The sequence below is a fragment of the Streptomyces pyxinicus genome (assembly GCF_024753135.1).
GTDB classification, from domain to species: domain Bacteria; phylum Actinomycetota; class Actinomycetes; order Streptomycetales; family Streptomycetaceae; genus Streptomyces; species Streptomyces pyxinicus.
On record NZ_JANUGP010000028.1, the window covers coordinates 57,249 to 102,564 of the forward strand.

A 45,316-nucleotide genomic window follows, 5' to 3' on the forward strand; every position below is an offset into this window, starting at 1 on the left:
CGTGAACGTTCCATGACCCCAGCATCCCCCCACGGCCGCGCGCAACGCCCCCGAACCCGCCGCGGCCGCCCCGGACGCCCGCCGTAGGGTGACGTCATGTCCGAGCCGCCCATACCCACCGAGCCGGTCCTGCGCGCGGCCCGCCCCGCCGACGACGCGGAGCTGGCCGCCCTCGACCGGGCCACCTGGTCCCCGCTGCACGCGGTCGTCCCCGCGCCGGAGCCGCCGTACGCCCCCTTCTTCGACGAGCGGCACCAGCCGGCGGACTACCTCGTCGCCGAACGCGCCGGTGTCCCCGGATCGCCCGCCCGCCTCGTCGGGTACATCCGCCTCGCGCACCCGACCCCGCTCGCCTCCAACGCGCACGTCCTCGCCGTACAGGGCTTCGCCGTCGCCGAGGAGGCCCGCGGGCTCGGCGTCGGGCGCGCGCTGGTGCGGGCCGCCGTCGAGGAGGCGCGCCGGCGCGGCGCACGCCGGCTCACCCTGCGCGTCCTCGGCCACAACACCCCGGCCCGGGCCCTCTACGAGTCCGAGGGCTTCACCGTGGAGGGCGTCCAGCCCGAGGAGTTCCACCTCGACGGCGGCTACGTCGACGACGTCCTCATGGGCCGTCGGGTGTGAGACGCGGGGCGGTCCGACGAGCGCCAGGCCCCCGCGCGCGGGCTCAGCCGGTCCGCGTGTAGCGGTGCTTCACGCCGACCGGGAAGTACTCGGGGTCGCCGTGCGAGCGCAGCCGCACCAGAGGCGGCTGGAGTTCGGCGGGGACGTAGTGCGCGTACTCGCTGTTCTGCTCGCGCAGCGCGGCGAGGAGCGAGTCCGAGGTCCCCTCCGTCCGGACCTCGGCCGGGGAGTGGCCCGGAGCGACCTCCGCGGTGACGCGCAGCCGGGGCCGTTCGCCGTCCTGGATCTCCATGACGAACTTCCCGGTGAGATACGGGTAGCAGCCGTCCCGCTCCAGGCCCGCCGCGATGGTCTCGGGGAAGATGTTGGCGCCGTACATGGACAGGGCGAACAGCGGGCGGCCGAAGAGCCAGACATGCGGAGCCGCCGCACCCGGGGCTGCCGGGGGTACCGGAACGGCCGCCCGCGCGCACCGCTCGGCCAGCGCCTCCCGGCTCGCCGCCCCTCCCGTGTCGCCCAGCGTGTAGCGCACCAGGGGCACCACGCCGTCCGTGGTCAGGAAGAGTTCGCCGTCCACCGAGTCGAAGTGACGCAGGGCCGGGTCGTACTCCATCAGGGACGGCAGCCGTTCGGAGCCGAACACGGCCGGGGCCGCTCCCGCCGTGGCGGAGACGGCGCGGCGCAGCCGAATGCTCGCCGGGGTCTCGTAGGCGAGCACACCGGCGTCCGCGGTGCCGTAGAGCCCGGCGGTGGCCGTCTCGGGACTGACGATGCCCGCGCGCTCACACACCGTGTCGCGCCAGGTCTCGCTGAACACCTCGCCGGCGAACACGAGGTGCATGCCGTAGCGCTCCCAGGGCACGCCGGCGGCCCGTCCCGCGTCGACCACGTCCTTCAGGAACGGCGGATAGCCCAGCAGGACGGTCTGCTCGGCGAGCGGAGCCAGTGACCGGACGGCCCGCAGCACGGCCGTGACATCGTTGCCGGGTGCCGCGACGGTCAGGATCAGCCCGGTCCGCGCCAGGTGCTGGAGGCACTGGAGCGTGTAGAGGCCGCCGACCCAGGAGCCGAGGGGGAAGCAGACCACGGCGAGGGTGTGACGCCTGTCCGCGCCGAAGGTTCCGGCCAGTACGCGGCGGAAGGGCGTGGCCGCGTTCTCCTCGTCGTCGAGGCGGCGCGGCCAGACCGTGGGCGTGCCGGACGAGCCGGAGGACATCGACACCATCTGCACGGTGCGCGGGTCGCCGTCGCGGCACCGCTCGGCGAGCGGGAAGGCGTTGATGTAGCCGGGCTTGTCCATGGCGGGCAGGCCGGACAGGTCCGAGGGCTGCAACGCCGAGGCGTCGACACCCCGTTCCGCCAGGAAGCGCCGATAGGCGGGGACGGTCCGCGCCGCCCCCGCGGCGAATCGTCCCCAGCGTGCGATGCCCGCGCTGTCGCTCATCTTCTCGGCGTCCTCGTCCGTACTCGTCGTTCCGGCGGCGGCTGCCGCGGTGGCCGCGGTGCCGTGCTCCACCGGCTGGGTGCCCACCCTAGGCACGCCGACGACGCGGAGACGGGGCCGGGACGGGGAAGTGTGCGCGGTGAGGACAGAGGCCTGCGCCGCCCGACCGGGCTGGCCCTAGGAGTCGACCAGTTCGCCCGTGTCCACCGGGGCCGTCGCCGTGGCGCCGGCGCGGGCGTCGGCCGCCACCTCGGCCGCCGTCAGTACGTACCCCGTCGCGGCGTCCGAGGTGGAGCGGGCGAAGACCACCCCGAACACCCGGCCGTCCGTGGTCAGCAGCGGTCCGCCCGAGTTGCCCGGCCGGACCGTGGAGCGGACCGAGTAGATCTCCCGGGTGACCGCGCGGTCGTTGTAGATGTTCTGCCCCGTCGCCCGCACCCGGCCCGCCACCGTCGCCGCCTGGAGGTTCAGCGCGCCGTCCTGCGGATAGCCGGCCACCACCGCCGAGTCCCCGCGCACCGCGCTCGTGTCGAACCGCAGCACCGGCGCCCGCAGCCCCGGCACGTACAGCACCGCCACGTCCCGGTCCGGGTCGAAGAGCACCACCCGCGCCTCGTACGACCGCCCGACCCCGCCCACCCGCACGGTCGGCCGGTCGATGCCCGCCACCACGTGCGCGTTGGTCATCACATGCCGGGCGGAGTAGACGAAGCCGCTGCCCTCCCGGCCCTCCGCGCCCGCCGCGCCCTCGATCTTCACCGTGCTCAGCCGGGCCGCGCGCGCCGCCGCCGGGGTCACGCTGTCCCCGGTGGGCTCGGGCACCCGCGCCGTCGACTCGTTCTCGAACGGGTTGAACACCTGCGGAAAACCGGCCTCGGTCAGCGCCGAGGTGGCCCGGGAGAACCACGCCGGTGTGGCGTCCGGCATCGCCCGCTGCACCGCGCCCAGCAACGCCGAGTCCCGGATCGCCGTACCCAGCGTCTGCGCCGGGGCCGCGCCCAGCACGCTCGCCGCCACCCAGGCCACGATCAGCACCGCCACCGAGTTCGCCGCCGCGCCGCCCAGCCCGTCCGCCACCCGCAGTGGCCCCCGGTCCAGCTCGCCGCGCAGCCGCAGCGCCAGCCGGCCCGCCAGCTCGTGCCCCGCCACCGCCGGCACCAGCACCGTCAGCACCGCGAGCACCGTCGCCCCCGCCGAACCGCGCGCCGCCATACCCGCCACCCACGGCAGCGCCCACACGCCGACGGCCGCGCCGCCGACGAACCCGGCGAGCGACACGCATCCGGCCACCAGCCCACGCCGGTAGCCCGACACCGCGTAACCGAGCATCAGGAGCACCAGCACCAGGTCGAGCAGGTCCACACAGCCGCCTTTCCGTCACCGGCACCGGGCGGCCACCGGGTGGTGCGCCGGCCACGCGTGCCTGTACCTCCGGAAACGTCCCGGACCAGGACGATGGTTCCACCAGGTGGCACAGTGCACATCGCGGGCACCGCACACCGCCCCGACAGTGGGGGCATGCGTGTCCTCCGAACAGCGCCCCGGTGGCCGGGGCGGCGCATCCGCGCCCTCCTGACGCTGCTGTGCTGTCTGCCCGGCCTCACCGCCGCCGGGGCGCTCGCCCTGTGTGTCCGGGGCGTGGAGCACTCCGCCGCCACCCGCCTCGACCGCACCGCGGGCCTGCGCGCCCCCGCGTCCGCCCACCGCGCGCCCCGGCCGCGCATCCTGCCCCGCGCCGCCTGGCTGGACCGCGCCACCGCGCACGCCCAGCCGCCGCCGCGCTACGACGACCGGGTCGTCGCCGTCTTCGTGCACCACACCGACTCGCCCAACGGGTACGCCTGCGCGGACGCGCCCCGGATCATCCGGCACCTGTACTCCGGCCAGACCGGCGTCCGCGGCTGGGACGACATCGGCTACAACTTCCTCGTCGACCGCTGCGGCACCCTCTACGAGGGCCGGGCCGGCGGCGTCGACCGGGCCGTCACCGGCGCCCACGCCCAGGGGTTCAACCACCGCACCGCCGGCATCGCCGCGCTCGGCACCTTCACCGCCGGTGTGCCCGTGCCGCAGGCCATGACCGACGCGATCGCCGCCCTGGCCGCCTGGAAGCTCGGCCTCGCCGACGTCGACCCGCGCGGTCGGACCCGGCTCGTCTCCAGCAACGGCCTCAGCCGCTACCGGGCCGGTGCCACCGCCGCCCTGCCCGCGGTGGCCGGACACGACGCCGGCTTCCGCACCAGCTGCCCCGGCGCCGCCCTGACCGCCCGGCTGCCCGCCATCCGGGCGACCGCGGCCCGCCTCCAGGGGCGCACGCCCGCGCCGCCGGTACCGGCCGGGGCGGGCTCTCACTCCCGGAACCGGTCCCAGAGCCGCGGATAGCGTTCGGCGAGCGCCCGCTCGTCCTCGAAGTCCACCGGGGTGCCCGCCGGCTCGGCCGGTGCCGGGGCGATGCCCAGGTCCGGGGCGACCGTCCCGGTCAGCTGCTCGTACGCCTCGTCCGCCGCGTACCCCAGGTCCTCCGCGTCGCCGTCGAACTCCTCGTCGAAGTCCGCCAGCAGCTCCGCCAGCGCGTCCGGGTCGTGCAGGGCGCCCTCGAAGACCTCCCGGCCCTGGCCGATCAGCCAGCACCGGAAGAAGTCGAAGGCGTCGTCGCTGCAGCCGTCCAGCAGCACCCAGGCGGCACCCCACAGGTCCCAGCGGTAGGCGCGGTTGTAGCGGGCCTCGAAGTGCCGGGCGAAGTCCAGGACCAGGTCGGGATCCAGCCGCAGCAGCCGGTCCACCAGCACGTCGGCCTGCTCCTCCGGGTCGCCCTCGGCGGCCTCCCGACCGGCGTCGATCAGCTCCCAGAACTCCGTCTCGTCCATCACGGCACCAGCATCGGGCCTGGGCCGGTGGCCCGCACGCGGAGTACCGCGAACCATCACCGGACGCCCCCAACCCCGCCGCCGTACCGGGCCGCGAGCCGGGCGGCGTCGGCGGCGAACCGCTCCCGCAGCCCGGCCGGCGCCAGCACCTCCGCCTCCGGGCCGAGCGCGGTCAGCTGCGCGTGCGCGACCTCCTCCGACTCCACCGGCAGCGTCGCCGTCACCCACCCCTCGGCGTCCGGCCCGCCCGCGCCGGCCAGGCCCTCCCGGGCGGCCGGCGGATCCATCACGTGCGGCAGCCTGCGCACCCCGTCGGGCGACAGCCGTACGACCACCTCGGCGCGCAGCAACGACCGCGCGAACCGCTCCGCGTGCCCGGCCCAGTACCCCGGCAGATCGAACCCGGGCTCCCGGTCGAACCCCTCGTCGAGCACCTCGACACCGGTGAACCGGTCGATCCGATACGTCCGGAACCCGCCCCCGCCGACCACCCGCGCGCACAGATACCAGACCCCCGCCTTCAGCACGAGCCCGTACGGCTCCAGCGCCCGCTCCACTTCCCCGGCGCCGCGCCGGTAACGGGCCCCGACGCGCCGGTCCGCCCACACCGCCTCGGCGAGCGCGGGCAGCAGCACCGGCGTCTCCGGCTCCCGGAACCAGGCGGGCGCGTCCAGATGGAACCGCCGGGCGGCACTGTCCGGGGCGTCCCGCAGCGACGGCAGCAGGGCCGCGGACACCTTCAGCCGGGCCGCCGACGCCGCGTCCTCCAGCCCCATCTCCCGCAGCGCCCCCGGCACCCCGCTCAGGAACAGCGCCTCCGCCTCCCCCCGGGCCAGCCCCGTCAGCCGCGTCCGGTACCCCCCGACCAGCCGGTACCCACCAGCCCGCCCCCGGTCCGCGTACACCGGCACCCCCGCCTCCGACAACGCCTGCGCATCCCGCGTCACCGTCCGCTCCGACACCTCCAGCTCCCGCGCCAGCTCGGCAGCGGTCATCACCGGCCGTGCCTGAAGCAACAGAACCATCTTGATGAGGCGAGCCGCACGCATGGGGTCATGATGCCGGGGGGCACTGACAGGGGGCGGGGCGGACGGAGACGGCGGAAGAGGAACGCGCCGGTACGAAGAGTCCCGGAGTCGCGGAGCGGCGGACAGAACGCGCGGGAGCCTCTCGGAGCACGCGGCTCGTGTCCGCCCAGATGGCGCGCGACCAGGACCGAGGCGACCGGCGGCGCGGTCGCCACCGGCGGCGTGGTGCCGGGGTGACCGGTGTGACCAGGAGTGCCGAATCGCTGCGGCCGGCGGGCGGCGCCGGGCCGGCCGGTGGCGCCGGGCCGGGAAGACCGGCGCCACCCAGCCGGGGCGACCGCCGACCGCCGGCCGTCAGCCCGCGTGACCGCCCGCGTCACCCCGGCGCGGCCGTAATCCCGGCCGGCCACGCACACGCGTGCGGCGGGGAGAAGGGCGCCCCCTCTCCCCGCCGCACGCGAGCGTTCGCCGGACTACAGCCCGTACTTCTCCCGGGCCTCCTTCACCGCCGTCGCCTTGACCTCGCCGTGCCTGGCGAGCTGGGCGAGGGCGGCGACGACGATGGACGGGGCGTCGACGCCGAAGTGGCGGCGGGCCGCGTCGCGGGTGTCGGAGAGGCCGAAGCCGTCGGCACCGAGGGAGGAGTAGTCCTGCTCGACCCACTGGGCGATCTGGTCCGGGACCTGGCGCATGTAGTCGGAGACCGCGAGGACCGGGCCCTCGGCGCCCTGGAGGGCCTGCCGGACGTACGGCACGCGCTCCTCGCCGCGCAGCAGCGCCGCGTCGGCCTCCATGGCGTCCCGGCGCAGCTCCGTCCAGGAGGTCGCCGACCACACGTCCGCGGCGACGCCCCAGTCCGCAGCGAGCAGCCGCTGCGCCTCAAGGGCCCAGTGGATCGCCGTACCGGAGCCGAGCAGCTGGATGCGGGGAGCGTCGGCCGGGGCGGTCACGCCCGCGGACTCGGCCGTGTTGAAGCGGTACAGGCCCTTGACGATGCCCTCGTCGATGCCGGGGCCCGCCGGCTTGGCCGGCTGCGGCAGCGGCTCGTTGTAGACGGTGAGGTAGTAGAAGACGTTCTGGTCCTCGCCCGGCTCGGCCTCGCCGTACATCCGGCGCAGACCCTCGCGCACCAGCACCGCGATCTCGTAGGCGAACGCGGGATCGTACGTCAGCGCCGCCGGGTTGGTCGCGGCGATGACGGGGGAGTGGCCGTCGGCGTGCTGGAGGCCCTCGCCCGTCAGCGTCGTACGGCCGGCCGTCGCGCCGACGAGGAAGCCGCGGCCGAGCTGGTCGCCGAGCTGCCACATCTGGTCGGCGGTGCGCTGCCAGCCGAACATCGAGTAGAAGATGTAGAACGGGATCATCGCCTCGCCGTGCGTCGCGTACGCGGTGGACGCGGCGATGAAGTCGGCCATCGAACCGGCCTCGGTGATCCCCTCGTTGAGGATCTGGCCGTTCTCGGCCTCCTTGTAGTACATCAGCTGGTCGCGGTCGACCGGCTCGTACGTCTGGCCCTTGGGGGAGTAGATCCCGAGGGAGGGGAAGAGGCTCTCCATGCCGAAGGTGCGCGCCTCGTCCGGGACGATCGGCACCCAGCGCCTGCCCGTCTCCTTGTCGCGGACCAGGTCCTTGACCAGGCGGACGAAGGCCATGGTGGTGGCCACGTTCTGCGAGCCGGAGCCCTTGTCGAAGGAGGCGAACGCCTTCTCGGCGGGGGCCGGCAGGGGCGCGAGGGCGTGCGTGCGGCGGGCCGGGGCCGGGCCGCCGAGGGCCGCGCGGCGCTCCTGGAGGTAGCGGACCTCGGGGGAGTCGGCGCCCGGGTGACCGTAGGGCACCACGCCGTCGCTGAAGTCGCTGTCCTTGATCGGCAGGTCCAGCAGGTCCCGCATCGCCTTGAACTCGTCCACCGTCAGCTTCTTCATCTGGTGGTTGGCGTTCTTCGACGCGAAGCCCTCGCCGAGGGTGTGGCCCTTGACCGTCTGGGCCAGGATCACGGTTGGCGCGCCCTTGAACTCGACGGCGGCCTTGTACGCGGCGTAGACCTTGCGCGCCTCGTGACCGCCGCGCGAGAGGTGGAAGCACTCCAGGATCTTGTCGTCGCTCAGCAGCTTCGCCAGCTCGACGAGCGCCGGGTCCTTGCCGAAGAAGTCCTGGCGGATGTAGGCGGCGTCGCGCGTCTGGTACGTCTGCACCTGCGCGTCCGGCACCTCGCGCAGCCGGCGGACCAGCGCGCCGGTGGTGTCGAGCTGGAACAGCTCGTCCCAGGCCGAGCCCCACAGCGTCTTGACGACGTTCCAGCCGGCGCCGCGGAACTGGGCCTCCAGCTCCTGCACGATCTTGAAGTTGGCGCGGACCGGGCCGTCCAGGCGCTGCAGGTTGCAGTTGATGACGAAGGTGAGGTTGTCCAGACCCTCACGGGCGGCCAGCGCGAGGGCGGCCGTCGACTCGGGCTCGTCCATCTCGCCGTCACCGAGGAACGCCCACACGTGCGAGGCGGAGACGTCCTTGATGGCGCGGTTGGTGAGGTACCGGTTGAACCGCGCCTGGTAGATCGCGGAGAGCGGGCCGAGGCCCATCGACACCGTCGGGAACTCCCACAGCCAGGGCAGCCGGCGCGGGTGCGGGTACGACGGCAGGCCGTTGCCGCCCGCCTCCTGGCGGAAGTTGTCCAGGTGGTGCTCGTTCAGGCGGCCGTCGAGGAAGGCGCGGGCGTAGATACCGGGGGAGGCGTGGCCCTGGATGTAGAGCTGGTCGCCGGAGCCGGCGGCCTCCTGGGACTCCTTGCCCTTGAAGAAGTGGTTGAAGCCGGTCTCGTACAGCCAGGCGGCGGAGGCGAAGGTGGCGATGTGGCCGCCGACGCCGTGCTTGCTGCCGCGGGTCACCATCGCCGCCGCGTTCCAGCGGTTCCACGCGGTGATCCGGGCCTCCAGCTCCGGGTCACCGGGCAGGGCCGGCTCCGCGGAGGTGGGGATGGTGTTGACGTAGTCCGTTTCGAGGAGCTTCGGCAGCGCGATGCCGCCCGCCTCGGCGCGCTCCAGCGTGCGCCGCATCAGGTACGCGGCGCGGTGCGGCCCGGCCTCCCGGGCGACGGCGTCCAGGGAGGCCTGCCATTCGGCGGTCTCCTCCGGGTCGCGGTCCGGGAGCTGGTCGAGCGCGCTCGGCTGGATGGCGTGGGGGTCGGTCATGTCGCCGCCTTCCTCAGTCGAAGGGGGTTCCCTCATCGTCAAGGGTTCGGGGGTGCCCTAGGTCTTTGGCAGGACAGGGCGGGGACTTCGGTGGAAGTCCGTCGGTGACTGTAACCCCCTGATCGATGATCGATCAAAGGGTTGAGGGGCAAAACCTCTCGATGACGAGAAAGTAGGCACCCGGTGCCTGCGAAATGGGCACCCGGTGCCGTGTTGGATCAGGGTTTTCGCAGGTGAGCGGGGGGATGCTCCGGTGCGTGAGAGAGGTGCTCAGGGACGCGGGGCGCAGCCCAGCACGTGCGCCTTCACCAGCTCCGCGATCCGCGGGTCCCGCCGCTTGAACGCCTGCACCAGCTCCTCGTGCTCCTCGGCGTACGACTGCTGCACCGTCCCGAGCCAGCGGATGGACAGCGCCGTGAACACCTCGATGCCGAGCCCCTCCCAGGTGTGCAGCAGCACCGAGTTGTCGGCGGCGCGCACGAGTTCGCGGTGGAAGCCCACGGTGTGCCGGACCTGGCCGGTGCCGTCGGCGTCCCGGTCGGCCTCGTACAGGGCCAGCACGTGCGGCTCCAGGGCCGTGCAGTCCTCGGCGAGCCGGTCGGCCGCCAGCTCGGCCGCGATGGCCTCCAGACCGGCCCGCACCGGATAGCTCTCCTCCAGGTCGGCCGCCGTCAGGTTCCGCACCCGCACGCCCTTGTTCGGCGCCGATTCGATCAGCCGCAGCGACTCCAGCTCCCGCAGCGCCTCCCGTACCGGCGTCTGGCTGACCTCCAGCTCGGTCGCGATCCGCCGCTCCACGATCCGCTCCCCCGGCTGCCAGCGCCCGCTGACGATCCCCTCCACGATGTGCTCGCGGATCTGCTCGCGCAGCGAGTGGACGACGGGCGCGGTCATGGGGGCTCCTCCCGGGGGCTGACGTTTAGACAATACGGGGGCTTCGCATCCGGAGTGGGGGGAGTGGGCGTGCTGTGGCGCAGGTGAGACGAGACTTACACGCTTCGTGTGCCGCCACACACGGACACCCCGCCCGGATCGCTCCGGGCGGGGTGCCGCACTGCTGTGACCAGGCGGATCAGAGGCCGAGCTCGACCTCGAACTCGCCCGCCTCCAGGATCGCCTTGACCGCCGTCAGGTAACGGGCCGCGTCGGCGCCGTCCACCAGGCGGTGGTCGTAGGAGAGGGTCAGGTAGGTCATGTCGCGGACGCCGATGACCGTGCCCTCCTCGGTCTCGATGACGGCCGGACGCTTGACCGTGGCACCGATGCCCAGGATCGCGACCTGGCCCGGCGGCACGATGATCGTGTCGAACAGCGCGCCGCGCGAGCCGGTGTTGGAGATGGTGAAGGTCGCGCCGGACAGCTCGTCCGGGGTGATCTTGTTGGCGCGGACCTTGCCGGCCAGCTCCGCCGTGGCCTTGGCGATGCCCGCGAGGTTGAGGTCGCCGGCCCGCTTGATGACCGGGGTCATCAGGCCCTTCTCGGAGTCCACCGCGATACCGATGTTCTCGGTGTCGAAGTAGGTGATCGTGCCCTCGGCCTCGTTGATCTTGGCGTTGACGACCGCGTGGGCCTTCAGCGCCTGCGCGGCGGCCTTGACGAAGAACGGCATCGGAGAGAGCTTGACGCCCTCGCGGGCCGCGAACGAGTCCTTCGCCCGGGCGCGCAGCTTCATCAGGCGGGTGACGTCGACCTCGACGACCGACGACAGCTGCGCCTGCTCGCGCAGCGCCTTGACCATGTTGTCGCCGATGACCTTGCGGATGCGCGGCATCTTCACGGTCTGGCCGCGCAGCGAGGAGACCTCCAGCGCGGGCGCCGCCTTCTTGGCGGCCGGGGCGGCGGCGGCCGGAGCCGGCGCGGGCGCCTTGGCGGCCTCGGCCGCGGCGATGACGTCCTGCTTGCGGATACGGCCGCCGACGCCGGTGCCCTTGACGCCGGCCAGGTCGACGCCGTTCTCGGCGGCGAGCTTGCGCACCAGCGGGGTCACGTACGCGCCCTCGTCCGTCGCCTGGGTGGCGGTCGGGGAGGTCGGCGCGGTGGCCGGGGCGGCCGGAGCCGGAGCCGGGGCGGGCGCCGGGGCCGGTGCCGACGGGGCCGGCTCGGGGGCCGGGGTCGTCTCCTGCTGCGGAGCCGGAGCCGACGGCGCCTGCGGGGCGGCCGGGGCCGGGGCAGGGGCCGGAGCCTCAGCGGGCGCCTCGGGGGCGGCCGGGGCAGCGGCCTCGGGCGCCGGAGCGGCGGCCGGCGCGGCACCCGGGGCACCGATGACGGCGAGCTTGGCGCCGACCTCGGCCGTCTCGTCCTCGCCGACCACGATCTCCAGCAGCACACCGGCGGTCGGGGCCGGGATCTCGGTGTCGACCTTGTCGGTGGACACTTCGAGCAGCGGCTCGTCGGCCTCGACGGAGTCGCCGACCGACTTCAGCCAGCGGGTGACGGTGCCCTCGGTGACGGACTCACCGAGCGCGGGCAGCACCACGTCGGTGCCCTCGGCGGAACCGCCGCCGGAGGTGGCCTCGGCGGTCGGAGCCGGGGCGGGGGCCGCCTGCTCGGTGGACGGGGCGGCGGCCTGCGGGGCCGGCTCGGGCTCGGCCGCCGCAGCGGGCTCGGGCTCGGGCTCGGGCTCGGCGGCCGGGGCGGCCGCGGGGGCGCCGGAACCGTCGTCGATCAGGGCCAGCTCGGCGCCGACCTCGACGGTCTCGTCCTCGGCGACCTTGATGGAGGACAGCACGCCGGAGGCGGGCGAGGGGATCTCGGTGTCGACCTTGTCGGTCGAGACTTCGAGCAGCGGCTCGTCGGCCTCGACGCGCTCGCCCTCGGCCTTCAGCCAGCGGGTGACAGTGCCCTCGGTGACGCTCTCACCGAGCGCCGGAAGGGTTACGGAAACCGCCATGGTTTCGGTTGCTCCTTACGAATTGCGGAAAGTCTGTGTCGTCGCGCCCGAAGACGGAAGGCGTCAGTCGTGCATGTGGAGGGGCTTGCCCGCCAGCGCCAGGTGGGCCTCGCCGAGCGCCTCGTTCTGCGTCGGGTGGGCGTGGATGAGCTGGGCGACCTCGGCCGGCAGCGCCTCCCAGTTGTAGATCAGCTGGGCCTCGCCGACCTGCTCGCCCATGCGATCGCCCACCATGTGGACGCCGACCACGGCACCGTCCTTGACCTGGACGAGCTTGATCTCGCCCGCGGTCTTCAGGATGCGGCTCTTGCCGTTGCCGCCGAGCGGGAACTTGATGGAGACGACCTTGTCCGCGCCGTAGACCTCCTTGGCCTTGGCCTCGGTGACACCGACGGAGGCGACCTCCGGGTGGCAGTACGTCACCCGCGGGACGCCGTCGTAGTCGATGGGAACGACCTTCAGACCGGCCAGCCGCTCCGCCACCAGGATGCCCTCGGCGAAGCCGACGTGCGCGAGCTGGAGGGTCGGGACGAGGTCACCGACGGCGGAGATGGTCGGGACGTTGGTCCGCATGTACTCGTCGACCAGGACGTAGCCGCGGTCCATGGCGACACCCTGCTCCTCGTAGCCGAGGCCCTGGGAGACCGGGCCGCGGCCGACGGCGACGAGCAGGATCTCGGCCTCGAACTCCTTGCCGTCGGCGAGGGTGACCTTGACGCCGTCCTGGGTGTACTCGGCCTTCTGGAAGAAGGTGCCGAGGCTGAACTTGATGCCGCGCTTGCGGAACGCGCGCTCCAGAAGCTTCGAGGAGTTCTCGTCCTCGACCGGGACGAGGTGCTTCAGGCCCTCGACGACCGTGACCTCGGCGCCGAAGGACTTCCACGCCGAGGCGAACTCGACGCCGATGACGCCGCCGCCCAGGATGATCGCGGACTTCGGCACGCGGTCCAGGACGAGGGCGTGGTCGGAGGAGATGATCCGGTCGCCGTCGATCTCCAGGCCCGGCAGCGACTTCGGCACGGAGCCGGTCGCCAGCAGCACGTGACGGCCCTGGACGCGCTGACCGTTGACGTCGACGGAGGTGGGGGAGGACAGCCGGCCCTCACCCTCGATGTACGTCACCTTGCGGGACGCGATCAGACCCTGGAGGCCCTTGTACAGGCCCGAGATCACGTCGTCCTTGTACTTGTGGACGGCCGGGACGTCGATGCCCTCCAGCGTGGCCTTGACGCCGAACTGCTCGCTCTCGCGGGCCTGGTCGGCGATCTCGCCCGCGTGCAGCAGGGCCTTGGTGGGGATGCACCCCTTGTGCAGGCAGGTGCCGCCGACCTTGTCCTTCTCGATCAGGGCGACGTCCAGGCCCAGCTGCGCCCCGCGCAGGGCCGCGGCGTAACCACCGCTACCACCGCCGAGGATCACTAGGTCGAAAACGGTGCTGGCGTCGTTCGCCACGTCACGTCCTCCATGCATGTGCGCCTGACGCCGGTCTGCGGTGACCGGCGGGCGGCTGGTGTCCGGCCGCTTGATGCTTCGGCCCTTCGGTGGGGGCCCTGTCCTGCCGGGCTCCATCTTTGCACTTGTTCCAGGCGTACGAGACGCGGGGCCTTGGTGTGATACACCCCACGTGCGCACGGACCGGGGGCGTGGGGAGCGGCGCGAGCGGCCCCCACGCCCCCGGCGTCGCCGTACCGTGGCGGCGACCGGACCGTCAGCCCAGTTCACCCTCGGCGGTCAGCTCCGCCAGCCGCACCAGCGTGCGCACCGCGGTGCCGGTACCACCCTTGGGCGTGTACCCGAAGGGGCCGCCCTCGTTGAACGCCGGGCCGGCGATGTCGAGGTGCGCCCAGGTGATGCCCTCGCCGACGAACTCACGCAGGAACAGACCGGCGACCAGGCCGCCGCCCATCCGCTCACCCATGTTCGCGATATCGGCGACCGGGGACTCCATGCCCTTGCGCAGGTGCTCCGGCAGCGGCATCGGCCAGGCCGGCTCGCCGACCTCCTCGGCCGCCTCGTGGAGGGTGGAGCGGAACGCGTCGTCGTTGGCCATGACGCCGAAGGTGCGGCTGCCCAGCGCCAGCATCATCGCGCCGGTCAGCGTGGCGACGTCCACGATCGCGTCCGGGTTCTCCTGCGAGGCCGCCCACAGCGCGTCGGCCAGCACCAGGCGGCCCTCGGCGTCGGTGTTGAGCACCTCGACCGTCTTGCCGCTGTACATGCGCAGCACGTCACCGGGGCGCACCGCGGAGCCGGACGGCATGTTCTCGGCCAGCGCCAGCCAGCCGGTGACGTTGACGTGGAGGCCGAGGCGGGCGGCGGCGACGACCGCGGCGAACACGGCGGCGGCGCCGCTCATGTCGCACTTCATCGTCTCGTTGTGCCCGGCCGGCTTCAGGGAGATGCCGCCCGAGTCGTAGGTGATGCCCTTGCCCACGTAGGCGAGGTGCTTGTCCGCCTTGGAGTGGGTGTACGACAGCTTCACCAGGCGCGGGGTCGCGGCCGAGCCGCCACCGACCCCGAGGAGGCCGCCGTAGCCGCCCTTGACCAGCGCCTTCTCGTCGAGCACCTGCACCTTGATGCCGTGCTCCTTGGCGGCGGCCTGGGCGATGGCGGCGAAGATCTCGGGGGTGAGGTCGTTCGGCGGGGTGTTGATCAGGTCGCGGGCGCGGTTCAGCTCCTCGGAGACCGCGACCGCGCGGGCCACGGCGCCCTTGTGGGCGGCGTCGCGCGGCTTGCCGCCGAGCAGCACGGCCTCGGCCAGCGGGGCCTTGCCGTTCTTGGCGCGCTCCTTCGCGGAGGTGCCGGTGTCCTTGTAGGTGTCGAAGGAGTAGGCGCCGAGCAGCACGCCCTCGCCGATCGCCTCGATCGCGCCGGGGCCGTCGACGGGCAGCGCGAACGCGGCCTTCTTGGCGCCGACGAGCGCGCGGGCGGCCACACCGGCGGCCCGGCGCAGCACCTCGGCGCCGTGGCCGGCGTCGTCGGCCTCCTCGGCGTCGGGCGCCGCGCCCAGGCCGACCGCCACCACGAGCGGGGCCTTGAAACCGGCCGGGGCGGGCAGCTTCGTCAGCTCGCCCTCGGCACCCGAGGCGCCGAGGGTCTCCAGGACGCCGGCCAGCTTGCCGTCGTACGCCTTGTCCACGGCCTCGGCGCCCGGTGCGACGACGGGTCCCTTGGCGCCCTTGGCGACACCGATCACGAGCGCGTCGGCCCGCAGGCCGGGCGCCGCGGAGGTGCTGAGAGTCAGAGCAGTCACGGTGGTGAGATCTCGCTTCCGATGTGAAGTTTCTGTGGCCGTTGCGATCCTCGGTCACCCTGTGGGGAGACCGCCGCAAGGGGTGGGGTCGACCGGCCCCGGAGCCGACCCTAGGCCCAGGTCCGGGAACCAGTGGCGACCGGGGCCTTCACCCTGTCGGCGAACACCCGGGACGAGACTACGCGCGTACCGGCGTTCGCTCATTCCTTCGGGTGTTCACCCCTCCGTGGCGCGGTGGCCACTTCCGGCCCGTCCGGGGTGGTGACTTGGGTCACACTCGTCCGGTTCCGACAGGTCCCGTCTTCGCCGCTTCGCATGATGTCCACTGATTCTCCGCGGATCCATCACGGATCGGCCGCGGGGTCCTGCTGGGGGGAGAACTGTCATGACGCGACGGCTGCACCGCTTGAGAGCGCTCGGCGTCACCGCCGCCGTGGGGCTGATCGGCGTGGGCCTGGCCGCGCCGGACGCGTCGGCCGCCACCGCGCCGCGCGTCGACCTCCGGGTCCTGGTCGTGGACGACGGGGCGGGGCCGGTCGGGGCGGTCACCGCCCAACTGCGCGGCGAGGGCGTCCCGTACACCACCGTCGACCTGGACGACGCCGGCCGGCCCACGCTCACGAGCGCCTTCCTGAGCGACACCGCCGGCGGCCGGCCCCGGGCGAAGTACCAGGGCGTGGTCCTGCCGAACGAGGCCCCGTTCGGCGCGGGTTCGGCCGAGCAGACGGCCCTGGAGGCGTACGAGAGGACCTACGGCATCCCGCAACTGGACGCCTACACCTGGGCCCACCCCGAGGTCGGGCTCGACCACACCGACGCGGGCGGCTACGCGGGGCCCCTGGACGGCCGGACCGCCACCGTCAGCGCGGCCGGGAAGGCGGGCCCCTTCGGGTATCTGAAGGGGCCCTTCTCCTTCGAGGACAACTCGGCCTCCGTGGACGAGAGTTACGGCTTCGTCGCGCATCCCCGCACCGGCTTCACCAGCTATGTCGACACCGCCGTCCCCGGCGGCACCGGCACCGGCAGCCTGCTCGGCGAGTACGCGCACGACGGCCGCCGCGAGCTGGTCGTCACCTTCGCCTACAACCAGTACCAGCAGCAGTTCCGGGTGCTGGCCCGGGGCATGGTCGAGTGGCTGACCCAGGGCGTCCACCTCGGGCAGGCCCGCAACTACTTCGCCGTGCACGTGGACGACGTCTTCGCGCCGGACGCCCGCTGGGACCCCGAGCGCGACTGCACCCCGGGCGACATCGACTGCGCGGGCGGCACCGAGGACGACACCGGGACGCCGATCCGGATGACGCCGGCCGACGCGCAGTACGCGGCGCGGTGGGAGCAGAGCCACGGCTTCACCCTCGACCTGGTCTACAACGCGGGCGCCGGCGAGGAGTGGAAGGAGGAGCACGACGGCAAGGACCCGCTGACCGACCAGCTCCTGAAGGACAGGTCCCGGTACCGGTGGGTGAACCACACCTACACCCACCTCTTCCTCGGCTGCATCCAGGACGCCACGACCGTGCCGTGGACCTGCGCGAAGAACGCCGACGGCTCCACGCGCTGGGTGAGCCGCTCGGACATCTCCGGACAGATCTCCGACAACTACGACTGGGGGCTGCTGCACGGCCTGCCCCTGGACCGCTCCGAACTGGTCACCGGTGAGCACTCCGGCCTCAGGACCCTGCCGCAGCAGCCGCAGGACAACCCCGGCCTCGGGCCGGCGCTCGCCGCGAACGGCGTCCGGTGGACCGCCTCGGACAACTCCCGCGAGTCCGCGCAGCGCGCCGTCGGGGGCAGCGTGCTCACCGTGCCGCGCTATCCGATGAACGTGTACTACAACGTCGGCACCAAGGCCGAGATGGCCGACGAGTACAACTGGATCTACACCGCGAAGGCCGACGGCGGCAGCGGCGTCTGCGAGGACAACCCCACCTCCACCTGCCTGCCGACGCCGCTGGACACGGCCACCGGGTTCACCGACACCATCGTGCCCGCCGAGGCCCGCACCGACCTCGGGCACGTGCTGGGCAACGACCCGCGCCCGCACTACGCCCACCAGTCCAACCTGGCCGAGGACCGGCTGCTCTACCCGGTCCTGGACCGCGTACTGGCCGACTACCAGGCGCTGTTCGCCGACAACACCCCGATCGTCAACCTCCGCCAGAGTGCGATCGGCGCCGAACTCAAGAGCCGCGCCACCTGGCAGTCCGCCCTCGACGCGGGCAAGGTCACCGCCTACCGCGTCGGCGACACCGTGACCGCCACGGCCCCCTCCGGCACCCAGATCCCCCTGACGGCCCCCGAAGGCACCCGCCGCCAACAGATCCTGGGCACCACGACCTTCGGCACGCCCTACGCCGGCCAACGCACCTCCTGGACGACGCCGGGCCTCCTCCAGACAGCGGTAACCCTGAAACTCCCGTAATCGAAAGCGCCCCCGAAGGGGCGCGGGGAACTGCGCGGTCGGCCACGGCGAACCCGCACTCGCCGGACGGCCATGCGCACACGCCCCGTCAGGCGCTACGCGCCGAGCGTCAGCGCCACCAGCGCAACGGTCGCCGCCGTCTCCGCCACCGCGCCGAACACGTCCCCGGTGACCCCGCCGAAGCGCCGTACGCACCGGCGGAGCAGCAGTTCCGCCACGGCCACCCCGGCGGCCACCGCGAGAGCGGTCCGTACCGCGTCGTAGCCGCCCAGCCCCGCCCCCGCCGCGCCGGCCGCGACGGTCACCACCGCCGCCACGGCCAGGGCCGCACCCCCCGGCACCACCCCCGCCACCGCCGCCCCCAGCCCCTCCGGGCGCGCCGCCGGTACCCCGGTGCGGGCGGACAGGGTGAGGGCCAGGCGGGCGGTGGTCGCGGAGACGGTCGCGGCCAGCGCGCCCCGGGCCCACGAGCCGTCGTAGAGCTGGGCCAGCGCGGCGACCTGGGCCAGCAGCACCAGAACCAGGGTGAGGACGCCGAACGGCCCGATGTCCGACTGCTTCATGATCCGCAGCGCGTCCTCCGCGGGCTTGCCGCTGCCCAGCCCGTCGGCGGTGTCGGCGAGCCCGTCCAGGTGCAGCCCCCGGGTCAGCGCGGCCGGTACGGCGACCGAGGCGACGGCCGCGAGCAGCGGACCGGCGCCCAGCAGGAGCAGCAGCACCCCGAGCCCGGCCGCGCCCGCGCCGACGACCAGGCCGGCCGACGGAGCGGCCAGCATGCCGCCGCGCGCCGCCTCCCGGTCCCAGCGGCGCACCCGTACGGGCAGCACCGTAAGGGTGCCGAAGGCGAAGCGGAGGCCGTCGGAGACAGCGGAGGAGACGGAGGACGTACGCACCGGCGCAGGTTACCCGGCGGTCGCTGAGCCGCCTCCCGCCCCCGGGGATATGGTGCGCATATGGGGCACTGGTGGGAGCGGAACATCGTGGAGCCGGGCAAGCTCCCGCTGCTGCTGGCCCTCGCCGCCTTCGTGCTGACCTTCGTCGTGACCCGGGTGATCACCCGTCTGATCCGGGCCGGCCGGGGCCCGTTCGGCAACGTCAAGGCGGGCGGCCTGCACATCCACCACGTCGTCCCCGGCGTCCTGCTCACCATCGGCGGCGGGTTCGGCGCCGTCGCCAGCGACCGGCACGGCGCCGGCGGCGCGATCGCCGCCGTCGTCTTCGGCATGGGCACGGGCCTCGTCCTGGACGAGTTCGCGCTGATCCTGCACCTGGACGACGTCTACTGGACCGAGGAGGGCCGGCAGAGCGTCGAGGTCGTCGTCCTCACCGCCGCCCTGGTCGGCCTGCTGCTGGCCGGTTTCTCCCCGTTCGGCGTCAACGACGTCACCCAGCAGGAACTCCAGGACCGCGGCGGCTTCCTCAGCACCATCGCGGTGAACTTCCTCTTCTCGCTCGTCGCCCTCGCCAAGGGCAAGGCACGTATCGCGATCTTCGGGGCCGTGGTGCCGCTCGTCGCACTGGTCGGCGCGCTCCGGCTGGCCCGCCCCGGCTCCCCGTGGGCCCGCCGCTTCTACGGCTCCCGGCCCCGCGCCCGCGCCCGCGCCGCCCTGCGCGCCTACCGCCACGACCGCCGCTGGGCCCGCCCCCGGCGCGTCGTTCAGGACTGGATCGGCGGCAAGCCCGACCCCCGCCCGGCCCGGCTGCCCGACCGCCACTGACCGGCCAGCGCCCGCAGACAGGCGCGTGGATCGTGCCCGTACCGCTGCCGCAGCGCCACTTCCAGGCACAGCAGGCCCACCGCCATCAGCGCGGCCAGATGCTCCTTGCCGGCCAGGTTCTCCTTGACCAGCACCTCCGCCACCATCGCCACGGTCACCGCGCCGGCCGTCAGATACGCGCCGTACCGCCAGGTCGCGAACACCGCGAGCCCCACCACGGCCGCCGAGGGGCCGGTGTCCACCACCTGCGCGTCGCTCCAGGGCAGTCCGAACGGCGCGTGCGGACCCAGGGTGGTGCCCAGCCGCGCGTACAGCGTGCCGGCGAGCGTGGCGACGTAGGCGATGGCCAGCGTCCGCCGCCAGCCCAGGCACAGTTCGGCGATCCCGAACACCAGCAGGATCTGCGCCAGCGCGCCCCACACCGGCAGGTCAAGCGCCGGTACGAACAGCGACAGCGGGGTGCGCAGCAGCGCCTGCCACAGCGGGTCGGCGGCCCGTACGGCGCCCAGGTCCTGCACCGCCTGGAAGCCCCATGACTGGTTCTGCGCGTACTGCAGGAACGCCGTCAGGCACACCGCGGTGAGCGTCATCGGCAGCGCGCGCAGACGCCGGGTCAGCAGCCGCTCGCGTACGGCGGAGTACAGCGGTCCCCATTCGGCGCGGGCCCAGCGGGCCACCGTTCCCATCCAGCGTTCCCCGTCCGTGTGGTCAGCGATGCGAGTCCAGGTGTCTGCGGTGCAGCCACTTGGGCAGTCCCGGCGCCTCCAGGAAGCCTTCCGCGCGGGCCGAGGCGAGGCCGATGCGCAGCAGGTCCGCGCTCTTCTCGAAGAGCAGGAACCGCGGCTCCCAGATGGGCCGGTACTTGGCGTTGGCGCGGTACAGCGACTCGATCTGCCACCAGCGGGAGCAGAAGCTGAGCAGCGACCGCCACAGCCTGAGCACCGGACCGGCACCGAGGCGCGCGCCACGTTCGAAGACCGACCTGAACATCGCGAAGTTGAGCGAGACCTGCGTGATCCCGATCTCGTCGGCCCCCCGCAGCAGTTCGATGACCATGAACTCCATCAGCCCGTTGTCGGAGTCCCGGTCGCGCCGCATCAGGTCGAGCGACAGCCCGTTCGGGCCCCACGGCACGAAGGAGAGCACCGCCCGGAGCCGGCCCTCGGCGTCGGTGCACTCCAGCATCACGCACCGGCCGTCATCGGGGTCGCCGAGCCGGCCGAGCGCCATGCTGAAGCCGCGCTCGGTCGCGCCGTCCCGCCAGTCGTCGGCGCGCTCCAGCAGGTACGCCATCGCGTCCGCCGGGATGTCCTCGTGCCGGCGCACGCGCACCTGGTACCCGGCCCGCTTGACCCGGTTGTAGGCCTGCCGGACGGTGCGCATGGCCCGGCCCTCCAGGGTGAAGTCGGCGACCTCCACGATCGCCTCGTCCCCGAGTTCCAGGGCGTCCAGGCCGTGCCGGGCGTACACCGTCCCGGCCTCCTCGCTCGCGCCCATCACCGCCGGGATCCAGCCGTGCTCCCGGGCCTCGGCGAGCCATGGCGCGATCGCCCCCGGCCAGGCCTCCGGGTCCCCGATCGGGTCACCGGAGGCGAGGCTCACCCCGCCGACGACCCGGTAGGCCACGGCCGCCTTGCCGGTCGGCGACCACACCACGCTCTTCTCCCGGCGCAGCGCGAAATAGCCCAGCGAGTCCCGCTCGCCTTGCCGGTCCAGCAGGGCCCGCAGCCGCTTCTCGTCGTCCTCGGTGAGCGGATCGACGGCGCGCCGGGAGCGGAAGGCGGCGTAGAACACGGCGAGGACCAGGGCGGTGCTGAGCACGTTGACGCTGACGTTGGTCCAGTTCGGCGGGTCGATGCCGGGGAAGCGGGACTCGTCGGCGGCCACCGACACCAGGCGCAGGGTGCCGTAGTGCCAGCGCTCGGGGAAGGCGGAACGGGCCGCGTCCGGCGCGTTGTTGGTGACCGTGACCAGCAGGGCGGCGAGCAGGGAGGCGACCAGTCCGCCGCCGACGGCGACCGTGGCCGCGAGCCGGGGGTTGGAGCGGTCGCCCTTGGCGTAGAACTCCCGGCGGCCGACGAGCAGGGCACCGACGAACGCGGCCGTCAGCCCGAGCGAGATCCAGTTCTGCGGGTACCGCCGGATCTCCGGGAACGCCATGGCGAACGCGAACAGCGCGAGGAACGCGCCGCTGAGCACCAGGTTCAGGATCCACGCGGCCCGCTTGCGGCGGCGCATGGTGATCGCCAGGAACGCGGTGAACAGTCCGGAGGCGAAGCCGGCGGTCAGCAGGTACGGCGTGAAGAAGTCGTCCTGGTTGTGCCGGCGGACGTCCTGGCCGAGCGAGACCCACACGGCGCTGAGGAAGTTGATGAAGGCGACGGTCCGCAGATACCAGACGGCCAGTGCGGCGGCCCGCCGGGACACCCCGGTCGACCGCCGCCCGGCCTCACTCACCCGCCCCGGCTCGACATCCGGCGGAATGGCAATTCGGGCATCTCCCATAGCGGACGATCATATGGCCGCCGGTCCGGCGAACCCCACCATTCCCGCCGGGGGTGAGGCCGGGGGTCGCGCGCCCCTGCCGGGCGGTCCCGCGTGGCTGTAGTCCCGGCTCGTCGGGCCGGTACGGATGTCGGCGCGGTCGTGTCCCGGGTCGGCGGGCCGGTGCGGCCGTGCTCCCGGCCCGGCGGGCGGCGGTTCGGCCCGCCTGCGGGCCCGGTCGGCGCGTGGCGTGGGGCAGCAGACCCGGGTGCCGTCTCTCCCCGCATCCCGGCGGAGCCGGCTCCCGCATCCCCGCCCCGTGGGTCTCCCACACGCCGGCCGGCTCGTCCGCCGTGACGGCGCGCGACCGCGCAACCGGGACGGCGATGGCCGGCGGTGTCCGAACGGCCGGAAACCGACTGCCCCTCGCCGGCCGAACCGGTACCGACTACTCCGGCATAGGCTCCGCCGGTACCGGCTACTCCGGCATAGGCTCCGCCGGTACCGGCTCGGTGTCCACCCGCTCCGGGAGTTCGGCGGCCAGGGCGGCGGCGGCCTGTACCAGGGGGAGGGCCAGCAGCGCGCCCACGCCCTCGCCGAGGGTGACGCCCTGGATGAGGAGGGGCTCCAGGGCCATGCGGTCCAGGGCCTTGGCCTGGCCCGGTTCGCCGCTGTCGTGGGCGGCCAGCCACCAGTCCGGTGCCCGGAAGGCGACCCGCTGGGCGACCAGCGCGCAGGCGGCGGCCACCACGCCGTCGAGGAGCACCGGCAGCTTCCGTACCGCGCACTGCAACAGGAACCCGGTCATCGCCGCGAGGTCGGCGCCGCCGACCGTGGCCAGCAGCTCCAGCTGGTCCCCGAGCACCGGCCGGGCCCGCCGCAGCGCGTCCCGGATGGCCGCGCACTTGCGCATCCACGCCAGGTCGTCGATGGCGAGCCCGCCCCGCCCGGTGACCACGGACGCGTCGGTCCCGCACAGCGCGGCGATCAGCACCGCCGCCGCCGTGGTGCCGCCCACGCTGAGGTCGCCGAGCACCACCAGGTCCGTACCCGAGTCGGCCTCCTCGTCGGCGATCGCGGCACCCGCCCGCACCGCCGCCTCGGCCTCGTCCAGGGTCAGCGCGTCCTCGACGTCGATCCGGCCGCTGCCCCGCCGGACCCGGTGCCGCCCGACCTCCTCGGGGAGGTCGCCCGGGTCGCAGTCCAGGGCCAGGTCCACCACCCGTACCGGTACCTCGTGCCGCCGGGCGAGTACCGCGACCGGGCTGGCCCCCTGAAGCACCGCCCGCACCAGCTCCGCCGCCGAGCCCGCCGGCCGCGCGGACACGCCCAGCTCCGCGATGCCGTGGTCACCGGCGAAGAGGACCACCCGGGGCCGCTCGACCGGCCGCACCGGCACGGCGCCCTGCGCGGCGGCCAGCCACTCGCCCAGCTCGTCCAGCCGTCCGAGCGCCCCGGGCGGCACGCTCTGCCGCTCCCGTCGGGCCTCGGCGTCTCGGCGCACCCCGCCGTCGGGGCGCTCGATCAGATCGGAGAAGTCGTCCAGGTTCAGCCTGCTCATTCGCCGAACAGTACCGCCAGCACCCGAACGCGTCGGCGCCACATGGCCACCACACGGCCACGGCGTCGTTGCACCCGGGATCGGTATCCCATACGTTCCGGTTTGCAGCGGAATGTCGCCAAGGGAGTCGCCCGTGCCGACCATGTCAACCACGCCGTACGTCCCCCCGGACACCACCGACACGTTCCTGGAGCCGCGCCGCGAGAACTGCCCCTGGTGCGGATCGCCCCGGCTGCGCACCCGGCTACGGGCGGCCGATCCGCTACGGCACCGGGCGGGCGCCTTCGCCGTGGACACGTGCCGCGACTGCGCCCACGTCTTCCAGAACCCCCGGCTCACGGCGGAGGGCCTCGCCTTCTTCCACCGGGACTTCTACGAGCGGCAGTTGGCGGAGTTCACCGAGCGGATCGTGTCCCCCCGGGCGGTACGGCACCGGCACCGGGCCACCGCCCACAAGCTCTCCGCGCTGCCCGAGCCGGAGAGCTGGCTGGACGTCGGCACCGGGCACGCCCGCTTCCCGGAGGCCGCCCGGGAGTTCTTCCCGTACACCAGCTTCGACGGCCTCGACCCCACCGCGCGGGTCGAACAGGCGCTGCTGGAGGGGCGGGTCGAGGAGGCCCACCGCGGCTATCTGTCGACACCCGGCACCGCGGCCCGGCTGCGCGCCCGCTACGACGTCGTCAGCCTGTTCCGGCACCTGGAGCACGCCCCCGACCCGCGCGCCGAACTCCGCGCCGCCCTCACGGTGCTGCGGCGCGGCGGGCACCTCGTGGTCGAGAGCCCCGACCCGCGCAGCGCGTTCGCCGCGCTGCTGGGCCGGTGGTGGCTGCCGTACGGCCAGCCGCGCCACCTGCACCTGCTGCCGCTCGGCAACCTGCGCACCGAACTGGAGTCGCTGGGCTGCACGGTCCTGGTGACGGACCGGAGCGGCGCGCACACCCCCTACGACCTCGCGGGGGCCGTCTCCCTGGTCCTGGCCCCCGCGCACCGCGTCGTCCGGGCGGCGGCGAGCCCGCTCCTGGACGTGGCCGCCCTGCTCGACCACGCCCTGGCCCCCCTGCTCCGCCACACCCCGTTCGCCAACGCGTACCGGATCGTGGCCCGCAAGGACCGGGGCTGACCCCTCAGCCGCGCAGCACCACCGCCTGGCCCGCCACGATCAGCAGGACCTGCTCGCACTCCTCGGCGAACAGCGCGTTCAGGCGGCCGAGTTCGTCGCGGTAGCGGCGGCCGGACGCGGTGGCCGGGACGATGCCGGAGCCGACCTCGTTGGAGACGGCCACCACCGTCCGCCGGGTGCGGCGCACCGCCTCGGCCAGCTCCCGCACCCGCTCCCGCAGCGCCTTCTCACCCCCGCCCGCCCACTCGGCGTCGTCCCACGCCCCGACTCCGTCCATCACGTCCGTCAGCCACAGCGACAGGCAGTCGATCAGCAGCGGCGGCCCGTCCTGCGCCAGCAGCGGCACCAGGTCCGTCGTCTCCGTCGTCCGCCACGAGGCCGGCCGCCGCTCCCGGTGCGCGGACACCCGCTCCGCCCACTCCGTGTCCCCGCCGCGCGTCCCCCCGGTCGCCACGTACAGCACCTCCGGGAACGCCTCCAGCCGCCGCTCCGCCTCCACCGACTTCCCCGACCGCGCCCCGCCCAGCACCAGCGCCCGGCGCGGCACGTCCGGCACCTCCTCGTACGCCCCGACCACCAGCGTCGTCCCGTCCGGCACCGCCCGCGCCCCCGCCGCCGCGAGCCGCCGCCGCAGTTCGGGGCCCGGTGGCACGTCGTGGTCGAGGTGCACGGCGACCACGTCCGTGGTCGGGCCCACCGAGCCGACCGCGCGCAGCCGGGCCAGCGCGTCCGGCCGGCCCACCACGTCCGCGAGCACCATGGGGTACGACTCCGCCGTCGCCTGCTCCAGACCCGCCGGCGCGCTGCCCCGCGGCAGGTACAGCAGCCGCTGCCCGTCCGGCCCGGTCACCGCGTACCCGGTACCGCCCGCGTCCATCGCCAGCGCCCGCACCCGATGCCCCGTCAGCAGCGTCAACTCCCGCCCGTCCGGCACCCGCACCGGCGCCGGCAGCCCGGCCGGCACCTCCACCGGGGGCCCGTCGTGCGGATGCGACAGCAGCACCTGCCGTACCCCGCCCAGCGAACGCCCGGCCCGCGCCGCCGCGAACGCCGCGCCCGGGGTCAGGTCGAGCAGCAGCACCCCGTCCACGAGCACGGCGGTCGCCGCCCGCGCGTCCGGCCCGAGCGCGCTCGCGCACACCGCGCAGGGGCAGTCGGGCCGGGGGAGTCCGGCAGGGGCACCAGTACCGAGCAGAGTGATTTCCACGGTCCGATTTTCGCCTGTCTCCGCTGGTCTTGCGCTTCCAGCTAGGCTTCCGGCAGGTGTTGGATCAAAGGAGGCCCACATGACGGCATGGACGTGGCGGTTCGAGAAGGCCGACGGGACGGAGGTCCAGCCCGCCGTGCAGCCGGAGGAGTTCACCACGCAGGGGGACGCCGAGTCCTGGATCGGCGAGCACTGGAAGGCGCTGCTGGAGGGCGGGGCCGACCAGGTGCGGCTGTTCGAGGAGAACGCCGAGATCTACGGGCCGATGAACCTCCACGCCGACGCGGCCTGAGCTTCTCGCGGTCGAGGAGGGGAACCCCCGGCCACCGTGGGGCGGCCCCTCCTCACTGCTCGCCCAGCGTCACCTCCGCCGTCCGGCGCGCGCCGTCCCGGACGTACGTCACCTTCGCGCGCTGCCCCGGCTTCGCCGCCGCCAGGGCCTCCGACAGGGAGGTGAGGGTGGTGACCGGGTCGCCGCCGAGCGCGGTGATGACGTCCCCGGGCCGCAGCCCGGCATTCGCCGCCGCGTCACCGCTCCGGACGGTGACCACCGCCACCCCGGCCGGCTGGTAGGAGTCGTCCACGACCGTCCGCGCCGTGATGCCGAGCGCTGCCCGCCCGGAGTCGACGACCTTGCCCCGCTTGACGATCTGCTCGGCGATCGTCCGCACCATCGACGCCGGGATGGCGAAGCCGATGCCGGCCGCCGCCCCGCCGCCCATCCCGGGGTCGGCCGCCGCCAGCGTCGGGATGCCGATGACCCGCCCGTCCAGGTCGACCAGCGCACCGCCGCTGTTGCCCGGGTTGATGGCCGCCGAGGTCTGCACCATGTTGGCGATGGTGGCGCCCGTACCGCCGCCGCTGCCGCCCTCGCTGACGGTCCGTCCGGTCGCCGAGACGATGCCCTGCGTCACGCTGGACGACAGCCCGAGCGGGGAGCCCATGGCCAGCACGATCTGGCCGACCTCCACCTTCTCCGACTCCCCGAGCACCGCGGGCCGCAGCCCCTCCGGCACCTTGTCCAGCTTGATCACGGCGAGGTCCTGCTCGGGGTAGGAGTAGACCAGACTGGCGGTGAGCGGCTCCTCGCTGTTGGCCGCGGTGACCTTGAAGGTCTTCTCCGAGCCGACCACGTGCGCGTTGGTCACGAGATGCCCGGCGGTATCGTACACCACCCCCGAGCCCAGGTCACGGCTCGCCTGGATCTGCACGACCGAGGGCAGCACGTTCTTGATGACCCTCTGGTACTGGCTCTGCAGATCGGTCGCCGCCAGGGGCGCGGCGGCCCGGGTGGTCGCCGACGTCTGCTGTACGGCGAGCCCCGAGCAGCCGGCGGTCAGGGCCGCGCAGCACACCAGCGCGGCCGTGCCGGCGGCCGTCCGGCGGGCGGGGGTGCGGGAAGCGTCCATGCCCCGAGTCTCACCGCGCGGTGATCACCCGGCCCGCCCGGTTGCCCCGAACGGCCTCAGCCCCGTACGCCGCACAGGTGCACGAGCGGCCTCAGCCCCGTACGCCGCACAGGTGCAGCAGCGCCGCCACCCCGCGGTAGGGGTCGGTGCGCCCGGCCCGCTCCTCGGCAGCCAGCAGCGCGTCCAGGTCGGCCGGGATCGCCGCGTCGTCGGGCGCGGTGTCCGTGAAGACCCGCACGCCGTACCAGGCGTGCAGCGGGGCGGCGATGCCCGCGAGCGTGGCGGTCAGCGTGGCCAGCCGGTCGGCGCGCACGTCCAGGCCGAGACGGTTGCGATAGGCGGTGGTGTCGAACGCGGCCAACGCGCCCGCCCAGTCACCCGACAGGCCCGGGCGCATGGCGAGCACGTCGCCGTTGCGGACCAGCAGGGAGAGCAGCCCGCCCGGGGCCAGCATCCGGGCCAGCCCCGCCACCAGCGGGTCCGGCTCCTCCACGTACATCAGGACGCCGTGGCAGAGCACCACGTCGAAGCTGCCCGGCAGGAAGTGCACGCCGGTGTCCCGTCCATCGCCCTGCACCAGCCGGACCCGCTCCCGGATGCCCTCCGGCTCCGCGTCCAGGGCCCGGCGCGCGGCGCCGATCATCGTCGCGTCCTGCTCGACCCCGGTCACCTGGTGGCCGAGCCGGGCCAGTCGCAGCGCCTGCGTGCCCTGGCCCATGCCCACGTCGAGCACCCGCAGCCGCCGCCCGACCGGGAACCGGCCGGCTATCTGCTCGTCAAGCTGCCGGGCCACCAGCTCCTGGCGTACGACGTCCCGCAGTCCGCCGACCTTGTCCAGCCAGGCGTCGGCCGCGCCCCCGGTGAAAGCGTCAGCGCTCAGGGCCGCTCTCCGCGCTTGACCTGCGGCTTGGGCAGCCGGAGCCGGCGCATCTGGAGCGAACGCATCAGGGCGTACGCGACCGCGCCCCGGGTGTTCTGGTCCGGGAATCGCTCCTTGAGCCGCCCCCGCAGCCGGAGACCGCTGACCGCCGCGTCGAGCACGATCAGCACGATCACGATCAGCCACAGCAGCAGCGCGATGTTCTGGATCTGCGGCACCCGCACCACGCTGAGCACCAGGATCACCACGGCGAGCGGCAGGAAGAACTCCGCCACGTTGAAGCGCGAGTCCACCCAGGCGCGGGCGAACTTGCGGACCGGGCCCTTGTCCCGGGCCGGCAGATAGCGCTCGTCACCGCTGGCCAGCGCCTCGCGCTGACGCTGCAACGCCTGACGGCGGTCCTCGCGCTGACGCTTGGCGGCCTCCTTGCGGTTCGTCGGGGTGGCGGCCACGCTGCGGCGCTGGGACTGGGCCGCACTGCGCTTGGGCGTGGGCCGTCCCTTCGGGGCCTGCGGGTCACGGGTCTGCTTGGAGAGGGTCACCTGCGCCTTGTCGGCGCTCGGGGCCTTCTCTTCCTTGGCACGGCTACGGAACACAAAACCCAAGGGTACGGGCTGCACCGGCATGGACCCCAGCCCGGACGGGAACGATCCCGCAACGCCGGACGTCTGTAGGGGGACAGAGGGGACACACTGGGGGCCACGCCGGGGCCGCGTCGGGGACCGTACCCGGGGCGTCCACTACTCCTCACGCCGGAGGGCCGGCCCTCGCGGTCGTCCTTGGGGATGAGCGCATCGGTCCCCGAACAGTGCGGTAATGGAGGCAGGGCCCGTACTGTGGGTCCTGTCGCAGGATCGGTGAGCCGGAGTCCGTCAGAAGGGGGCGCGCGAAGCCCATGAGCGGTGTCATGAAGCGTATGGGGATGATCTTCCGCGCGAAGGCGAACAAGGCCCTTGACCGGGCCGAGGACCCGCGCGAGACCCTCGACTACTCGTACCAGAAGCAGCTGGAGCTGCTCCAGAAGGTCCGCCGCGGTGTCGCCGACGTGGCGACCAGCCGCAAGCGCCTGGAACTCCAGCTGAACCAGTTGCAGCAGCAGTCGTCCAAGCTGGAGGACCAGGGCCGCAAGGCGCTCGCGCTCGGCCGCGAGGACCTGGCCCGCGAGGCGCTGTCCCGCCGCGCCGCCCTCCAGCAGCAGGTCACCGACCTGGAGACGCAGCACACCACCCTGCAGGGCGAGGAGGAGAAGCTCACCCTCGCGGCCCAGCGCCTGCAGGCCAAGGTGGACGCCTTCCGCACCAAGAAGGAGACCATCAAGGCCACCTACACCGCCGCCCAGGCCCAGACCCGCATCGGCGAGGCCTTCACCGGCATCTCCGAGGAGATGGGCGACGTCGGCATGGCGATCCAGCGCGCCGAGGACAAGACCGCCCAGCTCCAGGCCCGCGCCGGCGCCATCGACGAACTGCTCGCCTCCGGCGCCCTCGACGACCCCTCCGGCACGGCCAAGGACGACATCCAGGCCGAGCTGGACCGGCTCTCCGGTGGTACGGATGTAGAGCTGGAACTGCAGCGCATGAAGGCCGAGCTGGCCGGCGGCACCCCGCAGCAGGCCATCGAGGGCGGCACCGGCCAGGGCCAGCGGCAGTCCCAGCAGCAGCCGCAGGACACCCCGCGCTTCGACAAGCAGTGACCGGTGCCGGGGCCCCGAGCCGAGGAGGGCCGACGTGATCGTACGGATCATGGGGGAGGGCCAGGTGCAGCTGGACGACTCCCACTTCGCCGAGCTGAACACGCTGGACGACGAACTCCTCCGGGAGGTGGAGAGCGGTGACGAGGCCGGGTTCCGGCGCACCCTCACCGCTCTCCTGGACGCCGTACGACGGCTCGGCACGCCCCTGCCGGACGACGCCCTGGAGCCCTCCGAGCTGATCCTGCCGACCCCGGACGCCTCGCTCGCGGACGTCCGGGACCTGCTCGGGGACGACGGGCTGATCCCGGGCTGACGGTCCCCGGTGCTCAGTTCAGGGTGAACCAGGTGGTGCGGGACTTCTGCCACTCCGGGTGGGAGAGGTCCTTCGCCTCGGTGCCGTCGCCGTACAGGTCGGCGGCGCCGTCGTCGGTGATCAGCCGCACCCGGGCGCCCGGCGCGGTCAGGTCGGGCACGGACACGATCGACTCCCAGCCGCCCGCGTCCGCCGTCGGCAGGTCCAGCACCTTCACCGGCTGGTGCCCGGCGACGCCGTCCCAGGAGTAGAGGGCGTACGGCGCGCTGTTGTCCTCCGCCGCCCAGGACCCGGCGAGGATCAGGTACTGCCCGAGGGAGTTGCGGCGCAGGTCCCGCACCGACAGCCCGCCGAGGTCCAGCTCGACCGGGGTGCCGACGGCCGCCTTCGCGCCCCGCGCCACCTGGTCCAGGTTGGTGACCGGCACCAGCAGCGCCTTCCCGCCGGTCCGCGGCGGCACCAGCGGGGCGCGGAAGCCGACGTAGGCGGTGGTGGTGGAGCCGGGCGCGAACTCCAGGCCCTCGACGTTGAAGCCGTCGACCTGCTTCGGGACCTGCCCCTCGGCGGTGGCGGCGGCGAAGCCGTACCGGTCGCCGTTGGCCTCGTCCCAGGCCACCAGGTCGTCGCGCAGCCGGTGGCCGGCGCTGCCGAAGGCCACCTGGGTGGCGGCGCCGGACCCGGAGAGGGTCGTGGTGAACACGGTGTTCCGGTCGGCCTTGTACGCGCCGTCCTTGTTGTTGCCCAGCGAGCCCGTCCAGTAGACCGTGTCGCCGACGCGCGTGGCGCCCTCGATGTCGACCTCCTTGGCGGCGTCCAACGCGTCGTCCAGGTCCCAGGTGCGCACCGGGGCGCCGGAGGCGGCGCCGTCGTACAGGCGCAGCGTGTTGTCCTCGTCGTTGGCGACGAGCAGGTAGCCGCCCCCGGCGTCCACCGCGGCCGAGGCGTCCGAGGCGCCGGTGAGATAGCGGGCGTCCGCGCTGTGCTGGACGGCCGGGGAGGCGGCGTAGTGCAGGGTCGTGGTCGCCGTCTTGCCGCCGAGGCCGGTCACCTTCAGCGTGAGGTCGGTGTAACCCTGGGCGTGCGCGGTGACGGCCACGGTACGGCTGCCGCCGGTGCCGGTGAGGTGTATGTCCGCGGTGCCGGCCACGCTGCCCTTGCTGCTCTTGGTCGCGGTGACGGCCAGCGCGGAGGCGTCGGCACCGCTCTGCGCGACGGTGACGGCGACCGTCGGGTCACCGGTGGCGCCGACGGCTCCGGAGAGATACCCGGCGGACAGCTTGATGGTGGGCGTGCCGTACGTCGCCGCGCGCGCGACGGGGCCGGTGAGGCCGATACCGGTGACCGAGACGAGCGTGAGCGCTGCGGCGGACCAGCGGGACAGTGGGCGCACGGGTTCCCTTTCGACGACGGAATGCCGAGGAGCAGGCTGAGCGCACCCGGCCAACACGGACCGACCTGCGATCGACGTCCCGCCCAACAGCGGGGGGCGCGTCTGTGTCGTGCGGGCGCGGGCCCGGGATGGCTGGTCGCGCAGTTCCCCGCGTCCCTGGGGAGTTGCGGGTGTGCGGTGTCTCTCCGGTGCGGGCGCGGGCCTCGGCCGATACCGCCCGGCGCGGGGCCGGCGTCCCGCCCGGCAGCGGGGGCGCGTCGGTGTCCTGCGGGTGGGGGGTGGCTGGGCGCGCAGTTCCCCGCGTCCGTGGGGAGTTGCGGTCGTCCCCGTCCGGCGGGCAGTGGGCCGGTGTGGACTTTGGCTGACCGGTGCCCGGAAGGCCCCGTACTGTTCCTTATCGTGAGCACTCTCGAACGTGCCCGGTGCGGCCTGAAGGCCCATCCCCTCGCGCTGGACGCGGCCGTCGCCGCCGGGGTGCTGGTGTGCATGGTCGTGGGCTCCTTCGCCGTGCCCAAGGACGGGCAGGGCGTGGTGTGGGGCATCCACCCGCCGGACCCGCTCAGTCTGGTGCTGATGCTCCTCTCCACCGCGGCCCTCGTCCTGCGCCGCCGTGCCCCCAAGGCCGTCCTCGCCGTCACCGGCACCTTCTCCGTCGTCGAGTGCGTCACCGGCGACCCGCGCGCCCCGGTCGCGATGGCCGCCGTCATCGCGCTCTACACCGTCGCCGCCACCACCGACCGCACCACCACCTGGCGCGTCGGCCTGCTCACCATGACCGTGCTGACGGCCGCCGCCATGCTCGGCGGCCCGCTGCCCTGGTACGCGCAGGAGAACCTCGGCGTCCTCGCCTGGACCGGCATCGGCGCCACCGCCGGGGACGCCGTCCGCAGCCGCCGCGCGATGGTGCAGGCCATCCGGGAACGCGCCGAGCGTGCCGAGCGCACTCGCGAGGAGGAGGCCCGCCGCCGCGTCGCCGAGGAGCGGCTGCGTATCGCCCGCGACCTGCACGACGTCGTCGCCCACCACATCGCGCTGGTCAACGTGCAGGCCGGGGTCGCCGCCCATGTCATGGACAAGCGGCCCGACCAGGCCAAGGAGGCCCTCGCCCACGTCCGCGACGCCAGCCGCAGCGCCCTGAACGAGCTGCGCGCCACCGTCGGCCTGCTGCGCCAGTCCGGCGACCCCGAGGCCCCCACCGAACCCGCCCCCGGCCTCGGCCGCCTCGACGAGCTGGCCGCGACGTTCCGCAACGCCGGGCTGCCGGTGCAGGTGGCCCGCGCCGACCAGGGCACCGACCTGCCGGCCGCCGTCGACCTGGCCGCCTACCGGATCGCCCAGGAGGCCCTGACGAACGTCCGGAAGCACGCGGGACCGGACGCCAGGGCCGAGGTCAGCGTCGTCCGGGTCGGACCGCGCCTGGAGGTCACCGTGCTGGACGACGGCGGCGGCGAGGCACCCGTGCCCGAGGCCGGCGGCGGGCACGGACTGCTCGGCATGCGGGAGCGGGTCAGCGCCCTCGGCGGCACCCTGACCACCGGACCCCGCTACGGCGGCGGCTTCCGCGTCCATGCGATCCTGCCCGTCGAGACAGGCACCGGGACAGGTGCCGAGACCGGTACCGAGACCGGTGCCGAGGCCCGCGCCGGCACCCGCACCGGCACCGCATCCCGTACGACGGCCCAGGGGGACCCCGCATGACGATCCGTGTCCTGCTCGCCGACGACCAGGCACTGCTGCGCAGCGCGTTCCGGGTGCTGGTCGACTCCGAGCCGGACATGGAGGTGGTCGGTGAGGCCTCCGACGGCGCCGAGGCCTTCCGGCTGGCCCGGGAGCAGGCCCCCGACGTGGTCCTCATGGACATCCGGATGCCCGGCACCGACGGCCTCGCCGCCACCCGCCTGATCAGCGCCGACCCCGCCCTCGCCCAGGTCCGCGTGGTCATCCTGACCACCTTCGAGGTGGACGACTACGTCGTCCGGTCGCTGCGCGCCGGCGCCTCCGGCTTCCTCGGCAAGGGCAGCGAACCGGAGGAACTGCTGAGCGCCATCCGGATCGCGGCCGGCGGCGAGGCCCTGCTCTCCCCGGCCGCCACCAAGGGGCTGATCGCCCGCTTCCTCGCCCAGGGCGACGGCGACGACGACCGCGACCCCGCCCGCGCCGAACGCCTCGCCGCGCTCACCGGCCGGGAGCGGGAGGTGCTGGTACAGGTCGCGGGCGGCCACTCCAACGACGAGATCGCCGGGCGCCTGGCGGTCAGCCCGCTGACCGTGAAGACGCACGTCAACCGGGCCATGGCCAAGCTCGGCGCCCGCGACCGGGCCCAGCTCGTGGTGATCGCGTACGAGTCGGGCCTGGTCCGCCCCCGCACGGACTGACCCCGCCCCCGCACGGACTGATCTCCACCCGCTACCCCTGGATCTCCACCACCGCTCTCCACCCGGCCGTACTGCGCGCGGAGTAGGGCAGGCGGGCGGAATCGGCCCTGGGGGCTACGAACCGGCCACCCCGCATGGGCCAGGGTGTGAGGGTGGGCGCCGCCGTCGCGTCCCGTGCCGCCTCTGCCGCTCACTGAAGCGCTCACCGAAGAGAGACCCTGACCCATGTCCTGGCTGTCGAGATTCAGCCTCGCGCAACGGGCCCTCGTGGGGCTCGTCTCGCTCATCGCGCTCGCCTTCGGGCTGATCGCGATACCCCAGATCAAGCAGCAGCTGCTGCCCACCATCAGCCTGCCCATGGTGTCGGTGATCACGCCGTACCGGGGCGCCTCGCCCGACGTGGTCGAGAAGCAGGTCGTCGAGCCCATCGAGGACAACCTCCAGGCCGTCGACGGCGTCACCGGCGTGACGTCCACCGCGAGCGAGGGCAACGCCGTGATCATGGCGTCCTTCGACTACGGCAACGACACCAAGCAGATCGTCGGTGACGTCCAGCAGGCCGTGAACCGGGCCCGCAACCAGCTCCCGGACGGCGTCGACCCGCAGGTGATCTCCGGCTCCACGGACGACATGCCGACCGTGGTCCTCGCCGCCACCTCCGGGCAGGACCAGCAGGCGCTGGCCGACCGGCTCGACCGGACCGTCGTACCGGCCCTGAAGGACATCGACGGCGTCGGCCGCGTCCAGGTCACCGGCGTCCGCGACCTCCGGGTCGAGGTCACCCCGGACGACGCGAAGCTCGCCAGGGCGGGACTCACCTCCGCGGCCGTCGGCGAGGCCCTGAAGGCGGGCGGCGCGACCGTCCCGGCGGGCTCCTTCGCCGAGGACGGCGCGAGCCGCACCGTCCAGGTCGGCGGCGGCCTCACCTCGCTCCAGCAGATCAAGGCGCTGATGGTCACGGGGCAGGGCGGCAAGCCCGTCCGGCTCGGCAGCGTCGCCACCGTGGAGGAGAAGCCGGCCCCGGCCGACTCCCTCACCCGCACCGACGGGCGCCCCAGCCTCGCGGTCAACGTGACGATGGACCACGACGGCAGCGCCGTCTCCATCTCGGACGCGGTCAAGGACAAGCTCCCCGGCCTGCGCGCGGACCTGGGCGCGGGCGCGAAGCTCACGGTCGTCAGCGACCAGGGCCCGGCGGTGTCCAAGTCCATCGCGGGCCTGACCACGGAGGGCGCGCTCGGCCTGCTCTTCGCGGTCCTGGTCATCCTGGTCTTCCTGGCGTCGGTCCGCTCGACGCTGGTCACCGCGGTCTCCATCCCGCTGTCCGTCGTCCTCGCGCTGATCGTGCTGTGGACGCGCGGCCTGTCCCTGAACATGCTCACACTGGGCGCGCTGACCATCGCCATCGGCCGGGTCGTGGACGACTCGATCGTGGTCCTGGAGAACATCAAGCGCCACCTCGGCTACGGCGAGGAGCGCAGGGAGGCGATCCTCACCGCGGTGCGCGAGGTGGCCGGCGCGGTCACCTCCTCCACCCTCACCACCGTCGCCGTGTTCCTGCCGATCGGCCTGGTCGGCGGCATGGTGGGCGCCCTGTTCAGCTCCTTCAGCATCACGGTGACGGCGGCCCTGCTGGCCTCGCTGCTGGTCTCCCTGACGGTCGTGCCGGTGCTGTCGTACTGGTTCTTGCGCGCTCCCAAGGGCACCCCCGAGGACGCCGAGGAGGCCCGCCGCAGGGCTGAGGAGAAGGAGTCGCGCAGCCGGCTCCAGAGGGCGTACGTCCCCGTGCTGCGGTTCGCCACGCGCCGGCGCCTGACCAGTGTGCTGATCGCGATCGTGGTCCTGGTCGTCACGTTCGGCATGTCGGGCCTGCTGAAGACGAACTTCTTCGACCAGGGCGACCAGGAGGTCCTCACCGTCAAGCAGAAGCTGAAGCCCGGCACCAGCCTCGCGGCCACCGACGCGCAGGCCCGGCGGGTGGAGAAGCTGCTCGCCGCCACCGACGGGGTGAAGGACTACCAGGTCACCGTCGGCTCCTCCGGCTTCATGGCGGCCTTCGGCGGCGGCACGGACACCAACCAGGCCTCGTACCAGGTGATGCTCGCGGACGGGGCGTCGTACGACGGTGTGCAGCGGCACCTGGAGGACGGCCTGAAGAAGCTGAAGGGCATCGGCACGACCACCGTGTCCGGCGGTGACAGCTTCGGCGACCAGGACCTCAGCGTCGTGGTCAAGGCCTCCGACCCGCAGGCGCTGCGCACCGCGGCGGAGCGGGTCCGGGCCACGGTCGCCGGCCTCGACCACGTCACGGACGTCAGCAGCGACCTCGCCACGAGCGTGCCGCGCATCTCCGTCAAGGCCGACGCGAAGGCGGCGGCGGCCGGGTTCGACGACCAGAAGCTCGGCCTCGCGGTCGCGCAGGCGGTCAGCGGCACGAAGGCGGCCACGGCGGTCCTGGACGACACCGAGCGGGATGTCGTCGTGAAGTCGGCGAAGCCGGCCGACACGCTGGCCCGGCTGCGGGCCCTGAAGCTCGGTCCGGTGAAGCTCGGCGACATCGCAACGGTGAAGCTGGTGGACGGCCCGGTGTCGCTGAACCGGATCGACGGCCAGCGCGCCGCGACGATCACCGCGCGGCCCACCGGGGACAACACCGGCGCGGTCAGCGGCACGCTCCAGTCGAAGATCAAGGCCCTGAAGCTCCCGGCGGGCGCCGAGGCCGAGATCGGCGGTGTCTCCTCGGACCAGGACGACGCGTTCAAGAACCTGGGCCTGGCCATGCTGGCGGCCATCGCGATCGTGTTCATGCTGCTGGTGGCGACGTTCCGCTCGCTGGCCCAGCCGCTGATCCTGCTGGTCTCCATCCCGTTCGCGGCCACCGGCGCGATCGGCCTGCTGGTCGCCACCGGCACCCCGATGGGCGTCCCGGCGATGATCGGCATGCTGATGCTGATCGGCATCGTGGTGACCAACGCGATCGTGCTGATCGACCTGATCAACCAGTACCGCGCCCAGGGCTACGGCGTCGTCGAAGCCGTCGTCGAGGGCGGCCGGCACCGCCTGCGCCCGATCCTGATGACGGCCCTGGCGACGATCTTCGCCCTGCTCCCGATGGCGCTCGGCGTCACCGGCGAGGGCGGCTTCATCGCCCAGCCCCTCGCGGTCGTGGTGATCGGCGGCCTGATCACCTCCACCCTCCTGACCCTCCTGCTCGTCCCGACCCTCTACGCCATGCTGGAACTCCGCAAGGAGCGCCGGGCGGCGAAGAAGGCGGCGAAGCGGCAGGACAGCGAGCCCGAGGTGCTCGAACCGGCCGGCGTCTGAGACGCGCCAGAGGCCCGGCTCCCCACCAGAGAGGGGAGCCGGGCCTCAGCCGTGGGTGCCCGAGCCCTACGGCAGCGCCAGCATCCGTTCCAGGGCCAGCTTGGCGAAGGACTCCGTCTCCTTGTCGACCTCGATGCGGTTGACCAGGTTGCCCTCGGCCAGCGACTCCAGGGCCCAGACCAGGTGGGGGAGGTCGATGCGGTTCATGGTGGAGCAGAAGCAGACCGTGCGGTCGAGGAAGACGATCTCCTTGCCCTCCGGGGCGAAACGGTTCGCCAGGCGGCGCACCAGGTTCAGCTCCGTGCCGATGGCCCACTTGGAGCCGGCCGGGGCGGCCTCCAGGGCCTTGATGATGTACTCGGTCGAACCGACGTAGTCCGCGGCGGCCACCACCTCGTGCCGGCACTCGGGGTGCACGAGCACGTTCACGCCGGGGATGCGGGCGCGCACGTCGTTCACCGAGTCCAGGCTGAAGCGGCCGTGCACCGAGCAGTGGCCGCGCCACAGGATCATCTTCGCGGCCCGCAGCTGCTCGGCGGTGAGGCCGCCGCCCGGCTTGTGCGGGTTGTAGACCACGCAGTCGTCCAGGGACATGCCCATGTCCCGGACGGCGGTGTTGCGGCCCAGGTGCTGGTCCGGCAGGAAGAGCACCTTCTCGCCCTGCTCGAAGGCCCAGTCCAGGGCCCGCTCGGCGTTCGAGGAGGTGCAGATGGTGCCGCCGTGCTTGCCGGTGAACGCCTTGATGTCCGCCGAGGAGTTCATGTACGACACGGGGACCACCTGGTCGGCGACGCCCGCCTCGGTGAGCACGTCCCAGCACTCGGCGACCTGCTCGGCCGTCGCCATGTCGGCCATCGAGCAGCCGGCCGCGAGGTCGGGCAGGACGACCTTCTGGTCGTCCGAGGTCAGGATGTCGGCCGACTCGGCCATGAAGTGCACGCCGCAGAAGACGATGTACTCGGCCTCCGGACGGGCGGCGGCGTCCCGGGCCAGCTTGAAGGAGTCACCCGTGACGTCGGCGAACTGGATGACCTCGTCGCGCTGGTAGTGGTGGCCGAGCACGAAGACCTTGTCGCCGAGCTTTTCCTTGGCCGCGCGGGCGCGGGCGACCAGGTCGGGGTCGGAGGGCGACGGCAGGTCACCGGGACACTCGACGCCCCGCTCGCTCTTCGGGTCGGCCTCACGGCCGAGCAGCAGCAGGGCGAGCGGAGTCGGCTGCACGTCGAGCTCCGGGGTCTGGGCGGTGGTCACGACACGCACCCTTTCTACTTTTCGTCTAACTGACGCTATCTATCATAACCGCTTCACGTCAGTTTGACGATGGCCATAGCGTCCATGTGACGTGAATCCCGCTCGGCGCCCACCCCGCCCCCACCTCGCCCGCGTTCCGGCCGCTGACGTTGCCGCCGGGCGTGTGCGAGCATGAGAAAGGAACGACGAACGCGACCACGCGCATGCCCGGCCGGAATGAATCCGCGAAAGCGCCGGTTGCACTGGTCGGCAAGCAGTCTCCGTACAACCCGGGAGAGATGTAGATGTCCGTATCGGACGAGACCACCACCGTCACCGACGGCATCATCCTGACCGACGCCGCCGCGTCCAAGGTCAAGGCCCTGCTCGACCAGGAAGGCCGCGACGACCTCGCCCTCCGTGTCGCCGTCCAGCCCGGCGGCTGCTCCGGCCTGCGCTACCAGCTCTTCTTCGACGAGCGCTCGCTCGACGGCGACGTGGTGAAGGACTTCGGCGGGGTCAAGGTCGTCACCGACCGCATGAGCGCCCCGTACCTGGGCGGTGCCACCGTCGACTTCGTGGACACCATCGAGAAGCAGGGCTTCACGATCGACAACCCGAACGCGACCGGTTCCTGCGCCTGCGGCGACTCCTTCAGCTAGTCCGGCCCGGCCGGCACGGCGAGGCGGCGGCCCCCCACCCGGTTGGGGGGCCGCCGCCTCGGCGTCTTCAGCGGGCCTCGGGCCCGGCCGATTCCGCCTTCGCCCGCGGGATGGCGGCACCGTCCGCGCCGACCACCTTCCGGCCGTCCAGCGGCGCGTCCAGTCGTACGGTCTTCTCGTACTCCTTGGCGATCATCACGCACACCTTGCCCGGCCAGGGCTTCTCGGTCACGGTGACCGACACCCGGCCCGCGCTCTCCCGGGCCGCCGCCGTGAAGTCGGCGCAGACCCCGCCGGAGAAGCGCACCTTCAGGTCCCGGCCGTCGGCCGTGTAGCCGGTCACCCGCACCTCGCGCGGGCCGGAGGTGGCGGTCGGGCCGAGGGACGACGAGCCCGACCCGCCCGACGACGGCAGGTACTTCGGGTCCACCGCCGGATACGTCACCGTGTACGCGCTCCCCGCGTCCTGCGCCCGCACCTGGAACAGCCACGACGGCACCAGCGACGGGTGCCCGGCGACCGCGTGCGCGGCCAGCCCGAACACCGCCTTCTCGACCGTGACCGTCCCCCTCGCCCGCTTGGGCGTCCCCGTGCTCGCACCGCACGGCTGCTCCAGCCGGTCCTTCGCCGGCACCGGGGAGGCACAGCCGCCGATCCCCATCCGGTGGCCGTCCTTCGCCGTCCCGTTCAGCAGCTCCAGCGTCTTCGCGGCGCTCACCACCGGATAGGTGTCGCCCTTCACCGGCGCCCCCAGCATTCCGTGGCCGCCGACCAGTTCGCCCTTCTCGCCGACCGTCAGCCCGGTCGTCCAGCCGTACGTCGGCAGGCCGCCGACCACCGGATCGGCGTTGACCACCCGCTGCGCGCCCTGCACCTGGCTCGCGTCGGTCTTCGCGTCCGCCAGCCCGGCCGCCTTCAGCACCGGCGCCGCCGCCTCGGTCGCCTTGCTGACGCTCACCGCCGTACCGCCCGGACCCATCGGGTCGTGCGCGCACAGCGGGCCCTTCTCGCAGTTGTCGGTGCCCGGCGCGTAGCGGCTGTAGGTCCAGCTGCCCTGCGCGTCCCGGTTCACCTGGAGGGTCGCTCCGGTGCCGTCCTTGCCGCCGACCCGCCAGGTCCGCCCCTCGGCCACCGGGGCGCCGTCCATCCCGAACGCCTTCGCCAGCCGGGCCACCGCGTCCTCGCCGACCTCGCCCCGCGGCGCGTACACCGGCGCCGAGCCGGGCCCCGCGGGCAGCTCGCCCCGGGCCGTGTACGTCGCGCCGGACGGGTCCGGCTCCCCGGGCGCGATGCCGTTCGCGCCCGACCAGCCGTCCAGGGCCAGCGGCGGGGGAGTACGGTCGCCGCCCGCCGAGTCACCCGCCCCCGTACGGCCGTCCGCGCCGCCGTCCGCGGCCAGGTACGCCCCGCCGCCGCCCACCAGCAGCACCGCGACCGCGACGGAGGCGACGACCAGCGGCGACCGGTGCCGGCCGGACCGCGCGTCGCCGTCCGCCGCCGCCTCTTCAGGCTTCCGGTTGGTCTCCGACAGCCCGGCGTCGCCGGAGTTCTCGGGCACCTCCGGTTCCCCGGAGTTCTCAGGCCGCTCGGTGTTCACCGCATCGCTCCTCGCTGCGTCGGGTCCCGCCGTCCCCTCGCGCGGGGGACGGCGATGGGACGCGGGCGGGGAGCGCGCGGTTCCCCGCGCTGCGCCGTCCGGGTCAGTCGCCGTAGTCCGACATGGCGTCCAGCAGCCGGGCGGAGCGGGCCGGCACCCGCACCCCGTGGATGAGGGACGGCGGCACCGGCCGCGCCGCGCCGTGCTCGGGAGCCGCCCAGTGTCCGGCCATCCGGGCGCAGTCGCCGCGCAGCGTGGCGAGGTCGCCGTCGAGGTCGGCCGGGGCCGGGACCGGGGCGGGGGAGTGGACCTTGAGGTTCGTCATGACGGCACCGTAGGCATGCTCAAGGGTGCGAAGAAAGATCTACTATCGGGTAGTTTTGTCGCCTTCAGTGGCGCCACGGGAACGGGTAGCGTGAACTGTCAATCCACCCTCCCGCAGGAGAATGCCGACGTGCGCATCGCAGTCACCGGCTCCATCGCCACCGACCACCTCATGACCTTCCCCGGCCGATTCGCCGACCAGTTCGTCGCGGACCAGCTGCACACGGTCTCGCTCTCCTTCCTGGTCGACAACCTGGACGTACGCCGAGGCGGCGTGGCCGCGAACATCGCCTTCGGCATGGGACAGCTCGGCGCGAAGCCCATCCTGGTGGGCGCGGCCGGCTTCGACTTCGAGGACTACCGGGCCTGGCTGGAGCGGCACGGCGTCGACACCGAGTCGGTCCGCATCTCCGAGACCCTGCACACCGCCCGCTTCGTGTGCACCACGGACGCCGACCACAACCAGATCGGCTCCTTCTACACCGGCGCGATGAGCGAGGCCCGCCTCATCGAGCTGAAGACCGTCGCCGACCGGGTGGACGGCCTCGACCTGGTCCTCATCGGCGCCGACGACCCGGAGGCCATGCTCCGCCACACGGAGGAGTGCCGCTCCCGGGAGATCCCCTTCGCCGCCGACTTCTCCCAGCAGATCGCCCGCATGGACGGCGAGGAGATCCGGATACTGCTGGACGGCGCCACGTACCTGTTCTCGAACGAGTACGAGAAGGGCCTCATCGAGACCAAGACCGGCTGGACCGACGCGGAGATCCTGTCCCGGGTCGGCCACCGGGTCACCACGCTCGGCGCGCGCGGCGTACGCATCGAGCGGACCGGCGAGGACCCCATCGAGGTCGGCTGCCCCGAGGAGGAGCGCAAGGCCGACCCCACCGGTGTCGGCGACGCCTTCCGCGCCGGCTTCCTGTCCGCCCTCGCCTGGGGCGTCTCGCTGGAGCGCGCGGCCCAGGTCGGCTGCATGCTGGCGACGCTCGTCATCGAGACGGTGGGCACCCAGGAGTACCAGCTGCGGCGCGGCCACTTCATGGAGCGCTTCGTGAAGGCGTACGGCGACGAGGCGGGCGAGCAGGTCCGCGCGCACCTGCGCTGACCCCGCGCCCGACGGGTGGCGGCTCAGCCGAGCCGGCGGACCAGGTACGCCGTACCCCGTTCCGCCGGCTCCTCCCCGAGGTACTCCTGGCCCCGCATCTCGCACCAGGCCGGGATGTCCAGCCGGGCCGCCTCGTCGTCGGACAGCACCCGGACCGTGCCGCCCACCGGCACGCCGGGGAAGACCCGGGCCAGTTCGATGACCGGGATGGGGCAGCGCCTGCCGAGGGCGTCCACCACCAGGGCGTCCTCCGCCGTCACCACCGCCGCCGGCACCGGCGCCCCCAGCTTCTCCCGCACCCCGGCGACGGCACCCGGCAGCACCGCGAGGAACCGCTCGACGTCCGCCTCGGCGGTGCCCGCCGGCAGGGAGACCCGCACGTTGCCCTCGCTCAGCACGCCCATCGCCTTCAGCACATGGCTGGGCGTCAGCGTGCTGCTCGTGCAGGACGATCCGGAGGACACCGAGAACCCGGCCCGGTCCAGCTCGTGCAGCAGCGCCTCCCCGTCGACGTAGAGACAGGAGAAGGTGACGATCCCGGGCAGCCGCCGCCCGGCGTCCCCCACCACCTCCACGTCCGGCACCAGCTCCGGCACCCGGGCCCGGATCCGCGCCGTCAGCTCCCGCAGCCGCTCCGCCTCCCGGGCCGCCTCCGCCCGCACCGCGCGCAGCGAGGCCGCGGCCGCCACCACGGCCGGGATGTTCTCGAAGCCGGGCGCCCGCCCCGACTCCCGCTCGTCCACCGGCCCTTGGGCGGCGAACCGCACCCCCTTGCGCACCGCGAGCAGCCCGACCCCGGCCGGCCCGCCCCACTTGTGCGCACTGGCCGCCAGCAGCGACCAGTCACCCTCGACCGGCCCCCACCCCAGCGACTGCGCCGCGTCCACCAGCAGCGGCACCCCCGCGGCCCGGCAGATTCCGGCCACCTCGGCCACCGGCTGTACGGTCCCCACCTCGTGGTTGGCCGACTGGAGCACGGCCAGCGCGGTGTCCGCCCGGAGCGCGGCGGCGTATCCGGCCGGGTCCACGGCCCCGGCCCGGTCCACACCGACCCGGCTCACGGTGCCCCCCGCCGCCTCGGCCACCTCAGCCGAATGGAGCACAGAGGAGTGTTCGACGGCCGACACGATCAGGTGACGCCCGACCCGCCGCCGCCCGGCCAACGCCCCCGCGACGCCCGTGTGTACGGCCCGCGTCCCGGACGGCGTGAACACCAGCTCGTCCGCCCGGCACCCCACCGCCTCCGCCGCCGCCTCCCGCGCCGCGTCCAGCAGCATCCGCGCCTTCCGCCCCTCCCGGTACAACCGCCCCGGATCGGCCCACCCGTCATCCAGCGCGGCCGACAACGCCTGACGGGCAACGGGGTGAAGGGGAGCGGCGGAGGCCGCGTCGAAGTAAGGCACGGGGTAACCGTAAATCGCCGGCCTGCTGTCAGGGGCGCGGGGAACTGCGCGACCAGCCGAAATCCGTCCCGCACCCGCCCGCGAGACCGCCACAGCCCCCATGATCATGCGCCTGGTCCCACCCCAACCGAGTGACAGGCGACGCGTATGCCCCCCTCCCCGCGAACCCCCGGAGGGCGTCGGCTAGGGTTTGGTCCGCATAAACATCCAAACCCCTGCCCGACGCAGGGCGGCGACCGACCAGCGAGAAGGCCGCAGCCGACCGCGCGGGCGAGACTCTCGGGAAGGCGCTACGTGAGTCCCAACGGCTCCGACCGCTCGCCGCGGCGCCCGATGCGGCGGAAGCTGCTGCAGGCACTGACCGCGGGCCTGGTCCTGGCGACCGCCACCGGTTGCACATACAAGGACTTCCCCCGCCTTGGTATGCCCACCCCGACCACGGAGGAGGCTCCCCGGATCCTCTCCCTGTGGCAGGGGTCGTGGGCGGCCGCGCTCGCCGTCGGCGTGCTGGTGTGGGGCCTGATCCTGTGGAGCGCCATGTTCCACCGGCGCAGCCGCACCAAGGTCGAGGTACCTCCGCAGACCCGGTACAACATGCCCATCGAGGCCCTGTACACGGTGGTCCCGATCATCATCATCTCGGTGCTGTTCTACTTCACCGCCCGGGACGAGTCGAAGCTGCTCAGCCTCACCGACAAGAAGGCCGACGTCACGGTCAACGTGGTCGGCTTCCAGTGGAGCTGGGGCTTCAACTACATCGAGAACGTGCCCGGGTCCACCGGCGACGCCAGGACCGACAAGAACCTGGACGCGATCCCGAACCGGTTCAAGGACGCCTTCCCGGCGAACGCCGGCGGTGTCTACGACGTCGGTACGCCCGGTACGCGCAACCCGCAGACCGGCAACCCCGGTCCGACGCTCTGGCTGCCCAAGGGCAAGACGGTCCGTTTCGTCCTGACCTCTCGTGACGTCATCCACTCCTTCTGGGTGGTGCCGTTCCTGATGAAGCAGGACGTCATCCCGGGCCACACCAACGCCTTCCAGGTGACCCCCAACAAGGAGGGCACCTTCCTCGGCAAGTGCGCCGAGCTCTGCGGCGTCGACCACTCCCGGATGCTGTTCAACGTGAAGGTCGTTTCCCCCGAGCGTTACGAGCAGCACCTCAAGGACCTCGCCAAGAAGGGGCAGACCGGTTACATTCCCGCCGGCATCGCGCAGACGAGCCACGAGAAGAACCGGGAGACGAACAACCTGTGAGCATCCTCAACGAACCCCAGGGTGCCGCGGCAGCTGAGGACTCGTCCGAGAACGAGCTGCCGGTCAGGCGCAAGCAGCCCGGCAACGTCGTGGTGAAGTGGCTGACGACCACCGACCACAAGACCATCGGAACGCTGTATCTGGTCACGTCCTTCGCGTTCTTCCTGATCGGCGGCGTCATGGCGCTGCTCATGCGCGCCGAGCTGGCCCGTCCGGGCCTGCAGATCATGTCGAACGAGCAGTTCAACCAGGCGTTCACGATGCACGGCACGATCATGCTGCTGATGTTCGCGACGCCGCTGTTCGCCGGCTTCACCAACTGGATCATGCCGCTCCAGATCGGCGCGCCCGACGTGGCGTTCCCGCGGCTGAACATGTTCGCCTACTGGCTCTACCTGTTCGGCTCGACCATCGCGGTCGGCGGCTTCCTCACCCCGCAGGGTGCGGCCGACTTCGGCTGGTTCGCCTACTCCCCGCTGTCGGACGCGGTCCGCAGCCCGGGCATCGGCGCCGACATGTGGATCATGGGTCTGGCCTTCTCCGGCTTCGGCACC

The 45,316-nt window shown here is 73.3% G+C and carries 38 protein-coding genes (1 of these 38 running past the window's edge); 15 read left to right on the top strand and 23 right to left on the bottom strand.

Annotation, left to right across the window (positions count from 1 at the left end; translation table 11 throughout):
• Positions 1-14, bottom strand: partial view of a TIGR01777 family oxidoreductase gene (locus NX794_RS28735; RefSeq protein ID WP_258782187.1) — the 5' portion only. 883 nt of this gene lie to the left of the window's left edge; the window shows 14 of its 897 coding nt (coding positions 1-14); its start codon is at positions 12-14; its stop codon lies beyond the left edge, outside the window.
• Positions 15-96: 82 nt separating this feature from the next.
• Between NX794_RS28735 and NX794_RS28740 the strand changes: the two genes are divergently transcribed.
• On the top strand, positions 97-621 hold the full coding sequence (locus NX794_RS28740; protein WP_258782188.1) for a GNAT family N-acetyltransferase: 525 nt from the start codon (positions 97-99) through the stop codon (positions 619-621).
• A gap of 43 nt (positions 622-664) precedes the next feature.
• Here NX794_RS28740 and NX794_RS28745 read toward each other — a convergent pair whose 3' ends face one another.
• Both NX794_RS28745 and NX794_RS28750 read right to left on the bottom strand, forming a co-directional pair.
• Positions 665-2,152, bottom strand: coding sequence for a phenylacetate--CoA ligase family protein (locus tag NX794_RS28745; protein WP_258782189.1), 1,488 nt, complete (start codon positions 2,150-2,152; stop codon positions 665-667).
• Between the two features lie 90 nt (positions 2,153-2,242).
• Positions 2,243-3,427: a MarP family serine protease gene (locus tag NX794_RS28750; protein WP_258782190.1), complete on the bottom strand. Its 1,185-nt coding sequence runs from the start codon at positions 3,425-3,427 to the stop codon at positions 2,243-2,245.
• A 156-nt stretch (positions 3,428-3,583) separates the two neighbouring features.
• On the opposite strand from NX794_RS28750, the gene NX794_RS28755 reads away from it, so the two are divergent.
• Positions 3,584-4,447, top strand: a complete 864-nt coding sequence (locus NX794_RS28755) for a peptidoglycan recognition protein family protein (RefSeq protein WP_258782191.1) — start codon at positions 3,584-3,586, stop codon at positions 4,445-4,447.
• On the opposite strand, the gene NX794_RS28760 is transcribed toward NX794_RS28755, so the two are convergent.
• The 7 genes from NX794_RS28760 to NX794_RS28790 form a co-directional block, all read right to left on the bottom strand.
• The gene (locus NX794_RS28760) at positions 4,414-4,932 is read right to left on the bottom strand and encodes a DUF4240 domain-containing protein (RefSeq protein ID WP_258782229.1); all 519 of its coding nucleotides are present in this window, start codon (positions 4,930-4,932) and stop codon (positions 4,414-4,416) included. The genes NX794_RS28755 and NX794_RS28760 overlap by 34 nt on opposite strands.
• Before the next feature lie 56 nt (positions 4,933-4,988).
• A complete protein-coding gene (locus NX794_RS28765) occupies positions 4,989-5,981 on the bottom strand; it encodes a helix-turn-helix transcriptional regulator (RefSeq protein WP_258782192.1) in 993 nt (330 codons plus the stop codon).
• Positions 5,982-6,433: 452 nt separating this feature from the next.
• Positions 6,434-9,145: a pyruvate dehydrogenase (acetyl-transferring), homodimeric type gene (gene aceE / locus NX794_RS28770; RefSeq protein ID WP_258782194.1), complete on the bottom strand. Its 2,712-nt coding sequence runs from the start codon at positions 9,143-9,145 to the stop codon at positions 6,434-6,436.
• A gap of 270 nt (positions 9,146-9,415) precedes the next feature.
• Positions 9,416-10,039 carry a GntR family transcriptional regulator gene (locus NX794_RS28775; protein WP_258782195.1) on the bottom strand — a complete coding sequence of 208 codons (624 nt, stop codon included), beginning with the start codon at positions 10,037-10,039 and terminating at the stop codon, positions 9,416-9,418.
• A gap of 178 nt (positions 10,040-10,217) precedes the next feature.
• Complete coding sequence (gene sucB / locus NX794_RS28780) at positions 10,218-12,035, bottom strand: 2-oxoglutarate dehydrogenase, E2 component, dihydrolipoamide succinyltransferase (RefSeq protein WP_258782196.1); 1,818 nt, start codon at positions 12,033-12,035, stop codon at positions 10,218-10,220.
• A gap of 63 nt (positions 12,036-12,098) precedes the next feature.
• On the bottom strand, positions 12,099-13,487 hold the full coding sequence (gene lpdA, locus NX794_RS28785; RefSeq protein WP_258782198.1) for a dihydrolipoyl dehydrogenase: 1,389 nt from the start codon (positions 13,485-13,487) through the stop codon (positions 12,099-12,101).
• Between the two features lie 256 nt (positions 13,488-13,743).
• Positions 13,744-15,288, bottom strand: coding sequence for a leucyl aminopeptidase (locus tag NX794_RS28790; protein ID WP_258782199.1), 1,545 nt, complete (start codon positions 15,286-15,288; stop codon positions 13,744-13,746).
• Positions 15,289-15,673: 385 nt separating this feature from the next.
• Here NX794_RS28790 and NX794_RS28795 point away from each other — a divergent pair, with 385 nt between their 5' ends.
• Entirely contained in the window at positions 15,674-17,710 is a 2,037-nt protein-coding gene (locus NX794_RS28795) for a hypothetical protein (RefSeq protein WP_258782200.1), read from the top strand.
• A gap of 95 nt (positions 17,711-17,805) precedes the next feature.
• On the opposite strand, the gene NX794_RS28800 is transcribed toward NX794_RS28795, so the two are convergent.
• Complete coding sequence (locus tag NX794_RS28800; protein WP_258782201.1) at positions 17,806-18,603, bottom strand: adenosylcobinamide-GDP ribazoletransferase; 798 nt, start codon at positions 18,601-18,603, stop codon at positions 17,806-17,808.
• A gap of 60 nt (positions 18,604-18,663) precedes the next feature.
• Between NX794_RS28800 and NX794_RS28805 the strand changes: the two genes are divergently transcribed.
• A complete protein-coding gene (locus NX794_RS28805; protein ID WP_258782202.1) occupies positions 18,664-19,428 on the top strand; it encodes a hypothetical protein in 765 nt (254 codons plus the stop codon).
• Here the strand turns inward: NX794_RS28805 and NX794_RS28810 are convergent.
• The 3 genes from NX794_RS28810 to cobT form a co-directional block, all read right to left on the bottom strand.
• Positions 19,368-20,114, bottom strand: a complete 747-nt coding sequence (locus NX794_RS28810) for a hypothetical protein (protein ID WP_258782203.1) — start codon at positions 20,112-20,114, stop codon at positions 19,368-19,370. The two genes, NX794_RS28805 and NX794_RS28810, sit on opposite strands and share 61 nt — an antisense overlap.
• Before the next feature lie 22 nt (positions 20,115-20,136).
• Positions 20,137-21,933, bottom strand: coding sequence for a phosphatidylglycerol lysyltransferase domain-containing protein (locus NX794_RS28815; protein WP_258782204.1), 1,797 nt, complete (start codon positions 21,931-21,933; stop codon positions 20,137-20,139).
• A 457-nt stretch (positions 21,934-22,390) separates the two neighbouring features.
• A complete protein-coding gene (gene cobT, locus NX794_RS28820) occupies positions 22,391-23,473 on the bottom strand; it encodes a nicotinate-nucleotide--dimethylbenzimidazole phosphoribosyltransferase (protein WP_258782205.1) in 1,083 nt (360 codons plus the stop codon).
• A gap of 142 nt (positions 23,474-23,615) precedes the next feature.
• Between cobT and NX794_RS28825 the strand changes: the two genes are divergently transcribed.
• Positions 23,616-24,593, top strand: coding sequence for a class I SAM-dependent methyltransferase (locus tag NX794_RS28825; protein WP_258782231.1), 978 nt, complete (start codon positions 23,616-23,618; stop codon positions 24,591-24,593).
• Positions 24,594-24,597: 4 nt separating this feature from the next.
• On the opposite strand, the gene NX794_RS28830 is transcribed toward NX794_RS28825, so the two are convergent.
• Positions 24,598-25,800 (bottom strand): bifunctional adenosylcobinamide kinase/adenosylcobinamide-phosphate guanylyltransferase, encoded by a 1,203-nt coding sequence (locus NX794_RS28830; protein WP_258782206.1) that lies wholly within the window; start codon positions 25,798-25,800, stop codon positions 24,598-24,600.
• A gap of 79 nt (positions 25,801-25,879) precedes the next feature.
• Between NX794_RS28830 and NX794_RS28835 the strand changes: the two genes are divergently transcribed.
• The gene (locus NX794_RS28835) at positions 25,880-26,092 is read left to right on the top strand and encodes a hypothetical protein (protein ID WP_258782207.1); all 213 of its coding nucleotides are present in this window, start codon (positions 25,880-25,882) and stop codon (positions 26,090-26,092) included.
• 52 nt (positions 26,093-26,144) lie between these two features.
• Here the strand turns inward: NX794_RS28835 and NX794_RS28840 are convergent, their stop codons facing one another.
• The 3 genes from NX794_RS28840 to NX794_RS28850 form a co-directional block, all read right to left on the bottom strand.
• Positions 26,145-27,209 carry a S1C family serine protease gene (locus tag NX794_RS28840; RefSeq protein ID WP_258782208.1) on the bottom strand — a complete coding sequence of 355 codons (1,065 nt, stop codon included), beginning with the start codon at positions 27,207-27,209 and terminating at the stop codon, positions 26,145-26,147.
• A gap of 91 nt (positions 27,210-27,300) precedes the next feature.
• Positions 27,301-28,002 carry a class I SAM-dependent methyltransferase gene (locus NX794_RS28845; RefSeq protein ID WP_258782209.1) on the bottom strand — a complete coding sequence of 234 codons (702 nt, stop codon included), beginning with the start codon at positions 28,000-28,002 and terminating at the stop codon, positions 27,301-27,303.
• An 83-nt stretch (positions 28,003-28,085) separates the two neighbouring features.
• The gene (locus NX794_RS28850) at positions 28,086-28,715 is read right to left on the bottom strand and encodes a DUF3043 domain-containing protein (protein ID WP_258782210.1); all 630 of its coding nucleotides are present in this window, start codon (positions 28,713-28,715) and stop codon (positions 28,086-28,088) included.
• A gap of 269 nt (positions 28,716-28,984) precedes the next feature.
• Between NX794_RS28850 and NX794_RS28855 the strand changes: the two genes are divergently transcribed.
• Both NX794_RS28855 and pspAA read left to right on the top strand, forming a co-directional pair.
• Positions 28,985-29,782 carry a PspA/IM30 family protein gene (locus NX794_RS28855; protein WP_258782211.1) on the top strand — a complete coding sequence of 266 codons (798 nt, stop codon included), beginning with the start codon at positions 28,985-28,987 and terminating at the stop codon, positions 29,780-29,782.
• Positions 29,783-29,816: 34 nt separating this feature from the next.
• Positions 29,817-30,095 (top strand): PspA-associated protein PspAA, encoded by a 279-nt coding sequence (gene pspAA, locus NX794_RS28860; RefSeq protein ID WP_258782212.1) that lies wholly within the window; start codon positions 29,817-29,819, stop codon positions 30,093-30,095.
• Positions 30,096-30,108: 13 nt separating this feature from the next.
• Here pspAA and NX794_RS28865 read toward each other — a convergent pair whose 3' ends face one another.
• Positions 30,109-31,485, bottom strand: coding sequence for a hypothetical protein (locus tag NX794_RS28865; protein ID WP_428985979.1), 1,377 nt, complete (start codon positions 31,483-31,485; stop codon positions 30,109-30,111).
• 399 nt (positions 31,486-31,884) lie between these two features.
• On the opposite strand from NX794_RS28865, the gene NX794_RS28870 reads away from it, so the two are divergent.
• From NX794_RS28870 to NX794_RS28880, 3 genes are all read left to right on the top strand, one after another.
• Positions 31,885-33,183, top strand: coding sequence for a sensor histidine kinase (locus tag NX794_RS28870; RefSeq protein ID WP_258782213.1), 1,299 nt, complete (start codon positions 31,885-31,887; stop codon positions 33,181-33,183).
• Positions 33,180-33,860, top strand: a complete 681-nt coding sequence (locus tag NX794_RS28875) for a response regulator (protein WP_258782215.1) — start codon at positions 33,180-33,182, stop codon at positions 33,858-33,860. Before NX794_RS28870 ends, NX794_RS28875 begins: the two co-directional genes overlap by 4 nt.
• A 225-nt stretch (positions 33,861-34,085) precedes the next feature.
• Entirely contained in the window at positions 34,086-37,184 is a 3,099-nt protein-coding gene (locus NX794_RS28880; RefSeq protein WP_258782217.1) for an efflux RND transporter permease subunit, read from the top strand.
• A 66-nt stretch (positions 37,185-37,250) separates the two neighbouring features.
• Here the strand turns inward: NX794_RS28880 and nadA are convergent, their stop codons facing one another.
• Positions 37,251-38,435 carry a quinolinate synthase NadA gene (gene nadA, locus NX794_RS28885; RefSeq protein ID WP_258782218.1) on the bottom strand — a complete coding sequence of 395 codons (1,185 nt, stop codon included), beginning with the start codon at positions 38,433-38,435 and terminating at the stop codon, positions 37,251-37,253.
• A gap of 284 nt (positions 38,436-38,719) precedes the next feature.
• On the opposite strand from nadA, the gene NX794_RS28890 reads away from it, so the two are divergent.
• The gene (locus NX794_RS28890; protein WP_061919812.1) at positions 38,720-39,076 is read left to right on the top strand and encodes a HesB/IscA family protein; all 357 of its coding nucleotides are present in this window, start codon (positions 38,720-38,722) and stop codon (positions 39,074-39,076) included.
• A 67-nt stretch (positions 39,077-39,143) separates the two neighbouring features.
• Here the strand turns inward: NX794_RS28890 and NX794_RS28895 are convergent, their stop codons facing one another.
• Positions 39,144-40,673, bottom strand: coding sequence for a hypothetical protein (locus tag NX794_RS28895; protein WP_258782220.1), 1,530 nt, complete (start codon positions 40,671-40,673; stop codon positions 39,144-39,146).
• Positions 40,674-40,776: 103 nt separating this feature from the next.
• Positions 40,777-40,998, bottom strand: a complete 222-nt coding sequence (locus tag NX794_RS28900; protein ID WP_258782221.1) for a hypothetical protein — start codon at positions 40,996-40,998, stop codon at positions 40,777-40,779.
• Positions 40,999-41,127: 129 nt separating this feature from the next.
• Here NX794_RS28900 and NX794_RS28905 point away from each other — a divergent pair, with 129 nt between their 5' ends.
• Positions 41,128-42,102: a carbohydrate kinase family protein gene (locus tag NX794_RS28905; RefSeq protein ID WP_258782222.1), complete on the top strand. Its 975-nt coding sequence runs from the start codon at positions 41,128-41,130 to the stop codon at positions 42,100-42,102.
• A 23-nt stretch (positions 42,103-42,125) separates the two neighbouring features.
• Here the strand turns inward: NX794_RS28905 and NX794_RS28910 are convergent, their stop codons facing one another.
• Entirely contained in the window at positions 42,126-43,505 is a 1,380-nt protein-coding gene (locus NX794_RS28910) for a cysteine desulfurase/sulfurtransferase TusA family protein (RefSeq protein WP_258782224.1), read from the bottom strand.
• Positions 43,506-43,799: 294 nt separating this feature from the next.
• Here NX794_RS28910 and ctaC point away from each other — a divergent pair, with 294 nt between their 5' ends.
• Entirely contained in the window at positions 43,800-44,762 is a 963-nt protein-coding gene (gene ctaC / locus NX794_RS28915; RefSeq protein WP_258782226.1) for an aa3-type cytochrome oxidase subunit II, read from the top strand.
• The coding region (locus tag NX794_RS28920; RefSeq protein WP_258782227.1) for a cbb3-type cytochrome c oxidase subunit I at positions 44,759-45,316 on the top strand (558 nt) is incomplete at its 3' end. The genes ctaC and NX794_RS28920, both read left to right, overlap by 4 nt.

Excerpts from the sequence above, each read along its gene's own strand:
- NX794_RS28740 (WP_258782188.1), top strand. The coding sequence starts at position 97 with ATGTCCGAGCCGCCCATACCCACCGAGCCGGTCCTGCGCGCGGCCCGC.
- NX794_RS28755 (WP_258782191.1), top strand. The coding sequence starts at position 3,584 with ATGCGTGTCCTCCGAACAGCGCCCCGGTGGCCGGGGCGGCGCATCCGC.
- NX794_RS28760 (WP_258782229.1), bottom strand. The coding sequence starts at position 4,932 with ATGGACGAGACGGAGTTCTGGGAGCTGATCGACGCCGGTCGGGAGGCC.
- NX794_RS28765 (WP_258782192.1), bottom strand. The coding sequence starts at position 5,981 with ATGCGTGCGGCTCGCCTCATCAAGATGGTTCTGTTGCTTCAGGCACGG.
- aceE (WP_258782194.1), bottom strand. The coding sequence starts at position 9,145 with ATGACCGACCCCCACGCCATCCAGCCGAGCGCGCTCGACCAGCTCCCG.
- NX794_RS28775 (WP_258782195.1), bottom strand. The coding sequence starts at position 10,039 with ATGACCGCGCCCGTCGTCCACTCGCTGCGCGAGCAGATCCGCGAGCAC.
- sucB (WP_258782196.1), bottom strand. The coding sequence starts at position 12,035 with ATGGCGGTTTCCGTAACCCTTCCGGCGCTCGGTGAGAGCGTCACCGAG.
- NX794_RS28795 (WP_258782200.1), top strand. The coding sequence starts at position 15,674 with ATGACGCGACGGCTGCACCGCTTGAGAGCGCTCGGCGTCACCGCCGCC.
- NX794_RS28805 (WP_258782202.1), top strand. The coding sequence starts at position 18,664 with ATGGGGCACTGGTGGGAGCGGAACATCGTGGAGCCGGGCAAGCTCCCG.
- NX794_RS28810 (WP_258782203.1), bottom strand. The coding sequence starts at position 20,114 with ATGGGAACGGTGGCCCGCTGGGCCCGCGCCGAATGGGGACCGCTGTAC.
- NX794_RS28815 (WP_258782204.1), bottom strand. The coding sequence starts at position 21,933 with ATGGGAGATGCCCGAATTGCCATTCCGCCGGATGTCGAGCCGGGGCGG.
- cobT (WP_258782205.1), bottom strand. The coding sequence starts at position 23,473 with ATGAGCAGGCTGAACCTGGACGACTTCTCCGATCTGATCGAGCGCCCC.
- NX794_RS28825 (WP_258782231.1), top strand. The coding sequence starts at position 23,616 with ATGTCAACCACGCCGTACGTCCCCCCGGACACCACCGACACGTTCCTG.
- NX794_RS28835 (WP_258782207.1), top strand. The coding sequence starts at position 25,880 with ATGACGGCATGGACGTGGCGGTTCGAGAAGGCCGACGGGACGGAGGTC.
- NX794_RS28840 (WP_258782208.1), bottom strand. The coding sequence starts at position 27,209 with ATGGACGCTTCCCGCACCCCCGCCCGCCGGACGGCCGCCGGCACGGCC.
- NX794_RS28850 (WP_258782210.1), bottom strand. The coding sequence starts at position 28,715 with ATGCCGGTGCAGCCCGTACCCTTGGGTTTTGTGTTCCGTAGCCGTGCC.
- NX794_RS28855 (WP_258782211.1), top strand. The coding sequence starts at position 28,985 with ATGAGCGGTGTCATGAAGCGTATGGGGATGATCTTCCGCGCGAAGGCG.
- NX794_RS28875 (WP_258782215.1), top strand. The coding sequence starts at position 33,180 with ATGACGATCCGTGTCCTGCTCGCCGACGACCAGGCACTGCTGCGCAGC.
- NX794_RS28880 (WP_258782217.1), top strand. The coding sequence starts at position 34,086 with ATGTCCTGGCTGTCGAGATTCAGCCTCGCGCAACGGGCCCTCGTGGGG.
- NX794_RS28890 (WP_061919812.1), top strand. The coding sequence starts at position 38,720 with ATGTCCGTATCGGACGAGACCACCACCGTCACCGACGGCATCATCCTG.
- NX794_RS28900 (WP_258782221.1), bottom strand. The coding sequence starts at position 40,998 with ATGACGAACCTCAAGGTCCACTCCCCCGCCCCGGTCCCGGCCCCGGCC.